This is a genomic window from Desulfovibrio sp. UIB00 (assembly GCF_022508225.1).
Taxonomy (GTDB): Bacteria; Desulfobacterota; Desulfovibrionia; order Desulfovibrionales; family Desulfovibrionaceae; genus Desulfovibrio.
This window is the reverse complement of sequence record NZ_JAETXJ010000002.1, coordinates 113,304-169,049: the sequence shown is the minus strand read 5'-3', so window position 1 is coordinate 169,049 and position 55,746 is coordinate 113,304. Positions and strand designations below refer to the sequence as shown.

Sequence of the window (55,746 nt, the reverse complement as noted above, 5' to 3'; positions counted from 1 at the left end):
GGCCATATATCGACCAGCTTTCGCTAAAGTGAAGGCTGCGGAACTATCGACTGCCCAAGAGGCGGAAGTTCTGGTAACAGTGCCACTGCCCGTTCCTTCTCGCCCTCAAGGTATTGGTAATACACGTTGGCGGTCATTGTTACGCTGGAGTGGCCCAGGAGCTTTGATACAGCGGCAAGGTCTGCTCCGTTTGACAACATGAATGTTGCAAACATATGCCTCAGGTCGTACATTCGAACGGAATGTTCAATCCCTGCTCTGCGACAAGCCATTCTGAACGCTTTCTGAATCCGATTAACCCGCTTGCCACGGTATTCAATGATGAATTCTGTCAGGCTGATAGCCCGCATTTTCCTCAACCGCTCAAGGAAAGCATCTTTTACCGGGATGACCCGGTAGGTTTTAGTTTTCCTGCCATACACCCGCACCTGCTTCCGCTCCCAATCCACATCGATCCAGCGCAGCGAGAGCAGCTCTGAGTCGCCCGAACGCACACCAAGGTTAAAGCACACTTCGATTGCCCATCTCACATGAACATCGGCATGCTTCATGATCCTAGCAACATCCTCAAGCGTGATCTGAAACTGCCTCGGCGGTTCCTTCGTTTTGTGCCACTGAGTCATCGGATTTTGAGCCATCAGACCATTTGCCACAGCATAGTTGAAGATAGTCCTCAGAAAACAACAATACCGATTAACGCTTGCTTGTGAACGTACTGCACCTGTTCTGCTGCTTGGAATTGACCGCATATGGTTAATAAATGGAACTATCCCGTCAGAATAGTTGATCATATCAAGTGGCATCAACGGCCCAAAGTGCTTGTAAAGCAGGCTTGTCGCCATGTACTGCACATTGCTGATGTGCGACTGGCTTTTACCTTGAGCACGCAGGTGGTCTAGATAGCTATCAACAGCTTGCCTCAGCACAGGGCCAATGGGCTGTTGGACAAATGGAACCAAGGCGCGGGACTTCATCGCCGCGTCAAAAGCATAAGCAGCGGCTTCAGCACTGGGGCCGTACCCGAAGGATTTATCGTGCCGTTTGTTATCTGGCCCTTTGTAAGCGCAGCCCCACCGGCCATCACGCTCGTAAACACTCATAGTGCCTCCTAGGAAGTCGCCCCTGATGTTTTCAGTTCAGCGCGTAAAGGAGCGACGGGAACTATATCACGAGAGCGCATAGCCTCGTCAAAAACTTTTGCGGAGGCTTCAGCATCCGGGCCACACTCAAAAGAACGTTCCTTGCGCTTGCCATCGACACTTTTGAAAACAACAATCCAGTGACCATCGTTGCGTTGATGAACCGACATAATTTTCACTCCAAATTTACTAGACAAGTTTACCTCCAACACGAAGGGTTGAAGAGAACATAGCACCCCCATGAAAATATGGCAAACTTTGTCTCTTTGTTTTCAGCTAGTTACAGATATTCATACACAGCTTCATCACCTCATACACTTTCTGGATCAAGCCTCATTACACGGAGGCACTGAGGCCCTGAAAATATTTTTGATCAAATAGCATTGAGCAACACTTCCTCTACTTCCTCGGCTTGGATGCCCAAGTACCTCCGAGTAACTGCGGGGTTCGAATGGTTCATCCTTTTCGCGAGTAACTCCCACGATACACCATAGAGCTTTCGTTGCTGGTAGCACCACGTCTTACGAAGGGTATGAGCACCGTAATTGCCGGCCAGATTGATTTCATCGCACCAGCCCTGAACCATGTGCGTCACAGCATATGTGCTCAGCGGGTAGTTCCAACCTTTCCGGCTCTTAAACAGGAACTCACTCGGAACACGCTTCTTATGAAAGGTCAGGTATCGTTGCACGGCATCATAAATTTCCTGGTTAATGATGAGCACATTTTCTTTCTTCGTCTTCTTTTCCAACACAGTTACACGATCTCCAACTACAGCATTTTCAACATCACTCACACGCAATGCCAAAATATCTTGAACTCGTAATCCTGCGTTGATACCCATTATAAATAGCAACATATTTCTCGGATTTGATGACAACAATCGCTTGATGCGCTTAATATCCTTCAGATCAGTAATTGGCTGCACCTTCATGATCATGTACTCCAATTTACGTTTCGTTATGAAAAGTCCAAGAATTTGGACATTCATTTTGGGGACAGGAATAGGGTTTCCCTTGGAACTCCATATAACAGGCTGAATTTATTTGATTTCAACCCGTCAAACATTTGAATGTCCGATTCTGGTACAAATCGGTCGTTCCATTTTTAAGCAATTCCGCTTGCTTAAAATGAAAAAGCCACCCCATTTTCAGAGGTGGCTCATTGCCTTACTCGCTAAGCTCAGTAGAAGCATCTTGCGAAACTGGTTTCGTTTCCAATCCGAGATGAATCAGGATGATCTTATTATCTTCCACCACCACATCAAACTCGGTTTCAGGCTTCAGGGGCATGCCTTTGAAATCAATATTGGGCATCCTCAATCGGATTTCACCACGGCTATTCACGAAGGCCTTGCGGCGATTCTTGTCATACAGCCCAGGTACTTCGTAGAACTCCTTATCCGTAGCGATCAGTTTCAAAACGTGATGCTTCAGAATCTGCTTATGACCAATATCCATTGCCAGCATGATTTCCGAAGCGGTTTTGCCGTTCCGAATCAAATCCCGCAACACATTTGCATCATACTTTGATTCCTGCTTCTTAACCTTATCAACACTTGAATCAGATGATTTCTTACTCATACTATCCTCCATTAAGATTATTTTAATGAAGAATATCTGTATATTTAAGCAATAAAAAAGAGTGCGTGAACACTCTTTGATTAAATCCTACTCTTCAAGATGGTGACTATAATTTCAACTACAATCTTTCTGAACAACTTTGAATTCCTTGCTATGAATTGTAGCTTCCACAATTGCATTGCTAAATTCAACTTGAACCTCCATAAACAAGAGCAGCAGCCAATTTTACTTGACCACTGCCCTTGCCGTTAATTAATATTTAACTAAAATATCTATATTATTTGAATCAAAATGAAATCAACTTTAATTGTATCTTGATGTATTTTGTATTTCGCTCCTCCTTATAAATGAAAATTTCTTTATGTAAATTTAATAATATCATTACAAATTGGAATTTAATTGGAATTTCTTGAACATGCTTGATAACCTGTATCTTACGCTTGAACGGCACGAATACCACCAATAATTTTAAAAATACTTTATATATTATAGTTTATAAAAAATTATAAATTATAATTAATAAGTTTTTTTAAAAATTACTGGTGTTCAAGCTCCAGTTACATGGATCAAGCTCTACCAATCACCTCACCTAAAATATAATAATTATTGTAGTAATCAAAAAGAATATTTTATTGGAGAAAAGGAGAAATCAAATCCATTAAAACAGATCAGTTGGGATTCCCAAGCTAAGCGTTTGAGCCGCTTTAATCAGTGGGAATACTTCAGAAACATACGATGGATCAATTTTCAAGCGTTCAAGATCATAATTTAAAATCAGTGAGGTACGATCTACAACAGTTGCGAGATTAACGGCAATATACTGATGACCATTCGCCTTCTTAGTTCCACAAAGAATTAATAAACCTGCACTATAAAGTAATGCTAAATTATTCTTAATCAATTTGGCAAAATTTGCTGAATTAATAGGGTAATTACTAGTATCATCTGATGTAGCCAATAAGTAATTAAACAGTTCACTCATTGTGAATGCGCAAATATGGTGAGTATTCAGCAGGGTAAGCAAATCATTGAGAGGATCTGACCGCTTTATCATATCAGATGATTCGGAAGTTGTTAAAGCTTCTAAAAACTGCCGATAAATATCACTAGAAAAACCAATTGCTTCAAAATATGCTTGTCCGAGCAAGTCAAAATCAGCATGACGTTTGATACCTAATGGTTGAAACTTATGATAATTCTTCAAAATAATACTCGCCAGATTACACAATTCACCGCGCACACATGGCAAAAGAAGTTCCAGATCAGATCTAATTTCGAGTTCAGACTTCAAAACCTGCTTAGGTTCGATTTTAATGAACGCGCAACGAGCTTTAAAATCACCATTGAGCCTTGGAATTGAAACTGAAGTCAAAATTAATGGACACTTCATCGATATTTCAATAGTTTCAGTATCAGAATAATTTTTCTTTTTTGTGTAATATCCGTTAGAATATGAAAGACAAAATTGATCAGAAATTGAGTTACTCAATGACGAGAAGTTATCAAATAATACTATTCCAGAACGATCAAGAGTCAGTGCTAAATCAAGTGCGTTATTATGAAGAAATTCTCCAACACCAGGATCAAATATCGACTTTAATGCATTGGCAAGAGTAGTCTTTCCACTTCCAGCAGGGCCATGCAAATACAGAATAGGTGTAGGAATTTCTGCAAATAAGTAGCTAACCAACGTCATCAAGATCCAGTGGCGTTCAATACTTGAAGTAATTCCGAACAAATCAAGGAACATTTCACAGGAACTAATTCCAGATGATGAATATTCTATCTTTTCAATCGGCCTTGTCTTTTCATTGCATACCAACAACACATCACCTGGAGAACCAATTTTTACTGAATGCCCATTAATAATAACACAACTCCTATTTTGAAAACCTAAATTCCAAACAAGTTCACCATTAATAACTCCAAACCTTGTAATACTTTGAATTGGTAAAGAATTATTCTTTGCATAACTTCTTATAACAATCATAATTGATTTCAAGTTCATCATGCTTATTGGCCCAGATGGATCAGCCATATAACTTTCTAAAATAAACGCTTCAAAATCACCGCTTGCAACATCCAGATACTTTTCAACTCCAGATTCAATAACTTTTACATAATACACTGAGTTCTTATAGTTAAAATATTTCAGTGTTTTTAAATATGTAATTGCTTTAACCTGAATACTCTCTTTCTTTTTAGACTTTTTATTCGATTTTACATCATCTTTAACGGCAGGGGTGTTAATATTCAAGAAAGGATTTACACTTTGTGAGCGCGCTTTATTTTGCAAGTTATTTTCTATTGCAGGCTCATTTTCAAAACACTCAGGAAATAAATCTTCGAATCCATACGGCACTTTTTTCGAATAATCCTCTTCATCATCACGCATAATACTTCTCCATTTGTTTAAGTTAATAATACATCTTGCATGAACAAATTATGTCGAGATATCAATTATTCATAATCTTTCACGCAAGATTACCTGTAACGCTCACTAATTTTATATTTATACAAAACTTCTGTACAATACAGATGCAGGGCTACATAGTTTAGGCGGCATATAACCGCAGAAACGGGCGTGATTAGCTACCACGCCCGTTTCTACCTGCAATCAACAGCTTCTAATCACCATATATCGAATTGAATTGACTTATCTTTTTGCCGTTGAATTATTAAAACAACATTCCCATCAGCATATCATATTGGGGAACCCTATTTCATTAATGACTTTCAGCATCAGCTCCTCCGCAACTTGAGGATTGCGTCCGTTAACAAACCAATTATGCCAGCGCCAAGAACGCTCAAAAGTTTGCTGGATCGATTGTTGTACCGAACGGGTAAAAACCTGTGGATAATCTCGACTCAAATCGTCAAGGACTTTCCCAATGCAACTAATGAGACCTGTCGGACTTGTTGAACGTTTCATCACTGATACCAAATCATATTTCTTAATGAGCATTTCAAAAAATTTATCCAGCTCAAGATTACTATAAACATTAAATGGCCCAAATGATCCTGCATTCTGCAACCTAAATCCATTATTTCTTCTATCAATTTCTTCCAGTATTACCTGTACATGCTCTGGGCTTGTTGCAACACTATGAACTATAGAAATTGGAATTTCACTTACAGAATTATATACTTCAAGGTTGCCATCTTTTAAATTAAAAAATGGAATTTTCTTATTCATTCTTGCGACTTGCATCGGATTAATTGAATCATAACTCATTGCAACAGTTGAGATACCTGCGAGATATTCCTGGAATAATGCTTCCAGAAAGGCAATGTGGAAACGATCCTGCGGCGAATAAATGCCCAAAAAGTGCAGCCGAAATTCTTTACCGACAAAGCTACTATTTAAGTATGAATTAAGAGCATGATAACTCATTGCTGTGAAGGGTGAAAACCGAATTCCTGTTGCTCTTTTTAATCCCACCATCCCCCCAATAGCATGGTTGCGTACATACCTCCCGAGATCCAAATTTTTGTAAAGATTGTTCCACATTGTAAACTGGCTAGTCATCTTAAAATGCCAGACAAAGTAGTACTTTGCTTGCAACGCTTGATTCGATTCAATAATTCTAATTGCTGAATTTAAATATCTTTCATTTGCAGAATATATATCTTTTTTATTATTGAAGCCATGATACTTTGCACTATACGGCATATCAAGAGAAAAAATATATTCATATGTTTCATATTCACTTTCAAAATATACGGCATAACAGTCAATGAGCATTTGAATTAAGCTTGGTTCTATGTCTTCCCGCAGAAAAGAATAACCACCGCTATCTGTTAAAATCTTTCCTCCAACTGGCACGGTGTTCAACGTTGAAAACTGGCGAATATCCGCTGTCACCTGCTCTATGGTGTGCAATCCAAAATCTGCCTGCTTTAATCCTCCAACTAAAGAGTGCAGAGCGTTTTTAGTTTGCCGCGTTATGGCGAGGTCCAATGCCCCCTGATTTTGCTGTCCTCCAGCCACATAGACGTAGTTCATCACATTCTCCTTAGTTTATAGTGCCTTCATGCAATAATTCGTAGGTGGTCAGTGCATTAACCATATTTGAGCGTGAAGAAGTTTTGAGCCACACCCCCTCCTCGTTGCGCCAAAGACTCAGAGTCAGCTCTAACTTTCCTGCCAGAGACAGGAAATGGCTTGATACGAAAACGGCATCAGACTGCTGACCGGACAAAGTTTCCAATGATGCTGGGCACAAAGTGTATGGCTGTTTCCCGCGTGGGATTATCTGCTCAAGCTGCCCACGAAAGCTCAGCAAGTTTACAAGTTGTGCCTTGCCCACAAATCTCAAAAGCCCGCCAGGATCTACAACCCGCACATCTTCCCCCAGTTTCTGAGCACCTTGCAAAAATGGTGTTTCTACGAGAGGGGCAGCGTGGGATGATTTTAAAAGTGTCCCTGCTGTATGGCTCCCGCAAAAAAACAGCTCGTCCTCCTTGTCATAGATCTTGGCATCAGAGCTTGTGATGAACGAGAGCTGCTGAAGATGGTGCTCTGTGGCTATGATGCTTACTGTAAAGCCCTTTGGGTTGCTGAAAAAATTCTTCGCATCCAGCTCTACAACAAAGTTGTTACCCCCGATTGTTTGCGTAAGGCAGCCATCTTGAAAATGGAGTGGCTGTGGGCCGTGAATTTTAACAATCATTTTCAATAATCTTACGAATGCTTTGAGCCGTGCCGGTGCAATTGTGCATAACAATTTGCTATTGCCTGTTTCCATGCTAACCTCCTCGTTCGGTTCTATTGGTTTTCGAAATTATCCAGCTCGCAGAGCGAGACCGCTCCAATATCGGGTTGTCTTGTCGCGCACTTGTATGAAGCCTCTTGAACGCATCAGTTCGCCAAACTGGTGGAGGCCCAGTGGCTTTGTGCAAGAGCTGTTTGCCCATTCGGTATAGCTTTCGAACAACATGCGAATCGGCACCTTTTTTTCAGACGCACTAGCGGTCTTTTCTTGCAGGAAATCAGCAAGCTGATCGCTGTCTGCGAAATACTTTTCGGTTGCGTCCCTGACGCATTGGGGTGGTCTAAGCCCTATTTCAAGCCAAGATTGGAAGCCCTGAACTGCCCAATTCAAAATTCCTTCTGCCTCGGCAGCGAATTCGGCTTCGATTTCTTCCTTCCGGCGCTCGCCAGTAAACTTGGCTAAAAATGGCACAATTTGGAGCCGCCGATGGATACCATTGTCATTGCCAACAAAGCCCGGAAGTTGGTTGACTGCCATCAAAATCTTTGCATTGGGCTTGAATTGCACAGGATTTTCCCGCATTGCTCGCGCAGAGATTTCATCGCCGCCAGTCAGCGATTTGATGACCGCCTCGTCAAGCGCCTGTCCCTTATTAACTTCGATGGCGAAAGCAGCACGAACACCTTCCAGTTGGCGCAAATCACAACGGATGCCGTGAAACCTGCTGTTTAAAATCGATCCGGTTCCAAGCGTCAAAGAATATTCTGGCCCCAATATGGCACGCAACCGACTCAGGAAAATGGACTTTCCGTTTGCCCCGCAGCCATGAAGAATTGGCAGCACTTCTTCCTGGGTGCTTCCTGACAGGCAATAGCCAAATAGACGCTGGAGATATTTGGCAAGATCAGCATCACCGCAAGTTATTTCTTCGATAAATTGCGTCCACTTAGGGCAATCTTTTTCAGGATTCCAGCTGATTGGAGCTATTTTCGTAACGAGTTGATCTGGGGCGTGCGGAGTAAGAATTCCGCTTCTCATGTCCAGCAGACCATTTGCGCAGTTGAGATGATACGGATCTGCATCTAAGCCACCAAATTTACACTGAATTTCAGGATTCAGACGAAGATGCCAAATTGCCTTTTCGATCATGCCCTTGGAGCGAGCCTTTACCAAAAATTTGTCAAAATCCTTGCCGGTTACAACCTCACCATCAGCTGTGGTCGTGATTGCGTTGCGGTCAAACTCTTCGCCGAGATGCTCCACGACATCCTTGACTAAAGCCTCTGCAACATGACGCTGACGGCAGTACCGCGTACCGTCCCAAGCCAGCAGGGTTGAGGCATCCACCAGATAACGCAGACGATCACCGAATTTTTGAAAACACCGCGTTGCGATGCCGAACTCATCGAGACTTTCAATAGTTTTTATCATACAGTGTCCTCCGTAATTTTTTTAGCATGCCGAACACGAGCAGATCACGCGCGACCAAAACCAGTGAATCACCACTACCCGTACACCCTGCTCATAGGCTCTGAGCAAACTCTAAGCGAGGCGTTGTCATCTTTGTCACATCCAAAAAAATTGTTAAAATCTAGAATGTTACACAGAAAATACAAGCTAGGCTTGTGACAATTGGTTTAGCCATGTGTACAGTGCGCGTGGCATTAGACCAGTGCAAAGAAAACACAGCTGGCGTGCCATACCAAAAAAGGCCAGACCAAATTCCGAGGCTTCCCTACGGAATTTGGCTGACCAAATTAGGTGCTATTTTTTTTGGTGAATAGAGGCTGTCTAACAGCCGAGACTGGGACAACAGACAATGCGCGTTAAACATACTTTCGCCTTTGTTGCTGTTTAAGTTTAAATTTGGCAACTAATAATAGAATCTGTGGAACTATCAGTTTTGCATCAAATTTTAACTATAAACAGCGCGTGGGGAGACACGCTGGCGAATATAATGTTTTTTTAGTTGCGCTTCTTGTCGGTTGCCTCCTTGCGTGAGCATCAAGAATGAACTTGGAGTCACAGTGAGATATATTTGAGGTCATGGCAGTTTCCCCACTGCCATAAAAATCTACTTGCCCCAGTTTTAAATGGCCGTCAATATTTTTCTCAGAATTTTCAAAAGAAAAGCCGTATCCCATCGATACGGCTCATTTTTTTTAATCGTCTTCGGGAAGCATTATAGTCAATACAGGCTCACCAGAATCACCAGGGCAATTGCAGCGATAACTTGCACGAGTCGAGGTTCAATGCCCTCCCCCACTTCCATGTCGAAGCTCACATTAAATGTGATCCGATCTGTGTGGGGCCGTGCCATGATCTTCAGCAGCAGAATCAATAGCAGATCGATCATACGCGATTCGGATGTTTGTCCAGATTCAACCAATTTTGCACTTGGCAGAATGTAGCCGTTAAAAAGCGTTGCTGTAACTGCTACTGGAACAATGAATCCAAAATCACTTACAAAGTCTGATACATCTACCAGAACACCATCATCAAGAGCTTTTTGTCTGGTGTAACAACAAATAAGCTGCCAATCTTTACAATCCATTAATGCACCTCCAAATAGATTTTTGATAAAATATCTATTTGAAAGTGTTCAATATAAAGTACATTTGCGCATAAACATGACCTTGCCCGTTAGTATATAAAAACGGACATTGGGCCATATTTTGATTTTAAAGCGATTTTTTTCAGATCCTAGCCCAACCTGTATCCCAGAGAAAAAATCTCAGGAGGGCTTAAATATGGCCCAGGAAAAGTGCTTAGGGAAGATTGTGGGGCTGGAAATTTTTGATGGGCCGGGGAATTTCCAAAAGAAAAATCCCACCTGCATGGGATTTTGTTAATAGCTCAATATTCGCTACTTCTTTGATGGATCAGTGGTCGCTCTGACCAGGTAATATGCGGTAAGAATTTTGCTATCATCAGCACTGCTCGCGAATGCTTTCAAATACTTACGCGCTTGCTCTGGGGTGATGCCCCTTACCTCTTTAGTCAAAAATTCATTCAAGGTCATTCTCATTGCCGCAGCCACTTCTTGAATAGCTGCCAAGTGAGTTTCTGTAATTTCCATTCTGCAACTCCTCCAATGCAGAATATAGTAAATAGCTATATTTTTATATAGATGCAGAATGTGACTTTAACAGATAACTTACAAACCATTTATGGAGATTTACGATGGACCAGAATAATAATCTTATGCCGTTAAATGATAAAATTACCGATGATTGTATTCCAGCATCATTAATATTTCAAGATGAAGCTGCCTATTGCTTACAAGATACATTTAAGCTTACCAAAGCAATACTAAAATGCCAGTTGGACATTTTTGATCAGATTGGTTCGCTTTTGGCTGAGCTTCAGGAACAGGCCAGGCAGGAGGCAGAGGAAGGTGGGAATGAGGGTGATGAAGTTTGAGTATTGTGGATAGATGGGACTCCTTGAGGTTTATTTGAGGCAGCAATTAATTTTCATGAGGGGCCCAAAACAATCCTTGACGATTTAGTGGTGAACAAGTTAATTTTTTATTTATTATCAAATACACACGAAGATTACGTTGAAATCGCCATATTACCCCTTGAACACATATGGCCCCTAGAAAGTGTGACTTTCGTGATAGATGATCATGACCTTAAAACAACTGTTTCGAAACGTATTCTGGCAGGCCCAAGGGTGTACTGTGCGTAAAATAATAAAAAAAAATGATGATTGTTCTCGCAATAGAATTGCACATTATTATAAAACTGATTTTGGAGAAATGTTACATAGCTCTATTGAAGATGCTCTTGCAAATGCTCCCTTGAAAAATTTAAAGGGTAAAATAAATTTAATTTTGACTTCCCCCCCGTTTCCCCTCGTAAGAAAAAAGCGATACGGGAATGAGACTGGAAAAGCTTATGTAGATTGGCTATGTTCCCTTTCAAATGGATTGACAGAACTCTTAACAGAAGATGGTTCAGTCATCATTGAGATTGGAAACGCTTGGGAAGCAGGTATTCCAACAATGTCGACATTGCCACTTGAAGCCCTTCTTGCTTTCAAAGAGGCATCAGGACTTCATCTATGCCAACATATAATATGTCATAACCCTGCTCGCCTTCCCGGCCCAGCGGCTTGGGTAACCCTGAGAAGGATTCGACTAAAAGACTCATATACTCACGTCTGGTGGCTATCAAAAACACCCTATCCCAAGTCAGATAATCGTAAGGTCCTCAACCCGTACAGTAAAGACATGCAACGACTGCTTAAGACGCAAAAATATAATGCTGGGATGCGTCCATCTGGGCATGTGATTTCTGAGACTGGATTTTTAAAGAATCATGGTGGGGCAATTGGCCCAAATGTTCTTGACACAACAGGAATACATTATCCCGAATCACTCTTAAAGTTTACTGGAACAAAATGGGATGCTGAATATAGAGAATTTTGCAAAGATAATGGACTACCATCTCATCCAGCCAGAATGCAGTCTGCGTTAGCTGCTTTCTTTATACAATTTTTGACAGATGAGGGTGACTTAGTTTTTGATCCATTTGGTGGATCAAATACTACTGGCTCTGTGGCGGAAGAAATGCACAGAAGATGGGTTTGCGTTGAGGCTAATGCTGACTACATAGAAGGGTCACGCGGTAGATTTAAATTTTTTAAAGATAGTTAAAAATTTCGCGCGTTAAATGCATGCTGAGGTGACATAGCAATGTCAATCTTTGACCACGACACAGAAAACAAGTTCACAGCCAACTATGGGGATTTAAGCAGTTGTGTATTTGAGACAGAATATCGTACTGCTAAGGAACATCCTATTGAACAGTTCTACATTAAATGCCTTAGGAAGTCCCAAAGCTATCGCCGTGCCGTGGGTTATTTTAGGTCTACCGTATTTACAGTTATAGGAATACCTGTTGCTGAATTTGCAAAACAAGGTGGGCAAATTCAGCTTATATGTTCCCCCAACCTTGAGCATGATGATGTCGAGCAGATTGCGCTTGGCTATCGGCTTCGATCAACCACTGTGGAACGTTCTTTGATATCGCAGTTTGACGCGTTATTGAGTGATACGCGTACATTCATGGGGGCTAGGGCCCTTGCGACATTTATATCTTTGGGATGCCTGGAAATCAAATTAGCAGAGCGTATTGGACAAAGAGGTCTCTATCACGAAAAGTTAGGACTTTTTTCCGATAGCTCTGGAAATACCGTAAGTTTTAAAGGTTCAAGCAACGAAACGTGGAATGGATGGCACGACAATGGAAACTTTGAATCCATTGAGGTATTTTGCAATTGGCGAGATGGCCTAGAAAAAATACGAGTTCAAAAACATATAAAACATTTTGAGTCACTTTGGTCTGAAAAAGACCCACATATATCTGTCACAAAGTTCCCTAAGACCGTCGAAGAATATATGAAAAAATTTTCTGCATCTGATATAAATGAGCTTTTGACATCTACTGACACTACACATTCTTTCTCTACAAGAGAGGGGTTACCTCATCAAATATCCGCGATATCCGAATGGGAAAATCATGGCCGTCGCGGAATCCTTGAGCATGCAACCGGAAGTGGAAAAACTTTCACCGCACTTCTTGCTCTGCGCAAACATCTCCAGCTTGGATTGCCCGCGTTAATACTTGTACCAAGCGTCCTACTCCATGAACAGTGGGCAAGAGAAATAGCCATGGAATTACCTGATACGACAGTACTTCTTGCTGGGGGAAGATTTGACCGATGGAAACAAGGGGATCGCCTCAAAAGTATGACAGATCCTGACCCCGCCCTTGGGCCCCGCGTCGTTTTAGCCATGATGCCCACTGCGTCTCAACCACTATTCCGCAGTAAAATCTGTGCCGGTGAGCACCTATTGCTAATAGCTGATGAAGTTCACCAACTTGGCAGTCCAAGGAATTCAAAAATATTTGATTTAAACGCTGGGGCGCGACTTGGATTAAGTGCCACTCCAAAGCGTTATGGGGATCCTGAAGGCACTAACCGCTTATTTGCATTCTTTGAAGGCGTAATACCACCGCCCGTAACATTACAAGATGCAGTAAAAGCTGGCAGACTTGTTCCTTATGAGTACCATCCACATTCTGTTCACCTTACCAATCTTGAAGCCGAAGAATGGCGCAAAGAGAGTCGAATGATACAATTGGAGGTGGCAAAACAACAGCTTGATACTAATGGAAATAGAGTCTTAAGCGAACGAGCAAGAATGCTGCTAATTAAACGCTCAAGAATTGCAAAAAAAGCTTTTTCTAAAGTTCAGTTAGCGTGTGATGTTATTAGGAAGTACTTTGAAGAAGGCCAAAGTTGGCTCGTCTACTGCGAGGATAGTGGTCAGCTAAATGACATTAAAATCTCGCTACATGAAGCAGGTTACACGCCGCTTGAATATCATTCTAATATGAGTGGCGATCGTGATGCGACGATGGGGTGGTTCAAAAGATATGGAGGAATTCTGATCTCCATAAAATGTTTAGATGAGGGCGTCGATATTCCTGATGTTTCGCATGCGCTAATTTTGGCCTCGTCACAAAATCCACGACAGTTTATCCAACGAAGAGGGCGTGTTCTAAGAAAATCACCAGAGAAGTACATCGCTGTTATCCATGATGCTATTGTTATTCCAGTTGACGTAGAAAAAGAACCAGAGCAAGTGAGCTTGCTTAAAGCAGAGTTATTACGGGCGATTGAGTTTGCCAATAATGCCGTCAACAAAGCTGCAGGGGCAGAATTGCGTTCTATTGCAATTAATCTAGGCATTAACCCTGACGAAATAATGGGTGATGTAGGGAGTGAGGAAGATGAACTATAAAAACGATCATAATATTGCACTTGAAGTTCTCCTCGCCGTTCGTACAGAGCTAGCTCAAGAGATTGATGAAAAACTTATACATCAGTGTTTTGAGATACAATACAAACATCAATTCAACCAATCCAGAGAACAATCATCCTCTGCGATGGAGCGCTTAATTGATGCAGCAATTCCTGACAATATTGAAGCAGAAGGCAGAAATTCATGAAGCTCATTAAATTGACAATGAAAAATTTTATGCCATATAAAGGCTTAAATTCTATTGAATTTCCCATGGATGACTCGCGCAATATAATGCTCGTCCTGGGCGACAACATGCGCGGAAAGACATCGCTAATAAATGCCCTTCGATGGGGTTTTTACAATACCGCAATGGGGCGACATTCTCGCCCAATTCCTCTTCAGAATATTATTAATAAAGATGCTGCCGCAGAAGATGATTGGGAAATTGAGGTGCACATTGTATTTGAAGAAGAAGAGCATATATATGAACTCCGACGCACCGCAGAGAAACGGCCTCAGATAACGTGTCCAACCAAACCGGATGACTTTATAGTAACCCCATTCCTATCTCGTGACGGGGTTATATTACGTGGTGATCAGTTTGAGTCAGAAATAGACAAAATAGCACCCGAACAACTTTCCCGTTTTTTTCTTTTCGATGGCGAACTGCTTGATCAATATGAAGAGTTGCTTGTGGAAGGTAGTGAACAAGGGAGGCAAATAAAAGAAGCGATTGAGCAAGTTTTGGGGGTTCCTGCGCTCATTAATGGTAGAGATGAGCTTGGCGCTATTTTAAAAGCAGCACAAAAACGACAAAATCACGATCTTTCACAATTCGATTGCCTTAAGGCACAAGCCGAAAAAAATGCTAGCCTTACCGCCCTGCTTGACACACACGAAGGAGACCTCAAGGATCTACAAAAGAGATTGGAAAGTATAAAAATTGAACGAGAAAAGCTAGAGGACGATCTCGACGCTGCAGCATCAGTTTTAGCCTTAAAAGCCAAGTTGGATGCTGCAAAAGATACTGCTAAAACACAGCAAGAGCTTGCTTCAAGAAAAAAGATAGAGCGAAAGGCTTTGCTTGCAGAATCATGGAAAGATCTTCTTTCAGCAAAGCTGAATACAAAACGGGATATTCTTACATCTCGCCAAAAAAATTTATATGATACATTAGTCAAGCAGTCGCACCTCGACGCAGAGATAGCTAACATAAAAAATATACTCAGCACAAAAGAATGCCCCACATGCCAGCAACCTTTTCCTGAGAATTTACGCGAACAACTCGGAACAAAATTCGGAAAGCTTGAAGCAAAAAAGTTTCAGCAACGGGATGTGCAGCTAGAACTAAATGCAATATCCGCTCAACTCGAGATCCTCAATAAAATTAAGGGAGTTAATGCAAAGGAAAGGTTAATTTCAATTGACCGTGATATCCGTAGCGCAGAAGTTGAGATGCAAAAATCTGAGAACGAAATAGCACGGATTGAAGATCAGATAGCCGGGCATGACACTGCAGAGCTTGCAAGAAAAAGAGTATTAAAAGATGATAAATTTAAAGAAGAAGGACGATTAACTGAATCTATTAAAAATAAAAGCTGTGACATCCAGCAAGTGAAAGAGAAGCTTCTAGTTTCTCAGAAAGCAATTGAAGGATTAGCTGGAGCCAGAAAACAAAAAAGCACTTTAAAAGTATCAATGGTAACCGCTCTGGAAAAAATCTTTCAAGTAAGCATCGAACGCCTGCGTGATCGCCTTCGCAAAATTGTAGAGCATTTTGCAAATGAAGCTTTCATAAATATGATATCACAAAAGGCCTATCGTGGGCTTGTAATTAATGACAGCTACGGCTTGAGCATCCTTGACAGTCAAGGTCGTAAAGTCTCAATCCGCAGTGCTGGGGCAGAACATATTGTTGCACTTTCATTGATTGATGGCCTTAATAGGACAGGCCGTGCTATCGGACCTATTATTATGGATACTCCTTTTGGTCGTTTAGATCCGAAGCATAGAGATAATATTATGAATTATTTGCCAAAAGTTTCTAGCCAATTTGTACTTCTTGTTCACGGTGGGGAGATTCGCCCTGAAACAGATCTTGCTTCGATCAAACATAAAATCGGTGCTGCTTATGAAATTATGGAAGTCACAGATACCCAATCTAGGATTGAAAGGAAAAAATGATGACAGAGCTTACGACCATTGGCTTATCTGAAGCTGGCGATACTAAGCTTGATGAACTTAAAGAACTTGGAATTTTTGCGGAAAAAATGGACGGATATCGCTTTGCAGTAGCTCTTGGCATCGCACAAGGTGTTGTTCCCCAGGAAATAGCCAAACGAAAGCCCTTTCTCAACATAGGCTCCCTAGATCCAGATCAACTATTAAAACAGAGCGTTGAGTCTTTGTTCGAAGATGACCTCAGAGAAACCACCCCATACAGGCTAATTGAGCGTTTAGCAGAATGGGGGGTTAATGAACTTTATGCTCAAGCCCAGACGAAAGATATCGATTTTGTTGCGCTCTTGGAGCAAGTTGAAAACAAGGCAAGTTAATATGGCAACTCCTCTTCGGGCTTTTTTGATGCTGCGCCATGCAACTGGAATATGGGATGTAGAAGTACACCGAGACCTTGAACCTCTTCTAAACTCGTGGGAGCAGCAGAGTGACGGAGAGACAACTGCTATAGTCCATGTAGGATTTTTCCGCTCACCATCAAATACATTTGACTGCTGTGCACAAAGATTTCCTGGTCATGTTTTGCTCACCGGATCTGCAAAATATGCACTTCCGCATGGCTTTGAAGCAAGTTCAAACCCGGTCGATAATATTGGAGATACCCCTATCTTTTTGGCGACTAAAGGGTGGGGATACAGGATTGATGAAGTTACTGGCTTAGGATCTGCTCAACCGAGTCAGTACTTTAAGGAAAAATGGCTACAGGCGTTTGTAGACTCCAATGTTTGTTATGTAGGCCCATTGCTCGAAGCTGGGATAACTGACGACCCATCATATATGGAGCATGAGCATATTCTTGAACATAGCCTGCGAAAATTACTAGGTGAATTTCGGTTAACATACTTGATTGGTGACACGAAAAATGATCCATGCCTTTTCTCCAACAGCGCTCCTCCTTGGTTGATAGAACAGACAATCCACTCATTGAACCTAACTGTTAGAATTTTAAATGTATTTCAAAAAAATAATATTACCTCTATCTCTGATTTACAAAAGTTAACGCTTAATCACTTGCTAAATTTTTCCAATTTTGGCTGGACTTCTGTAAGGAAGCTCATGGACGCTTTGCTTTTGGCGCTAAAGCGTGGCCCACTTGTTGAGATCAGCAACGGTATTCAAACTTTTCTTGAAGATACTTCCTTACTTTCTGCACTTCCGCATGGCTTTGAAGCAAGTTCAAACCCGGTCGATAATATTGGAGATACCCCTATCTTTTTGGCGACTAAAGGGCGGGGATACAGGATTGATGAAGTTACTGGCTTAGGATCTGCTCAACCGAGTCAGTACTTTAAGGAAAAATGGCTACAGGCGTTTGTAGACTCCAATGTTTGTTATGTAGGCCCATTGCTCGAAGCTGGGATAACTGACGACCCATCATATATGGAGCATGAGCATATTCTTGAACATAGCCTGCGAAAATTACTAGGTGAATTTCGGTTAACATACTTGATTGGTGACACGAAAAATGATCCATGCCTTTTCTCCAACAGCGCTCCTCCTTGGTTGATAGAACAGACAATCCAATCATTAGACGTATCAGACAAAATTTTAAATGTATTTCAAAAAAATAATATTACCTCTATCTCTGATTTACAAAAGTTAACGCTTAATCACTTGCTAAATTTTTCCAATTTTGGCTGGACTTCTGTAAGGAAGCTCATGGACGCTTTGCTTTTGGCGCTAAAGCGTGGCCCACTTGTTGAGATCAGCAACGGTATTCAAACTTTTCTTGAAGATACTTCCTTACTTTCTGCACTTCAGAGGACACTGTCTTCCCTCCCTACTCAGCAGGCGGACGTACTTAAACGGAGGATGGGATTAAATTGTTCACCTCAAACACTCGCTGAGATCGGCAACTCATATGGAGTTACACGAGAACGCATCCGTCAGATCGAAGCAAAAGCGCTAAGACGCCTGCTAGCAGTTGAGACATGGGACGACTTGTTGAGTAGCAAACTCCACAAACTGCTAAATGGTCGTGATTACCCTCTCCCTCTACTGGGTGTGGAGGCTGTTGACCCATGGTTTGAAGGAATCGGCGACTACCCTGAAGTCATCAGATATCTTTTAAATAGCATAACAGATGGATGTATTTCCCTTATTTCAATAGATGGCATTGAATATTTTTCCTTTATGTCGTCTGGCAAGTGGGGTGCCCTACAAAAAGAAGCCGTTCAACTGTTAATATCCGGAGTAGATCAACAATGGTCTGAAGAATTTTGCAAAACTATAATAACTGCGCTCGTTCCTGCAACTGCTTTAGAGTTCTCTAATATTTTATGGAAAAAGACTTCAGCACACTGTGCCTTTTCTGAAAAAGATGGAATAAGAGTTCTTCAAATGCAAGGGCGTGGTACTGAGACCGCGGTGTTTTCTGTTCTTGATGAAAGCCCAACCCCGTTGCACTATAGCCAAATTGCAGATCTTGCCTCCAATCTTTCAAACAAGCCAATTGACCAACGCCGAGCCCTTCAAGCAGCCAGTAATATTGGCATCCTTTTTGGTCGAGGTACATATGGATTACCCAAGCATTTAAAAATAGAGGAGGAAGAACTAGATTCTCTTGCTAGCGATGCAGAAAGTTTGGTTTTTGACAATGATATGGAAAGACAATGGCACTGCGATGAGCTTATAGAACTTCTTCACGATACCCCAACTCCTGTTGACAAATTTCACCTCGATTTTGCTCTAAAGAGGCGTGGCAATTTGCGCAATCTTGGCCGCATGGTATGGGCGATTCCTGGAGCCTTATCTGAAGCTAACCGCCTAGAAGTACGAGAAACAGCCCTCACCGTTATTCGTGCTGCAGGTCGACCGCTGTCAACTGTAGAACTCAGACAGCGAGTTTGTGCAATTCGTGGCGTTTCTCAATATTTTCAGTTGATAGGAGCAGACCCATTGCTAAGGGTTGGAACCTCCCTTTGGGGGTTAAACGACCGAGATTTTACGACAAAAAGGGAATATCAGCCAAGATTACTTAGCGAGCTTGTAGATTTATTACAAAAACGCACTACCGGTATTCATATTTCAGAACTAAGAGACATGCTAGTTGTTGAGGTGCAATATTCGCCTGATGAAATTTTTGGATTATATGTCCTAGATCCACGCCTTGCAGTAACACAAGGACAGGACAAGTATATTTTTCTACGTGAGTGGAATGAACCTCGTCGTGAATCGGCTACTGAAGCAGCAAAAAATATTATGAAAATGAATGTACTAAAACCTGTACATGTTGATGTTCTTGCGTCTTTAGTGAGCAAGCGGATCGGGCGTACTGTACACTCGTCATTTTTATATGGAGCACTAAAAGCGATAGATGCTCGCTTATTAAGCCCCTGCATATGGCAGTACGACGGCGAAAAATCAACAGATGAAGAAATGTAAACTCAATATTACAACTAATTTCTGATACTATCATATACATTACATTTTTATAAATGGATGCATAACAATTATATGCAGCATTTTAGACTCAAACTAAAAGATTTATAAATCATGATAGAGCCTTCTTATTAGAACTACTGCAGCGCTTCACATATCACTCCACACATCAAATCGCGCACCAAACGCCCCCATGTCCGCAAGCGTTTGTATCGTTGATGCAATTTTTTAAGTTGTGGCCATGTGGCGCGATATTTTTAAATATATATCATATAGTTACAGTAATTTTCTGAAAAATTCTACCACACGCCACTTTTGGCGATTCCATTCAACGCAAGAAAGGGATAGTCGGGCTTTCACCTAACTATCCATTTTTCTTGGATATATGGTCGGAGCGAAAGGATTCGAACCTTCGACTTCCTGCTCCCAAAGCGGACCAGCTTACACGTAACACACTAAAATATTTATAATTCATTCTTTTTTGGTTTTAGGCGGAGCAACGGGATTACGGCGTTTCACGGTCGACTGAGGTGGCCTGTGTATCCTTTTGTGTATCCTCGCGTTATCAGCCACTCTGGAGCCCAAAGGCGCAGGCTTGAAGGCCATGGCGTCACGCATGGCGCCGGGCAAAAGATGATAATACCATTCCTGAGTTGTCGCGATCCGGCTATGGCCAATCATGCGGGAAACCGCCGCCAAGCCTGCGCCGCCGTCCAGCAGCAGAGTAACGAAGAGGTGGCGGATATCATACATGCGCACATGGTACGGCAGCTTTGCGCGTTCTTGCGCACGCTTGAAGGCCGTCCGCGTAGTTTTGACCCCACGCCCGCGAAATTCGATCACATACTCGGATTGAGCCTCTTCGCGCTTTTTTTGCAGCTCCAGGCAAAAGGCTGGCGTGATCGGGATAAGCCTGTTTGCCAGCACCGTCTTTGTGCCTGGTATCCGAATCAGGCAACGCTTGAAGTCCACGTGGAGCCACTTGATGGCGTATAGCTCTGAGGGGCCTGGGCGCGCGCCCACTTCCCACTCAACGGCAATGGCCCACTGTAGATGCGGCGCGGCGCATTGATACAGTTTTTCCAGATCCTCAACCGTCAGCAAAAGTTCTGTGCGCGGCTCGGGCTGCTTCTTCCACGTTGAGAGCGGATTACCCGCCGTAAGCTCGTGCCGGGTTCCGTAGTTGAAGCAGGCATACAGATACCCAAGGTAGCGCTGCCGCGTGGCCAGCTTGACCTCGGCCAGATGTTTCTCGGCCATGTTCATGACGTCCGAATACGTCAGCCCGTCAACGGGCGCATGGCATAGCTCTGGCAGAAACCTCTTGTTGAACAGGGTTTCCATCTCCTCAAGCCAATCCGGCGACTTGCCCGCGAGCTTGCGATCGCACAAGTAGGCCTGCGCAAGCTGATCCAGATACAGCTTGTCACTGGGGCGCTTGCCCGATGCCTTCTGCTCCTTGATCTCCCTGTCCCGCACCCTGGCGAGCTTCTCGGCGTCAGGCCCAACCCCGATATACTCGCTCCTTGCGTTTTTCTCTCCCGGCACACGATAGCGAACAAACCACGTTCCATTGGATTTTTTATGAACGCTCATACTTTCACGGGCGTAAAGCGTACTGATCTCGACCGGAATCCTCCCCGGCCTTTCAGAAAGCAGTGAGGGTTTTCCATAAAAGCCCGCAAGTCCTCTTCGGCATACTGATTACGGGCTGGCCCGTACTTGGGAATGCTGTATTTCTTCACATATTCGCGGAACGTTCTTTCCGAGCGATTGACGAACTGCGCGGCCTGTTCCTGCGACAAATACGGCGATTGAACAATGCGTCCAGACATAGGCACCTCCTAAAGGCACCCATACTAGGTTCATTCCGCCTACATTTCAATAATTAAAACGGTCAATCCAGCCTATCCTTAACTTCCTGCATGACCTCCCACACCAAGGCGGGGAATTCCATCCCCAGCGCTTCAGCCATCATATAGGCCTCGCCTATGCCCAGCCCACGCTTGCGGTCTTTTTCCCGCGTAGCCCGCCAAGCCCTAGAGCCAGAGCCTTCCCCAAAGACCCGCCGGCCAAACTCGGAATGCGATATCCCCGCAGCCTCAACGCGCCTCACCATTGCCTCGACAAACAATTTTTCAAACCGTTCTGATTTTTTCATACACCCACTATAGAGGGCATTTCGCCCTATACAAAGAGGCGAAATTCGTCTTGACATATTAGGTCAAGTCCACCTATTTAGAAAACATGAAAACACGACTCCACACCCACATTGAACGGCTAAGGCTCTTCCACGGTTCCTACTCGCAGGCAGCGCGGGCCATCGGCATGGATGTTCGCAGCTTTCGCAGGGGCCGCAATTGCAGCATGTCCAAATCCGCCGGGCTGCACATTATCGCAGAGGGCAAACTGCTCACCCTGCGCATGGTGCTGCGCACGCTGATAAACGATGGCACGGTAAGCCCTCTGGCGATCCGTCAGGCGCTGCGCAAGGCGCTGGGCTCACGGTCACAGTAGCCTACGTGGAATTTCCCGCAATCAAACGGACTTTTCCACAAAGGAGCTACCATGGAAGAACTGGCCCACCTTGCCCCGGAGGATGTTTTTCGGCTTGCCATTGCACGCAGCCAGTACCCTCTTTCCGTCCTGGCCAAACGCCTGAATGTCAGCCCGGCATTTCTGCGCCGCGTTACCTCCACAGAAAAATACTTCCCCAGCTTTGTGGATATCCCGGGCTTTTGCGTTGCCGCGGGTAACACTCTGGTCATTGAATGGCTACTGGCCCGCGTCACCGCAGGCAACACCGTGCTGCCTGCAATCACGCCCACGTTCCTGCATAATCAGGTTCTTTGCCTCACAAGCGACCTTGGGCACGTAGCTGACCGCATCATCCGCGCCACGGCAGACAACCGCATCACCAAGGCCGAGAACCGCGGCATCCTCAAAGAAGTGCTGGATCTGGTGGAGGTCGCCACCGCCCTTGCCGCCGCCCTGCGCGACCACGACAAAAAAGTGGGCCGCCATGCCTAGGCAGAACTACTACCCCGAGATTGTGGCGGCCCTGCTGGCCTCGCCCTATTTTCAGTTCAAAGATTCCGGCGAATACCTCACCAAGGGCCTTTGCCCCCAGTGCGGCGAAAAATCGCTCTACATCAAAAAAGACCGCCCCCTGGTGATCGACTGCAACCGCAAAAACAAGTGCGGATTCAGCGAGACAGTGCGCGAGGCCCTGCCGGAGCTGTTTGACGACTTCGCCCAAAAGCACCCGGCCACGCCGGAGCACCGTGACGCCACGGCAGATGCCTACCTTGGGCTGAACCGTGGCTTCGACCTGGCCAAGATCCGTGGCTGGTACGAGCAAAGCAGCTATCCGCTCGGCAACGGGCAGGATGTGCCCACCGTGCGCTTTTATCTGGACGCGGCAAAAACCCGCTTTTGGGAGCGCATCATCGGCAAAGGGAGGGATGGGCAAAAGGCCCATTTTGGCGGCAAACGCAAAGAAGACCACACCCTCTACAAGGGCGACGTGTGGGCGCCCCCCGGCTTCACGCTGGAGCGCCTGGAGGAATGCTTTATTGTTGAGGGCATCTTCCACGCCATTGCCCTTTTCCATGTGGGCGTCAAAGCCGTGGCCGCTTTCTCGTGCAACAATTTTCCGCAGAATTTCTTTGAGCAGCACGCGCAAAAAGGCGTCCGGTGGATATGGGCGCTGGATCCTGACGCCGCCGGAAAAAGCGGCATGCGCAAGCACCACAAGCAGCTCAAAAACATGGGCGAGCTTTCCACCGTTTGCCTTGCGCCCTCGGGCAACGACTGGGATGACCTGTACCGCGCCGGGCGCATCACCCCGACCCTTCTGCGCGCGGGCAAGCACAACGGGCGGCTGTTTCTGGCTGAATCCGTAGAAGAAAAGGCCTACTACACCTACCTGAAAAAGCAGCGGGATTCCTTCATTCTGGATTACCGCAACGGCCTCTACGACATAAAGCTGGAAGGCGCGTTTGCAGAGCTGCTGGAACCTCTGGTGGAAGAAGCCCGCCAGCAGATATGCGAGGCCCAGCAGGCCCAAAAGAAGCGTGAGGAAGAGGCCGCAGCCACAGAGCCAGCGTCACCCGCCACGCCACCCACTTCATCAGCCGCCACGCCGCCAGAGATCAACCAATCCCAGGACGCCCGCGAAACCGCCCTGCTCTCAACCGAGGGCCGCGCGCTGTTTATGCAGCACGTGCGCGTGGCGCAGATCTCAAACGTGTGGCCGCAGTTCCTTTACATGAGCCGCAACGAGATTCTGGACGAGCAGCGCTACGTGTTTTCCATCGACTACGCCAATGGCCAGGCGCAAGACGTCATTGAGCTGGAAGGCACGGCCATCACCTCGCCAGACAGCTTTCACAAGGCCCTACTCAACCGATCACGCGGCGGCACCTTTGACGGCGATGTGCGCCACCTCAAGACCCTGCGCTCGTGGTGGCTCGATAACCGCATGCTCACCGTCACCGCCGTGCCCTACATCGGCTACGACAAAACCCTTGAGACCTACATCTTTCAGGATCACGCCTGGCACAAGGGGCGGCGCATCGATGTGAACCCGCAGGGCTACTTCACCATCCGCAGCCGCGGCGTAAAATCCAGCCTTTCCGGTTTGCAGATCAACACCAGCGGCAAGTTCAACCCCGGCTGGATAGAAAACTACTCCAGAGCCTTTGGCATGCAGGGCATGTGTCTGCTGGCCTTTTGGCTTGGCTCGCTCTTTGTGCAGCAAATACGGGCCATGCACAAAAGTTTTCCCTTTCTGGAATACACGGGCGAGCCGGGCGCGGGCAAATCCACCGCGCTGGAGTTCTGCTGGAAGCTGGTAGGCCGGGATGATTACGAGGGCTTTGACCTGCTCAAGTCTTCCGTAGCAGGGCGCAGGCGCGCCTTTTCGCAGGTATCCAACCTGCCTGTGGTCATTATTGAATCTGACCGCGACTCTGGCGAAAAAGACGCCCGGCAAAAGCAGTTTGGCTTTGACGAGGTCAAACCATTCTGGAACGGGCGCGGCACAGGCACCCTGGGCGTGGCCAAGCGCGGCAACGATACGGACGAAAGCCTGTTTCAGGCCAGCCTGATTATTTCGCAGAATGCGGAAGTGGACGGCAGCGAGGCCCTGCTGCAACGCATTGTGCACTGCCACGCCGACAAAAAGCACCATAGGCCCGGCACGCGGGAGATTGCCCGCTGGTTTGAGCGCCAGACAAGCGAAAGCGTTGGCGGCTTCTTGGGTGCCGCCCTGTGCCAGGAGCGCCGTATTCTGGAGGCCTACGAACAGGCCTTTGACAGCATGGAGCGCGACTTTACCGCCTGCGGCATCAAGAACGAGCGCATTGTAAAAAACCACGCGCAAATCGCCGCCTGCGGATCCGCCCTGCGCCTGCTCTTTCCCGGCGTGACGGCGCGCACGGTGGAGGGCATGGCCCAATACCTGAAAGACCGCGCCCACGTGCGCGAGCGCCGCGTGGGTGCGGATCACCCCATGCTCGAGGCCTTTTGGGAGGCCTACGACTACGTCAACTCGCGCGGGCCGGTCAGCGAGCAGCTCAACCACGCCAAGGATACAGAGGGCATCATCGCCCTCAACCTCAATCACTTTCGTGAAAAATGTCAGGATTACGGGCAGGCCTACCCGGATGTGGGCATGCTCAAAAAGCTGCTGCCGCACACCCGGCGGCATAAATTTGTGGAGAGCAGCAAGTCTGTTCGCTCGCGCCATGAGCAGACCCGCATCATCAAATGCTGGATTTTTGAAAAGGGAGACCGCGCATGAACATGTTTTCGGGCAGCACGGCCCGCAGGCTCTACATCTGCACATCCACGCGCAACCTGGAGGCCTACCGCCGGCTGCAACAGGCCCTGGAACTTTCCCGCTATGAGGTGCTGGACTGGACGCGCTTTTTACCCGCGCCAGGGCCGGGCTTTGACCAGCGCAAAAACGAGGATCCGCACGGCGCTGCCTTTGCCTTTTGCAGCAGCGCCCTGGGCAGTGCGGATTTGATCGCCTACATCGGCCCCGGCGGCTGCGATGCCTCGGCGGAACTGGGCATGGCCTTTGCCTCTGGCGTGCCCGTGTGGGGCGTGCCGGGGCCCAATGAACAGCCCGGCGTGATGATTAAGGGCTGCGTGACAAGATGGTTCCCCACACTGGACGCGCTGGTGGAAGAACTCACCCGCTGGCGCGGCTGGTGAACAAAAAAGAACAGCCCCGATGGGCGAGGCTGCTCAATAGTATGGTAACCAAACTAACTAACTGAGAGGAGCATACGCTATGAACACGCTCATGTCATTCATTTTTGATGAAGCTCAAGTCCGCGTCCACCAGGACGAAAAAGGCATGCTCTGGTTTGTGGCCAAGGATGTGTGCGACATTTTGGGCATTGCCAATGTTCCCGATTCGGTCGGCACACTGGATGAAGACGAACGGATTACTATCGGTAATACCGATAGTAATCCCCGTGAAGGGATTCCTCATCAGCTCAATGCCGTGTCCGAATCTGGCCTCTATGCACTCATCTTCCGCTCACGCAAGGCAGAGGCAAAAAGCTTCCGTAAATGGGTCACGTCTGAGGTTCTGCCCTCCATCCGCAAGACCGGCGGCTATGATCTGCGCCTGAATATGGACGAAGTTAAGCAGATCATGCGCTTGCCGGAACCCTACAAGCGCGAGGCCTTCCGCCGCTTGCTGGCCCAGGCTGGCAAACATACGGACAAAGGCGAAGGTGCGCGCCTTATGCTCAATATTTGCGGCGTGTTTGCCGCTGCCGAAACAGGCTCCCCCCTTAAGCAAACACAAATGACGCTCTAGCCTTCCCGCCTCTGCATACCACGGGGTTCCATAGCTATTGCCGATGGAACCTCCCTTGGAAGACGACCCGAACATGAGCCTTAGCCAGATGGACAACCTCATGATGACCATACCTTAAGACTGAAAGGGTCATAAACCGATTATAACCCTTGAAAAACTACCCTAACCAATTGGTATGGTAATCCGCACTAAGACCTCCCACACCCATTCAGCTTCATAAATGAGAATGGCCTGCAAAGCCTCCTCTATCATTCGCCCCCCTGCCCCGCGCTGGCTCACCTTCCGGCGCGGGCTTACGTTGCTGGCATTCACTCTCTTGATAAAAGCAATTTAGGTTTTTATAATCAGTTAAGCCAAACTGATCCCATAAAGAGGTACAACAATGAGCGTTAACGAAGAACTTCTAACTTCCATGCTTGATACATATAAGAAAAAGGTTGATGAAGCTGTTGACAGCATAGCACAGACAATTTTCAAACAGTGTTACCAAGGATCGGAGGCGCTTGCTAAACTAATTGAAAAAAGCGTTCAAGAAAAAAATATTCCTCAGATAAGCCTTGACGTGATAAATCTTAAATTATTTTTGTCCCATAACATCGGCGGCATTCAAATACACGTACCCATTTATTCTTCAGGGTTACCAAACAAAGATTTAAATTCTACATACAAAGAAATGCTATCACCACTTGAGTTCTCTTATTTACCCAATAAAGTTATTTGCATTACAGAGTCTGGAGGCTCATACGAAGAGGCCGTTGAAAAAGCAAAGCCACTAATTGACACTTTGAAACTATACACAAAAGTAACTAAAAATATTTTTAATGATAGCCGTAATAACCTTGCGGGTACTTTAACAAAAAAAGTTAAGGTCAGCATTGACGAAGTCGATGCAAAAAATAATCTGTGCAAGAAACTAAAAACGCGCCTGCTTCAAGACAGCTAACACCCATAGCCCCGCAAGGGGCTTTTTTATTACCCCCTGCCCCCCCTCACGCACGTGCATACACGCGCGAGAAAGGGCGGCATTTACCCGCCAAGGGGGGTCTCGGAAAGAGGTTACAACTGGCACAAATTTTCAGAATCATCATTATTATTTGTTATTGCAGATAGATATATGATTTCATAAACTTCTACATTCTGGTTACAAAAGGTAACATTGTAACCATTTTTTGTGCCCCTCGCTGGTTACACCAACATGCTTAATTTATTGAATGTTACCTTTCATGTAACCTTTTGTTACCGTTTTGGGTTACAAGGATACGTCATATATTTCAGCATGTTGAATATTAAAAAATATACTTGTGCCAGTTGTTACCCCTTTCCGAGACCCCACCCCCCGCGGTAGGCCGCTACCCCCATTCCTCCCACGCCGCCTTACACCAAAAACATTTAAAATTCTTTTGGTGCATAAAATATTTTTTACAATAACTATGTAAAAAATGTTTTATGCACTTTATTTTTTCTTCTTGACAAAAATATATATTCCAAGCCTAAGCTAAAACCATATTTTCAACCCGCATTGACACAGAAACAACTAGCTTAACGGGCACATAAAACCATAATCATGGCTTTGTGGTTTTATATAAACATATAAAATTCATAATTTTGAATTGCACTTTTATTGAGGCATGCTATGATGAAGACGTGTATTATTGCATGTATTCGCTGGTACCAGCGGCAGCCCTGCGCGCTGCACGCCCGGTGCCGCTTTGAGCCGACCTGCTCGGAATACATGGCTCTGGCAGTGCAAAAATACGGCGCACTGCGGGGGCTTTGGCTTGGGGCAAAGCGCATTGCGCGCTGCCGCCCGCCCAATGGCGGCGTGGATCATCCGTAACCGCAACCAGAAGAAAGGAAAGCGTCATGGACTTTGAGTACAAAACCGTTCCCGCACCTATGGTACTGAGCATCAAGACGGAAAAGGAAGCCGAACAGGCCATCTACAGCTTCGGCAACATGATCAACCGCGAAGCCCAGGGCGGGTGGGAATTCCACAGCATGGAAACCATCACCACGGAGGCGGCCCCGGGCTGCTTCAGCGGCGGCAAGCCCAACACCAAGCCCTACAACATGCTGATCTTCAAACGCGAAAAAATGCCGCGGGATTAGACCGAGCGCTTACCACGCCAAACGCAAAAAGCCGGATTGCTCCGGCTTTTCTGCGTTTTAGTTCAGCCGTGGACATTTCACCAGGTGAAAAAGGGTGGAGTGAAGGAGTCGATCGTATAGGGCAAAACGTGAAATCCTAAATTGAATGGGAAGAGTTATCTGCCCTATGGCCTTTTCACCTTTACTTTTTTGTTGCGCGGCTCACCTGGCCCCATGCTTTGAAAAAGAATTCCAAGGCGAGTTACCAGCACTGCCAGCATGAAGTAGCCTACAATGAGGTTGCAGCTAACCACGAGCATGCCTGCCAAAACTGGCCTTCCGTTTTCTATGGCAACGTTGATGTTACTAAAGCCCAACGTCACCATAGTAGACGTGGCAAAAGCCAACATTTGCAAAAAACGTTCAGGAAGCGGGGCGTCTATAGGAGTATTATTTACCATCAGCATCCACGGAAAGAACGTGTACAACAGCGTAAACAGCAAGATAAAAAAGATAAAATATCTGATCACTCGCCCAGTGCTGTAGCCGTAGTCAGAGACATGCCAGAAAAACCGGACCGGACAGAGGTAAAGCCATGCCAGCAGGCTAGACAGTATCGTACTCACCTTCTGCCAGCCATTAATCAGGAAGACCTGCTGTAAGGACTCTGCCTGTTCCACATATTGTTGTTTCCACGCAAGCCGCCTGATGTTATATTCCATCCGTGCCCGTTTGTCTGGCTCAACCATAATGCTTCCAAGAGCGGTGTAAGAAAAATCACTGGCGTCATCTATGGTACAATAAAAAAAATTCGTGGAAGTGCTGAACTGGGCATAGCGAAAATTTGCCCCCTCGCACTGCGCCTTCACAAAATACGCACCCTCGCAATGCGCCTCACGAAAATTCGCCCCCTCGCAATATGCCCTCCAAAATATCGCCTCCTCGCAATGCGCCGCCCCAAAATCCGCACCCTCGCAATGCGCCTCACGAAATTCCGCCCCCTCGCAATGCACCCCCAAAAAATTCGCCCCCTCGCAATGCGCCCACCAAAAATTCGTCCCCTCGCAATGCACCAGCAAAAAATTCGCCCCCTCGCAATGCGCCTCACGAAAATTCGCCCCCTCGCAATGCGCACCCCAAAAATTCGCCCTCTCGCAATGAGCACCAGAAAAACTCGCATGCTCGCAATGCGCACCTCGAAAATCCGCTTCCTCAAGATGCGCATCTCGAAATTTAGCCCCTTGCAGCCAAATTTCCACGTCTAGATTCGCCTCCCGCCAATTATTCCACTCCGCCATATTCTTTTTTTTACTGCAGCGGAGGAGCCTGGCATATTGGTCTGGGTCGCAAAAGAGCTCCTGCTTTGGCTCTTGAATATCGCTCATAATACGCATCCAATATTTTGCAGTGAGGAGTAAAAATACATCAACAGCTGAAATTCCATGCGGCACAGCACCAATTTGTCGGCGCAACCAGAATTCTTTGTGGGTGCAACAGCACTGTATGCGTATACCTAAGACCTGCAGATGGCGGCAAGGCCTATCGTGGCTCCGGGTGTCCGGATTGAATACTGTAAAAACAGAAGATGTACTTTTCGCGGCAAGTCTACGGCTGCGTTAGCATTTGAGCATGGGCCTGATAAGGCCGACTCGATTGGAGAAGCCCACGAATAATGGGCATATTGACTGCTTTACCGTGGAATTACGGGCTATCTGTTTAAACCAGAACGGAATTCTGCGCCGATGCGAGGCCGAATAACAGTTGGCGCATGGCGACAGGATTACAACTAGCGGCGGCAACACAGCTCACCGTGTCACCTAAACCGGAAGAATTCCGAGCAATGAATATAACCTGCAACCCATTGGGAACCACGAACTTACGAGTCGTCTACGCAGTGCGATTAGGTTAATACGACCCATACAATTTAGCCTAATCCACTGATGATCTATTGTAAAACTGTTAATCCGTAGGAGTTACCTTCCTATCCTTCCTTTCTGGAAAATGAAGCCCATTTTGCGCTATGCTGTTCCAACTCAAAAGGAAGGACAGCCATGACAAAAAAACGGACTGATCCATTTTGCCCGCCAGACAAAGAGGCGCTCTATGGCTGGAGCTTGAACGTATCGGGCTTTGCCATCTCAAAAACGCTGTTTAGTAATCCACAAGTTTTTTCCACGCGGCGGGAGAACTGTCTGGCGCTTCTTGCCAAGCATGATGTGGTTGCCCTGCGCGATGTGAGTGAAAGATTTAGAGCTTTGCTGACCAACTACGACTATGCAACGGGAACCCCGCAAGAACAGAAGGCCATCCTTGCCTCTTGGCAAGAACTGCGCAGCGAGTTTGAAGAGTATGCAGACGCCATTGAGCGTAAATACCCATTGTTGACGCGCACTTTTAGCATTACCTACATCATGCAGACGGACTATGATTGTTGAATCCAGGGGCTAGCCTTGAGTGCCATGCTTTTGTGAAGGCGATGATTATCTGAGCAGTGAAAGAATAGGGGGAGGTCATGACGCAACCCGTGCCGTCAGTTTTGTACAAGTATATGCCTGAAGGGCGTAAAGATTTTTTTGACAATTACAAGTGTGAGTTAACTCTACTTGGTGACATGGACATATTGTTTGACTATGCCGTTGGGCTAGCTGGCGCGATCAACCCAGCAATCAAGATTTCTTCTATTATTAAAGAGCACGAAGCTTCAGATGAAAAGTTTTTTAGAATCCCGGAAGACCATGAAAAGGGATTCCTTAACGGGGCCATAAAATTCTTTTGCCCCTTTATAAACGATATAATATCAGAACAAAAAAAAAGGGAGGCAGTACAACAAGCAGTAGATGATACTGTAAAAATTAATGAAAAAGAACTGCCCAAGTTAATCGCAAATTTCCGAAAAAAATTTTACCAGACTCGAATACTAAACTTAATTGAACATAACAACTCAGTTGCCATATGGACTACCTATGCATATCGCGAGGCCAACACGGCGCATTCAGGTTTTATGCTCGGCCTTGATACAGAACACACTTTTTTTCATCGCGAAAAAGGCATTACATCTGAACTACAAAAAGTGATGTATCCTTCACCTTCTCGCAAATGGTATGTATCAGACCTGTTAGCCCCAAACAGGAATGAGGCAAAGACCGCAAACGATCTCCAAGCCTTGCTCCACACAAAGAATGAAAGTTTTTCATTTGAGCATGAGTGGCGCACTGCGATGGTTACACCGTCAAGCACACATGCGAGCAACACAGAAACTATTCCCTGTGATATGATAAAGAATGTTTACTTAGGCGCACGCGCAAGTTCAGATCTTAAAAAAACAGCTTTCTCTTTCTGCAACAAGCACGCAATACCCTTATTTCAAATGATTCCTTCTAGGCCAGGCACCCTCGAACCAGAGTTGGTTCTGCTCCTCTAGACCGCCCGTTATCTGTATTTAAATTAGATGTATTGGTGGGATGCATGAAAAAAAATAAAAGGCAAAGAAAGCGTGAAAACCTATCACGTAAACCCAGAGAAGAATGGATTTACGCCACAACGGTTGGTGAAACCACAAGCCTTGAAATTTCTGTTAATCCGAAGACTGGCGCAACTTCGTTTGGCCAGCCAATGGAAAACGCTTATGCTGAAATTTCCCATACAAGGGACGGTAAGACAGATAAAGTGATTCAACGAGTATATCAAAATCCTGATATGATAAATTTTGAAACGGACAATATTCTGTTCAACCGCGATAAGCTGCTCTTCATTGACACAAATCAAAAAGATTTTTTTGGAATATATTTTTCAGTTACAGCAGTTACTATATTCAGAGAAAATAATATTTTTCTACTTGCATTTATTGTTAGAGCCGCAAAGGAAAAATTTGAGGAACGTAAATTTTGGTATTATGCGCTACGATGTCTCGTTTCTCATGGGCTTATTACACTACATGAAAAAATAAATATTTATGTCGATTCTCATCTTGGAATTATTGCAAAAATAAATTCCAGATCTGAACCAATGTGCGAAAATATATTTCTTCCTCAAAATATGATGCTACATTATGCAACAGCAGATAAAGGAACAGAATACAATGCAAACAGGGCCTTTAAATTAACGGATAAAATGGCAACCGAAGCTTTGAACAATCTTGCCCCCAAATTGCCACAGATGATTAGCAACGCACCTTTGCAAGAACATGTGTATTTCTTTGAAAATTGGGGCAGCGAACCACAATCAATCCCACTCTGCATGCTCTATAGCCCACCACCGTGGGAATAGCCGCCCCCTTGACGCCCACCTCCCATTTCCCCTAATCTCTCCACACGGTGCCTAAGAACACCATTCGCTGGCGGCTGGCCATTCCGTTATAAGTGGCTTTTTTTGCGCCCGTCGTGCATCCTGCGCACGGCAAAGGGCTATCATCGGAGTATTGCTCCGGGTGTGGGCTAATAGAATACCCTTCGGGGGAATATGCCCGCCGTCCAGCGACGGTTCTTAGCACCCGGAGTTTTTGCGTCTTGCGAACTCCCATAAGAAACTCTCGCTGGAGGCCATATGTCTACCCATTCCTTCCTCACCCAACGCCTTGCCCTGGCTCAGGAGCAACAACTGGAACTCGCCATGCTGGCCGAGCACGCCAAGCGCGGCACAGGCCAGCAGCGCCGCCTTGCCCTACAATGCATCTCACACCGCCAGGCCGAGCTTGCGGCAGATATGGCCGCAGTCGCCCGCATGGCCGCCCCTGCGACAAACACGCGGAGGGCAGCAGCATGAACAGCAAGCTGAATATCCTCCTCACCTGCGAAGACACCCTCATGGCCTCGCAAGGCAAGTTGCGAAAGGAACTGAATTCGCTGATTTTTGTCACGCAAGACATGCTGCCGTGCTTTCCCCGGCAGCAGAAAACAAAAAAGCACCTCATGCAGTGCAATGCCCTCGCCAAGCAGGCTAGGCAAACGCTCCTGACCATTTGCTGCATCGATGATTTTTCAGAGTTGCAGCGCGTGTCGCAGGATGTTTCCTTATGGACAACCGACCTGTTGGATCCATGCCGAAATCTGACCCTGGCCCGGTGGCAACACAAGCGGCATTCCAGGCCCAAGCATTACGCCTTGCGCTTTCTTGAATGCGCCCTCTGGACTCTGCATCTGCGCGCAATGGCAGTTTGTTCCGCCATTGGGGATGTTACGGATGCGCAAAACGCCTATGAGGCTGCCAAGCAGCAAAGCGAGGCAGCCGCATGAACAGCACCAACATTGCCCACACCGCCCGTCAGGGCATCAGCTATGCAGATGCGCCCGCCGTTCTGGCAGGGCTTGCCCGCATGCGGGAAGATCTGGCCGACCTTGCCGCCGAGCTGGATCCGGCCATGCAGGCCGTAACCCACGCCACCCAATCGCCGGAAGACAAGGCCCGGGCGCTCCGGGCGCTTCAGACTCAACAGGCGCAACTTGTCTGGCTGGCTGCGGATACCGGGGCCATGCTCGCCGCCCTCGCCCCAACGGAGGAAAAAGCCATGCCCATACCCCACTCGCAGCACCGCAAGCCATCCCCTATCCTGCAACTGTACAGGCTGGCAGCCTCACTCAATCACCTTGGCGCCACCCTGCCAGAAGAACAGGGAGGCCTGGCCCTGCTGCTGAGTATGATCGGCGCGGAGATATCCCACTGCGCAGAGAGCCTTGACGAGGCGGACGCCTAGCCGCCAGGCGCCCTGCATGCGGGGTGCTTCTTGCAGACTAAAAACCATACGCATCATGCGCATTGCCGATTGACTTCAATGCGCATGATGCGTATAAATTTTTCATGACAACGCGCGAACTGCTAAAACGATTGGCAGGGGCAGGCTTTGTAAACAAAGGGGGCAAAGGCCATGATAAATTGGTGCACCCGGATGGCAGGGTCACAGTGTTGCCACGGCACAAGGGCGACATCGCCCCCGGCACGCTGAGGGCCATAGAGCGCCAAACCAAGGTAAAGTTAAGCTAACGGGAGGGGGATTCCCCTCCCCTACGGAGTATATATGCTGTATCCAATTATTTTGCATAAGGACGAAGGCAGCGCCTACGGTGTAACCGTGCCGGACTTTCCCGGCGTGTTTTCCGGCGGCGATACCCTTGAGGAAGCCCTGGCAAACGTGCAGGACGCTATCGAATGCTTTTATGACGGGGAGGAAAACGTCAATCCTCCCTCGCCTTCCGCGCTGGAGGCCGTGCTGGCCTCCGAAGACGCCCAGGGCGGCGCGGTGGTGCTGGTGGAGGTGAACTTTGACTTTCTGGAAAAGAAAACCGTGCCCGTCAATATCACCCTGCCCCTGTATATGCGCAACCGCATCGACCACGCCGCCAAAACTCGCGGCCTGAACAGATCGCAGTTTTTGCAGAAAGCCGCCCAGCAGTATATGGACGCCGCCTGCTAGATACGCGAAGCCCCGGTTCTTCCGAACCGGGGCTTTCTATTAAAAAAGAACATCGTATTCATCCTGCGGGAATCTTTCCTCTTTGATGTCCTTCTTACTATAAACTTTTTGAAACTTCTTAGTGCATCCCGTTAGCTCATCTGACGCGACAGCTATAACAAAAATTTTTGAATCAGGACGATGGTCGAATAGCTCCTCTAAAACATTTCCGCCAAAACTACACGGATATTCCATTATTTTTCTTATAGGGCCGTACTCTCTCAGCAGCTTCGTATCACAGAATCGTAAACTTTTTGTAATTGACCTTCGTTCAAAGAGCAATCTACCTTCATCTATATTTATAATAAATTCTTGTACACGTGATGGATCATCAGGAACGATTCCAGGAATTCTCAAAATAGCCTGAACATTAAAATTAATTAAATTTCTTTTCCGAGTATTTGTTATCTTTATTAGATAAACATTTTTGTTTGTATGACTTTTTACTTTAGCAATATAGTCTCCAAAAGTAATTTTTGGAGGCACAATCTTAGTTTTCCATAGCCATATTAAAATAGCTGTAACTGCGCCTCCAAGGACACCATAGCCTAGCTGCTCAAAAAAAATTGACATTAATCCCCCCCTCACAACTTAGATAATCATTCCCCAAAAGTCGCTCATGCCCCTACCTCAGCACCGCGAACAGACTCAAAATCTGGCCGGGGCTTTGCTGTTGCAGCCCGGCGCGCACCTTCTCCGGCAAATCCAGCGCGCTGGGCGAGATGGTGTGGGAAAAGCTCAAATCCATCACAAAACTGTGCCCGCACTCCGGGTCGCCGCACAGGCAATACAGTTTGCGCGTGCTGCCAAGCTGTTTGCTTGTGCGTATGATGGCCCGGTGCCCGCAACGTGTGCAATAAATGCGCATGAATCCCCCACAATGCGGCCATTGTTGCCGCAATAACAGGCAACGTCAATGCATGGGCGGCAAGGCCGCAGGCGCAAAATGCACCCGCAGGTGCTCCGGCAGTTCATGGTTCACCACGCCCAGGTCTTCCCGCAGCGGTTCAATCTCATTTTGCACATACACTGCATCGGCCTTTTCAATATCGCCCAGGCCTCCGGCCACGCTGGGTATAATGTTCGCCAGCGCGGGCGGTATGCGGTGCGCGGCGATAATGTCGTCGCGGCTGATGTTCTTGATCTTTTCCAGCTCGTCCCGGGTAGAAAAATCCCCCACGGGCAAGATCTGTATGTCCTTCTCCTTGCCGTTGGGTATGTGCAAAAACAGGTTGCGAAAATTGCCCACCCCCTTGCTTTGCTTCATGGCCTCGCGCAGGGCGTTTTCATCGTCCACATCCAGATAGGCGGACGAACTGCAAAAAATATAGCCCATGTGCGCGCCGTTGCGGTAATAGCGCCGCCGAAACAGCGTGGCGTCCTCCTGCAACAGCATGCTTTGTATGGCCCCCAGATACGAGGGCAGGCCGTATACCTCCTGCGCCACATCATAGGTCTTTACGTGCAGCACCTCGCCGGGGGCAAACTTTGTCAGGCTGCCATCCACACCCAGCATCACGTACTGGTCGTCCTCCTTGGCGCGCCGCATGTTTATGGCCGCAAGGTGCGCATAGCCCACCACCTGCCCAAACAAATTGTACAGCCGCTGCAAATAGGCGTTGGCAAACACCATGTAATCCGTGGCAACCTTGCGCATGGTTATACGGTCAAGGGCCGGGCTGCCCGTAAAGCCCCGCAGCAGCTTGTTTACCTTGAATTCCAGCATGGGCCAGTGGTAGGCGTTGGCCCGCAGCAGGCGGGCAAGGCCCGTCAGGGGAATGGGCGTCTGGTAATACTGGCCGTTATCCAGCAAATACACGCCAAGATATTGCGATAGCTCGCCCTGCATCACGCTTTCCGGCTCGCCAAAGCTAAAGGCCACGGCCCGGCCCCCGCCGCCTGCGCCCTGGGCGTCATTTTGCCCTGCGGGGCGCTTTTTGTGCTTCTTCATATGCTTCCTTTCCACTATTGGCTAAAGGCCAGCGAGCTTGATTTGCCGCCCGCCCGTAGCTGCCGGGCCAGCGGTTCCGCAGCCAGGGCATGCATGATGGCCCAGGCCACGTCCGCATGGCCTGTGCTGTCTGTTCTGTGGGCGGCATAGGTCACCTGCCCGCTGGGCGTGGCCACCTGCCGGATGGTCATAAAGGCGTGGGCAATGTCTGTTTGCGCGGCATCCCAGGCAAGCCGCCGCTGCTCCATCACTTCCAGCGCCTTGAGCACCAGCGCCGCCTTGCTCATCAGGCTGTAGGTGATGGGCATGGCCACGGGGCAAAACTGGCGCACGTTTTCCAGCACGGCCTGGCCCGGGCCGGTCACGTCCACGCCCATGTGCATAAAGCGGTATTTCTGGCACAGGTCGCGTATGCGCCCCACCTGCCACAAATAGCTTTTGCCCTTCCAGGTGTGGCGCTCCAAAAGGCGTATCTTCTCCCCTTCTTTCTGCGGCGGCAGCAGCACCACAAAGCTGGCATCGTCCCGCGTGCGCGAGGGGTCGTAGCCGCCCCACACCCCGGCATCGTCCACCGGGCGGGCGCGCTTGAGGTCAAGGCCCCAGCCGTCCGGGTCTTCCATGCAGCCTTCAAGCAGGGTCAAAACAAACACGGCCAGCGTGTCGTCAATAAACTCGCAGCCAAATAGCTGGCGAAACTCCTCCGGGCTGTATTCCTGCTCCAGATCCTGCCTGTTAAACAGGTTGCAGCCCCCGGCCTCGGCATCGTCCAGGGTCACAATGCGGCGATAGGTGTTGTCCGGGCACACAAGGCCCTGACGCAGGGCGGCCTTGTCCGGCCAGGGCGCGGGATTCTTGAAACGCGAGAGGTATTCCTTGCCGCTCCAGCGCGGATAGGCCTCATGCGTGATGATGGAAGGCGTGGAAAACATGGTGCGCCGCCACTTGGCATGCGCGGCCATGCCGCTGGCCACTTTCCAGAACTCCTTGAACTTGGGCATCCAGAAAAATTCATCGCCGTACACATGCCCGTGGTAGCCCTGGGCCGATCGGGAAGACGTGGCCAAAAAATACAGGGTGGCAGGCCCCTTTGCCGTGTGCAGCACAAGGGGATTGCCCTTCAGCTCAATGTCAAAGGCCTCGCCGCAAATATCGCGGATATACTGCAAAAATATTTCGCTCTGCGCCCGCGTGGCAGAAAGGAATATCTGGTTGTCGCCCGTGAGGGTGGCGTTCTCAAAACCTTCCTGCGCAAAAAACCAGGTAAAGCCCAACTGGCGGGCCTTCAAAAACATGCGGTTGCGCTGCCCCAGGGTGGAGCGCACTTCATGCTGATAGGCAAAAAAACGGCTGTGCAGCCGTTCCTTGAAGTCCTCGGCGGTCAGGTGCGAAACGTCATTCTTTTTCTTGCCCTTTTTGCCGCCCTTTTTGGGCGTTGTCGTTCCGGCAAAAGGGTTTTGCCGCTCCTGCCCGCCTGCCGCTTCCACTGCCTGCCCCGTGGCGGCAGCCTGGGCCAACTCGCGCTCGCGCATGCGCAGGCGGCGCTCCTGGCTCTGAATCAGCAGGTCAATCTCGCGCAATTCGGCCTGCGTTTTGTTGTCGCGGCCCACCAGCAGCTCAAGGCGGCGGTTGATGGCTTCGTCCGGGCCTTCATGGCTCAGCATGTCCAGCCATGCGCCCTTTATTGACCAGTCATAGACGGTGCGCTCCGGCACGGAGAGGGTTTCTGCAATCTCCGCCACCTTCCAGTGGCGCAAAAACAGACTCCGGGCGGCGTTTTTGACTTCCTCCGGGTAGCGGCGGCGACCTGCTGGCGCTTTCTGGTCAATATGACCTATATTATTGTTCTTGTCCGCTTCTGGCATACTGGCTGAATATCATTATAAACAGCCATTTTCCCCATTTTTTCGTTGTATATGCGCCTTTTACAACTGACATCTTTTGACCTATCGCGGCAAAGTGTGTCTATCTGTCTGCATGGCAAAGCTAACCACAGACTTTATCAAAGTGGCCCAGGTCGGCCCCGCCGCGGACGGTAGAACCATTCATGAGGAATGGCTGCGTGAAATGGCGGAAACATACAATCCCGCCACCTATACCGCCATGCTCTGGCCCGAGCACTGCCGATGGTTCGGCAATATGGGCGAGGTGCTGGAGCTGCGCGCCGGGCCGGATGATGCGGGCGTGTTCTCGCTCTTTGCCCGCTTTGCGCCCAATGCCGCCATGCTGGATTACAACGCGGCTGGTCAGGGCCTGTTCTATTCCATTGAAGTATCAGAAAACTTTGCCGATTCCGGCAAAACCTACCTTTCCGGGCTTGGCGTGACCGACAGCCCGGCATCCCTGGGCATGCCCAGCACCCGCTTTACAGCCTTAAAGGGCGCCAACTGCTTCAGCAACGTGCCCTTTGCCCCCATGAAGCCCGAGGACAAGGAAGAAGCCCCCGGGTGGTTCAAACGTATTTTCCCCCATTTTTTCACCAAAACAGAAGAGGCCGCACCCGAAAATACGGACGGCCCCGAAAAGGAAGACAACATGGAAGAACTGGAAGCCCGCCTCTCTGCCCTTGAAGAAACCATTGGCTCGCTCAGTGAGCAGGTTGCCGGATTTGAAGGCCGCCTTGCCGCGCTTGAAGTGGACGTGGCCGCTGGCGGCTCTGGCGATGCTTCTGGCGGCGATTTTGCCGTCAAGGCTCTTGCCCGCCAGATCGGCGCTCTGCGCAACGAATTCCGTCAGGTTGCGTCCTCTGCCCGCCCCGGCACCCAGGCCCCCAAAAACCTTGGCGCGGCCCGCAAGCCCCTTTTGTAAGACCCGCCCAGCGCCCCAACACCAAGGAACACCATGAAACAGAAAACTTCTGAACGCTTTGCCCGAGAGGTGCTGTCGGCGCTGGCCCAGGGCTACAACGTGCCCAGCGTGGGCGCGCACTTTGCCATTGAGCCCAGCGTGGCACAGCGCCTCAACGACAAGATCGTGGAACAGTCCATCTTTCTGCCCAAGGTCAACGTTGTGCCTGTGGACGAGCTGGTGGGCGAAAACCTGCTTGGCTACGCCAAGGAACCCGTCACCAGCCGCACAGACACCAGCGGCGATGGAGAGCGCAGGCCCAAGGACGTTCTGGGCCTCGGCAAGTACGCCTACCAGCTCCACAAGACAGATTCCGATGTGGCCATCCGCTACAACACCATCGACACCTGGGCCAAGTTTCCTGATCTGGCCGACCGCTACGCCCGCTACGTGCAGGAGCGCATTGCCGCCGACCGCGAAATCATTGGCTGGTACGGCATCAGCGCCGCCGCAAACACCAGCATCGCGGCAAATCCCCTGTTGCAGGATGTGAACAAGGGCTGGCTGCAATACATGCGCGACAACCTGCCCGGCAACATTTTGGCCGAGGGCGAACACGCGGGCGAAATCCGCATCGGCAAGGGCGGCGACTACTCCTGCCTGGACGTGGCCATCAACGACCTGATGGAGGGCATCCCCTACTATCTTCAGAAAGACCTTGTGGCCCTTATCGGGCGCGACCTGATCGTGCGCGAGCGCGCCATGCTTTTTGAAGCCGTGCAGGGAACCCCCACGGAAAAGCAGGCCATGGACAGCTTTTCGCAGCGCTACGGCGGCCTGCCGTGGGAAACGCCGAGCTTCTTCCCCGCGCGCGGCCTTGTCATCACCCCTCTGGCAAACCTCTCCCTCTACCATCAGGACACCTCCTGGCGGCGCAAGATCGAGGACAACGCCAAGAAGGATCAATACGAGGACTACATGAGCCGCAACGAGGGTTATGTGGTTGAAACCCCTGAGCAGCTCGTGGCCTGGGAATTCGCCAACGTCAAACTGCCTTTTGAAGAAGGCGGCGCAACGGTGTGGCGATGAAGTTCGGCATCATGAAGGCGCATCAGGAGCGCGTGCGCAACGAGGGGCAGGTCATCGCCAGCATGCCCCAGCGCAAGGCGGCTCCTGCCGAATCCCACGGCAAGGGCCTGCTGGCGGGCAAAAAGCTTGAGGACTTCCTCAGCGCCTCGCTGGCCGAAGACCTGGCAACGCTGAAAAGCCTTGCCTCTGTCATGGCCAAGGTCGCCCACAAGCGCGATGTGCTGCTGCCCAAATACGCCTCCTACGTGGCCCGCCTGCGCGAACAGGGCGCAAAGCACGAACTGCTGGGCTACTGGCTTGTGTGGCAGTTTGACGCGGGCCGCATGGACGAAGCCATGGAATACGCGGAGTGGTGCATGAATGCGGGCATAACCCTGCCGCAGCGCTTTCAGTCCACCATCCCCTTCTTTGTGGCTTCGCAAGTGGCGGACTGGGCAGAAGCGGAATTCAACGGCAACCGCTCTGTCGAGCCGTACTTTACCAACTGCGCCCAGGGCATTGCCGAAAATCCGGCGGTCTGGAACCTGCCGGACGACCTGACCGCCCGCTATCACCGTTTGCTGGGTCTTGCCGCGGAGCGCGCAGGCAATCTGGCAGAAGCGGAAACCCAGTTGCAAAAGGCCCTGACGCTGGGGGCCAAGGTCAACACGGCCCTTGGCAGGGTGCGCAAAAAGATTGAACGCGGGGGCGCTGCCCCCGAGGGGGAAACCGCCAAAGCGGAAGCCGTTAGCGGCTCAGCCGCTTACGGATAGCGACAGCGATTTCGTTGGCTGTCCGTTAAGGTAACCAATTGCTGTCTTCATCCGTAGCTTCCTTCGTCACAACGGTTGAAGCGATGACAGCCTGGCGGCCCCCCAGGAAAGTTAGGCCCCTGGCCAAACATACTCATCCCCAAACCGGACGGCGCAGGCGGCGCACCTTGGCGGACAGGCCGCTGCAACAGGAGCGCAAGCCGCGCGCCGTCCAACTTTTCCATGCGGCTGAAGGAGCGGCACTATGGCAATCCCCAAAGGGTTCGGCGTCACCACCGGAAAAACCGCCACCATCGTACTGAGCGGCGATGGCTGGTACCCGGATTTGCCCGTGGCCGACTTTATGGATCTGTATCGGCTGCCCGCCGAATATGCGGAACAGCTTGTGGCTGACCATCTGGATCTTGCGCGCATATGGGCCGCAGGCGCGCTTACGCGCTGGCGCGCAGAGCAGGAGAACAAGGGGCATACCTCCATTGAAGGCATTCCGGTTCACGGCATCGAGGGCGGGGCCTTGCGTCTGTACAGGCGGGCGGTGTTTTGCAGGGCAAAGGGCTTGCTGCTGCAACAGTTCGCCACCATTGAGCGGCGCGAGGCCGCGCGCAACGATGCCAAGGAAACCCCGGAAACCGCGCAGACCTTCCTTGCTCAGGCCGATGCGGCCCTTGCCGCCCTTACGGGGCGCACCTTCATTACGGTGGAGGCAGTCTGATGCGCAAGCTCTCCGCCCTGGTGCAGCACATCCTTGAAGTCACTGGCCTGCCGCCGGAGCAGCTCACAGCCTTTGCCGACAACGGAGCATTGCACCCCATCGGGCGCGACCGCGGCCCCCTGCGGCCAGAACCGGGGACAAATGCCCCGATTCTGCAACAGGTGGAGCTGGGCCTGTTCAAGTATGACGGCGTCATCCAGATCGAGCGCTACCCCGGCGATGGGCTGGCCTTTGCCGCGCTGGTGGCCTCATGGCTCATGGCCAACGACCTTGACCGCGACGGGCTGGCGGATCCGACCATGAACATCGACCTGAACTTCAAGGACGGCGATGCGGATCTGGATATTTCTGTGGAATTTGAGGAAAGGCTGGCAGCCATTGAAGACCCGCAGGGCGACATACCCTTCAACGGCAAACGCTGGCGCGTGGAAGCGCCAGTAATCACCCCGGTGGAAAAGCTGGCTGGCATGAAGGGCGCCGTAAGCGCAGGGGGCAGCCGTGGCTGACATTACCGTGCACGTGCAGGTGAACGAACAGGCCCGGAAAAAACTTTTCCGCCAGCTTGAGGCTCTCAGGCCGCAGCCCGAAAAGCGCTTTCGCCTTGCCCGCGAGGCCGCGCGCGAGGTCAAAAAATACAGCGCCAGGCGTGTGAGCAAGCAGCAAAGCCTTGAAGGCGGCGGCTTTGCCCCGCGCAGCAAGCGCACACGCTGGCAGCAGAACGACAGGGGCCAGTGGCGCAAAAAACGCCGCATGCTGGCCGTGATCGGCATGGCCAAGAACATGGGCGAGTACCGGGAAGGCGATTCCGTGCAGGTGACCTGGAAGCAAAAGGGCAAGACCCACTGGTTCAGCGAGGTTGCCTGGAAGCACCAGCACGGCATGAGCCAGCAGCTTGGCGTCACGCCAGAAATGAAAAAGGGCCTTGCCAAGTGGCACGTCATGCTGCGCGGGCGCAGGGCTACCCGCAAAATGGCTCAGGCGCTGCTGCGCAACGGTTACAAGTTCCCGGCAAGGGGCAGGCACGGCAAGGTGCGCCTGCGGCGCGTATCCGCCAAGTGGATCATGGAAAACATGTCGCAAATGCAGGCCGCGTGGATTTTGCGTTTGCTGGTGCGCGAGGATGTTTCCGGCAGCCAGCCCAAAAAACAGAAAGCCCAAACGTGGGAAGTGCGCCTCCCTGCCCGTCCTTTCCTGGGCGTTACAGAGGATGAAAGCGCCAGCCTGCTCTCTGTGGTTAGCCAAAAAATTGTCCGTCAAATGAAGGATAAAAAATAGGAGTTTCCATGCTCGGATCCGTGCAAGTCAACAACCTCAATCTGTTGCAGGGCGCGCTGGACGCCGTGGAAAACTTTGTGCTTTTCACGGGCCGGGGCGCTGGCGTCAACGAAGGCAAGCTTGTTTCCATCAACGCGCAGAGTGATCTGGACGCAGTGCTTGGCCTTGAACCCTCTACCCTGAAAACACAGGTGACGGCTGCGCAGCTCAATGCCGGGCAAAACTGGAATGCCGCCGTGCTGCCCCTGCGCGAGGGCGACACATGGCAGGATGCCGTGGATATGGCCGTGGAGGAAATGCGCTTTGAGGGCATTTGCCTTACCGATCCCATTTCCAGCCAGGTTGAGGTGGAGCGCATGCAGGCCAAGGCGGAAAGCGTCATGGCAAAATTCATGGCCCCCATGTTCATGGCCGCAGCACCGCGCGCGCCCCTGCCCACTGAAACGTGGGCTGACTACCGCTCTGCCATAGCCCCCATAACCAGCGGCGTGGCCGCAGATCAGGTAACCCTTGCGCCCTATCTTTGGGGGCATGACCTGGGAACATACATGGGCCGGCTGTGCAACAAGTCCGTCACCGTGGCCGACAGCCCCATGCGGGTTAAAACCGGCCCCCTGCTTGGTGAATGGAGCGTTAAACCCAAGGACAAGGACGGCCGCAACATTGATTCGGCCACCCTGTACGCCCTGGACGCAGCGCGTTTTTCCGTGCCGCAGACCTACCCCGGCTACGAGGGCATGTACTGGGGCGACGGCAACGTGCTTGATGTCAACGGCGGGGATTACCGCGTCATTGAGAACCTGCGCGTCATTCAAAAGTGCATGCGCCGCGTTTATCCCCTGGCCGTTTACCGCATAGCAGACCGCAGCCTCAACGAAACGCCCGAAAGCATCGCCGCCGCGCAAACCTACTTTGCGCGCCCCCTGCGCGAAATGTCCAAGAGCCGCAAGGTGCTGGGGGTTCCCTTTCCTGGCGAAATCCATCCCCCGGCAAGGGACGCCATAACCCTGGTGTGGCAAAGCAAGTACGAGCTGGAAGTCTGGATAACCGCCCGGCCCTACAATTGCCCCAAGGTCATCACCTGCAACCTGCTGCTTGACCTGACCAACTACGCCTGACGCGCAAAGGAGCTGACCAATGAGCCGCCAAAGAATAGGGGCAAAGGATTTTTCCATAACCGTGGGGGATCTCTCCCTCACCGTAAGCCAGGCCACGTTGGGCATTACCGACAACGTGGAAGTAGCCAAAGACAGGGGCGTTCCCAACGGCTGGGTGGCGGGCGATGTGAGCGGCGAGGGCGACATGGATCTGGACGCGCAGGCCTTGTCCATTCTCTCCGAGGCTGCGGCCTCCGCAGGTTCTTGGCGCGAACTGCCGGAATTCGACATGCTGTTTTACGCCAAGGCCGCCAGTGGCGAGGAAATGAAGGTCGAGGCCTTCGGCTGCAAGCTCAAGGTGGAAAGTCTGTTGAACATCAACCAGAACGAAGGCGCTTCCAAGCACACCAGCAAGGTGAAGTTTATCGTCACCAGCCCGGACTTTGTGCACATCAACGGCGTGCCATACCTGGGCGCATCGGAAACCGAGGGCATTGTTACCCCTGGCTAAACCCATTTGAGGAAGTTCATGCGCAAAATTGACGACATCATCATTCACTGCGCGGCAACCTATCCAGCCATGGATATTGGCGCGGCTGAAATACGGCAGTGGCACGTGCGCGACAACGGCTGGAGCGACATTGGCTACCATTTTGTAATCCGCCGCAACGGCGCGGTCGAACAGGGCCGCCCGCTGGATACTCCGGGGGCGCACTGCAAAGACCACAACGCCCGTTCCATCGGCATTTGCCTTGTGGGTGGACTGGAAAAAACACCCAGTGGGAAAAGCGTTTCCGCCGCCAATTACACGCCGGAACAATGGGCGGCCCTGCGCGAGCTGGTCACGGATCTGCGCGGCCGCTTTCCTTCAGCCGGGCTGCACGGACACCAGGACTACGCCAACAAGGCCTGCCCCTGCTTTGACGTTGCCGCATGGTGGCGGGATGGGGCGCAGCCCCATGTTTAAAACCGCAGGCGCTATCCTTTGCGCTGTGGCGCTGGTGGCGGCCCTGTTCTGGCTGGTGCGGCAGGGGCAGCAGCAGGCGGCAAAAATAGCGGAGCTTGAAACAATCGCAGCCGCCAACGCCAGGGCAGTGCAGGAACAGAAAAACTGGGCGGACACGGTGGATACAGCACTGGCCGACTGGCGTTCCCAAAAGGATCAGCGGGCCAAAAACCAGACGGCACTACGCCAGCAAAAGGAAAAGGCGCGCCATGATAAAACTTATTCTGTCTGGGCTGACAGCCCTTTGCCTGATGCTGCTGTGCGGTTGCTCCAGGCCAACGCCCCCGCGCATTGACTTTGTGTGGTCAAAGCCCCCACCCGTGCTGCTGGCCCCGGTGCCGGAGCCTGTGCCCCCAAGCCTGGGTGCGACCAATGGCGAGCTGCTGGATTACGCCCTGGAACTGCAAGCGGCCCTGAGTGACGCCAACGATGACAAAACGGCCCTGCGCGGCCTCTACAGCAAGGATGAATAATGCAGGATCCCGAATCCCTGAACTACCTTGAGCGCCTCCTGCAATTTTTCCTGCTTCCGGCCAGCCTGTACGGTGCTGGCGGCGCGCTCATGCATTCCACCCGCAAAGGCCGGACCCTGGGGCAAGCCCTTATTGAGGTAGTGGGCGGCGTGGCCACGGCCAACATGGTTTGCCCGCTCATCCAGGCCGAGACGCCGGAAAAATGGCACTACACCCTTTTTTTTCTGGTGGGCTGGGGTGGGCTGGAGCTTGTGGGCAGGCTTTATGAGGCGGGCGTCTGCGCCCTTGAACGATACATCCAACGCAAAATCAATCCCGGAGAGGAAACTCCACATGAATAAAACCGTTACCCTGAGCATCAATGGCAAGATCCTGCGCTTCAACGTTACGCCCGAAGTTTACAACAAGTACATTGACGAAATCCAGAGCACCAAAAAGGTCGGGCCCACGCGCAATGCCCTCATGCGCACCGTGCATGCCGAGGACAAGGAAACCCTCAAGGGCCTTATCGATCTGCCCGGCGCGGCCATGCAGATATGGTCGCAGGTGGTGGAGGAATACGCGCCTGACCTCACCATTACGGTGGGGGAGTAGAACGCCTCGCCGCTCACCTTGCGCAGCCAGGGCTTTCCCAGCTTTTTGTACTCTGCCGCAAGTGGTTTCCGGGGCGCAAAATAGACGTTCCCTGCATGGCCGAAGCCATGTTTCTGGAAAACGACCACTGGGAAAAAATGAGCATCGCCATAGCCAACGGCATCGCCAAGGCACTGAACCCCTAACCCCGATACAGCATGGCAACAAAACTGGAAAAGCTCTTCTTTGCCATCGGCGTGCAGGATGCAGGCGCCATCAGCAAAATATCCCGGCTTCAGGCCAACATTACCGGGCTGACCGACAAAGCCAAGGGAGCCTTTGTGGGCGTGGGTGCCGGGGCCATGGGCATCGCTGGTGCGGCCCTATCAATCCGGGCGCTGGTATCGCCAGCCACAGAGCTGAACAATGCCCTGGGGCAGGTGGAGGCCCTGGGCGTGGATTCAAAGGGGCTTAAAACACTGCAAAACGCCGCTGGGCGCTTTGCCATGCAATACGGCAAAAGTGCTGTGGACGTTATCAAATCGTCCACAGCCATACAGGAAAAAATCGACAACCTCACTGCCGGGGAGCTGGCAACCTTTACCACCGCCAGCAATGTTCTGGCCCTGGCCAGCCGGTCCAGCGTGGACAGCATGACCGGCTACATGGCCAATATGCACGGCATTTTTGAAACACAGGCGGCTGGCATGGGCAAAAGCCGCTGGGCTGAACAGCTGGCCGGGCAAACTGCCTTTGTGGCCAAGGAGTTCAAAAGCAAAGGCGAGGAAATCGCCGCTGGCTTTGACGCGCTGGGCAACCGCGCCGCCAGGGCTGGCATTGACGCGGGGGAACAAATGGCCGTCATTGCCGCCGCCCAGGCAGACATGGGCGGCACTGCCGCAGGCGAAAAGTACAAGCTGCTGGTGGATAACGCACGCGCAGCCGGGCGCGCCGTGGGGGTATCCTTTACCGACCAGCAGGGGCGCATGCTTTCAATGGTGGATATTCTGGAGCGCCTGCGCGCCAAGTATGGTGACACGCTCACAACTGCCCAGCAAGCGCGCCTTGGCAAGGCGCTGAACGACGATCAGGCCGGAGCATTCCTCAACACCCTGCTATCCAAACAGGGGGAACTCACCCGCGTTATCAAAGACGTCAAGGGCGTTACGGACATGACCGGTGCCAGGGCTTCCGCCCGGCAAACCACGGATGCCTTTCAACGCTTTGGCGCGGCTGTGGACTATGTGCGGGCAAACTTTCTGCAAAAGCTCACGCCAACTCTGGAGCGGTGGACAAGCAGGGCCAGCGCCCACCTTGAAACCCTGAACCGATGGATAACCAAGTACCCCAACGTGGCCAGGGTTATAGGCTTCGGCATGCTGGCCATAGTTTCCCTTGCCGGAGCCGTGGCCGTCGGCACTGTGGCCTTTCATCTGTTCACCCTGGCGGCAATGCCCGTTACCGGGGCCATCAAGGCTGTTACGGTTGTGTTCAACCTTCTCTCCGGGGCTATTCGCGCAAATCCGCTGGGTTTTCTTGTCTGGTCGCTAATCCTGTGCATCATGTACTGGGAGCAGATACAGTCCGCCATCGGCGCGACGTGGACGCTTTTGCGCAGTTTCTTTGAAAGTCTGGGGTCATTCGGCCAGCCGTTTTTGCTGCTCATGTCCACGCTGGAAGAACGCTGGCGTCTGTTTACCGACATCTTTACCGATTTTTCGTGGACAAAGGTACTACGGTTCGCCGTTGCAACCGCGCTGACACCTCTTGAATATTTTGTGAACTACATTGGCAGGATGCTCTCCTTTATCCCAGGCATGGGAGAACACGCGGAAAAGCTCATGGGCTGGAAGGCCGCAAACTTTGTGCCGGACACGGCGGCAATGGAAGGCCCGGAACTGGGAGGGCTCAAGCAGTCCAAAACCCTACAGGTGCAGCAGGGCGGCGTACTGGCCTCCAGCAGTTCTTCCACCGTGAACAACAGCGGACGCAGCGTTTCCATTGGCGAACAGCACCTGCACTTTGAAACACCGCCCACCAGCATGGATGACGTGCTGGCCATGACCTACGGGTAGGCCCCATGCCTGCAACATACTGCGACCTGCTTATCATCGATGACGATCTTGCGCTGGATGCCGGGGGCTATCCCGTACTGGTGCCCGACCGTGCCTGCATCGCCCAGGACATTCAGCACATGATCCGCGAAAGCGGGCTGCTGGTGGACATTGTGGGCGAGCGCAACGTGCGCAAGCGCAAAACCAATCTCGTCAAGCTTTCGCTCATGGTGGATCAGGATACACGCATAAAACCCGGAACAACCCGCATTGAGGAAACCTGGACAAGCCGGGAGCGTGTCGAGTTCTGGCTTACTGCCGAAACACGAAAATTCGGACGCATCTCTTTTTTGGCCTATGCGGATGAAGCCAAGGAGGCAAAATAATGGCTGGCCTGACAACCTATGCCAAGGAACTGTTTACAGGCATGCTGCGCGATTCTGGCATGCCCGTGACGGAATCCGAAATGCAGGCCCGCTGGGAGGCCTGCAACGCCAATGAGGATTCGCTGATCCGCAACGACTCGTCCTTCTCCCCTTTCTGGCGGCTCATTTCGGCAATTGTCACCCAGCCAGCGCAATGGCTCGTTGCACTGCTGGTAGAAAGCGTGTTGCCCAATTCCTTTTTACGGTTCGCATCTGGCGTGTATCTGGACGTGTACGCCTGGGGGCTTGACCTCTCGCGCAAGGGTTCTGCCGCTGCCAGAGGCCGCGTTGTTTTTACCAGGGCTTCCGCCACTGGCGACCTGACCATTCCCGCAGGCTCGCTTGTTGAAACGCCTCCAGTGGGCGGCGTGGTGTATCGTGTGAAAACCTTGCAGGAATCCATCATTCCCAACGGCGCGCAATCGCTTGAGGTTGCGGTGGAGGCCGAGCAGCACGGCGAGGCCTGGAACCTTGGGGCGGGCTATTATTCCATTCTTTCGCAGCCCATCGACGGCATTGTGGACGTGACCAATCCGGCGGACTGGCTGGATTCGCCCGGCGCTGATACGGAAACGGATGATGCCCTGCGCCTGCGCTGCCGCAACCAGTTTGCCGCTGTGGGGCAGCTACACCACGATGCAGCCTACAAGGCGCTGATCGCGGCATTCACAGGCATACGCATTGACTACCTCTTTTTTGAGGCCCGTCAGGCTGTGCGCGGCCCGGGAACAGCCAATTGCTATGTGATGGTTGAGAGCGGCCCGGCCCCGCAATCGCTGTGCGAGGCTATCAACAGCTATATCATGGGCATGGGCAACCACGGCCACGGCGATGACCTGCTGTGCATGCCCATACCCGAACAGCCGGAAGCGCTTACGGTCACCGTGCATGCTGTGGACGAAGCCGGGAAGGAACGCCGCGCCGCCCTGGCCGTGGAGGTGGAAAGCCGCATCCGTTGCGCATTCCGCCAAAATACAGCCCATGACATGACCAAGACATTGCCGCAGTCCCGCTTTTCCTTTTCCCGCCTGAGCGATGAGCTGCATGCGGCTCTGCCTGATCTTAAAAGCGTGGAATTTCACCGCACGGAAGACATTGTTTCCCTGCTGGCCCTGCCTGTGCTTGAAAACCTTCAGATCGTTCCGGGTGAAGCATGAACAGGCTTGCCCTGTTTTCCCTGTCCTTCTGGATGAATGGCGCGGAAAGCACCAAGCTTGGCAAGGCTGCCCACGCGTGGTTTTCCATGCTGGGAAAGGCCGCAGCCTGGAGCCTGGACAATCGCGATCCCATGACCTGCGATGAACGCACCCTGAACCTTCTGGCCTGGGAGCGTTGCGTGCGGCGATACCCCGGCGAGCCGGAACGCCTCTACCGTCTGCGCGTCACCCATGCCTACGCCAACGCGCGCGACTCTGGGCAGACGGCAGGCTGGGGCCGCATTTTTGAGCGCCTGGAGCTTGGGGGCCTCTCCCTGGCCGAGCGCGTCCCCGGGCAAGACTGGGATCGCGTGGGCATCATTGCCGATGATTCGCAGTTTCCCGACCAGCAGAACGTGCTGGAAATCATCATTGAGGACTACGGCCGCACCTGCCGCCGCTATTACTTCGACAGCCGCATTCCCATTCCGGCCCTGGCCCATGTGGGCCGCTTTTCCTGGCATCAGGAAACCGTAGAAGCCGCCATGAGCAACCGCGCCATTGCCGATGCCGGCGCGCGTCTGGCCGTGTTTGACCACCATGCCGCCACACTGGAGGCGCATTTATGAGTATAATACTGACCGCCGCGGGCGAGAGCCTTATTGCCCGCCTTCAGGCCGAGGGCAAGGCCCTCATTATCGACACCATGATTCTGGCCAACGTGCCCGGGCAGGATCACACCCAGGCCATTGCGCCCGGCGTCACCGTGCCGGCAGAGGCGCAAATCGCCCTGCGCTACGCCATACCCCCGCAGTACCGCGCCTACGTCAACCCCAACCAGGTTGTCTACAGCGCCATGCTGGGCAGCGACATGGGGGACTTTGTTTTCAACTGGCAGGGCCTCTGGTGCTCGGAACATGCAACGCTGGTAGCTGTGGCCACGTTCCCGGCGCTGGAAAAACGCCGTTACGACGAGGCCAACGGCAAGACGGGCAATAACCTGACCCGCAACTTTTTGCTGACCTTCACGGGTGCGCGGGAGCTTACGGGTCTGACCATCAGCGCCGACGTGTGGCAGCTTGATTTTACCGTGCGCCTCAACGGCATTGACGAGCGCCAGCGCCTCGCCAATTTCGATGTCTACGGCCAGGTCTTTTTCGATGCTGATGGCTGGCTGCTGCAAAAAACGGCAGAGGCCTACGCCTTTGTACCGGGCCTTGGCTATGTGGGCGGCATCCGCGCGGCACTGGCCGAGAGCCTGCCCCTGGCAGCGCCGGAGAGCGCCAACCTGCCGCAGAACGTCTGGCTTGACGTCTGCCTCAAGCACACCGGCAGCGACCGCGTGGCCGAGGCCTCGCCCATGCTCACGCCGCCCGCAGCCCCCCTGGCAGACAGCGCCGCTGACGATACTGGCCTCATGCACTACCGCGCCCTGGTGGCCCGCATCGAGGCGGACGGCACGGTCACGGATCTGCGACCGCGCAAAACATCCGGCGCGCTGCCCATTCCCGACATCGCCACTCCGGAAGTTGCAGGCACCATACGGCCCGATGGCGTCACCACCGAGCTGCATGGGGATCGGATATCCGTCATTGGCACACCCGCTCTCTATCCTTCAGCTTTTGTAAATCTGTTTGAACAGACATGCCCGGCAGGATTTGCGGTACGCAACGGGGGAGTCATCACCAAGGCTGATACGACTGTACCGTTACTATGGGCGGCATTGCACGACGCAAAAAATGCATGGAAGTGTAAAAGCGAATCACAGTGGCAGGCATTGTCAACGGCTGCTGGAGGTGTAGGAGGAGTACCTTATTTTGTGCTGGACAAAGACGCCAGAACAATACGACTGCCAGATACCCGTGGAGATTATGAACGCGATGCTGGATTTGACGGACAATCCGTAGGCGGGTGGCACCAGGATTCTGTACAGACTGGCATAACCAGTGTTCAAACTCATGTGGGATCAGACGGCCATGACATATCTACCGTAACCGGCAACGTGACGTGGAAAGATGAAGGAGTGCGTTCTGTTGTTACTACCGGACAAGGCCTTTACGCCCCGACATATATAGTAAATCAACGCCAAAACGCGGTGGAAACGCGCACAAGAGCTTTTATCAGACTCGGCTGCGTTTTTGTCGGCTTATTCAAAGGATAAGACATGAGTACGTATTACCAGCACGATGCGGATGGATATTATCTGTACCCTGTGAGCGACTACGGCAGCACCCAACCGCACAATTCCTTGCCTGATGCCCCGCCCATCAAACCGGGAAAATGGGCACGAGCGGTAAATGGCAAATGGATTCAGGTTGAAAACCACACCGGCGAATCCGGCTACATTAACGGGCAGCCCCATACTATTACGGAGTACGGCCCCTACCCTGACGGCTGGAGTGCAACACGGCCACTTCCCACTCTGGCAGAAGCGCAAAACAGCAAGCGCGCTTCAATCAGCGCGGGCTTTGACGCTGCCATGTCCGCAAGCCTCACCATGCCCAGCGTTGGTACACCACCTTCATCGTTTGAGGTTGCCTCCGCGCTGTACGACTGGCGCACAGATGACCCGGAAGGCTTTGCAAGTCTGCTGGCTATCCACACCGCCCGCCGCACTGCCCTGCTGGCCGCCGTGGATGCGGCCGAAACGGCTGAAGCCGTGCAGGCCGTAGTCGTCAGCTACGCTGTGTAGGGAGTGAGCATGGGCTTTCAGCGTGTTGCTTTTGCGCCGCCTTCCGTAACGGCAAATCTGGCGGAAGGATTGTCGCCCGCGCTGGCCAGCGTGCAGCAAGGCTTTTCTGAGGGGGCAGAGTCTCTACAAGGCCTAGGCTTGCCGCCGTCTGGATCTGGCGAACTTGCCGCGCAAATGGCCGCGGCCCGCCAGGGGGCAACCGCCGCTGTGGGAAGCCCCGCATCATTTATGGTCATAACGCCCTTTCAGTACGGCATTGGCACCCGTAAAGGGGAATACGCCTACCTGACGCCGGAGCAGGCCCTTGCCGCACTTGCTGGCCGCATGGCCGATGCCCCGCAGGAAGACCCGGGCGCGGAGCTGGCCTTGGTGGTGCTGCTCGTGGGCACCGTCAACCATGCAGCTATGGCTCAGGCGCTGTCAGCCTTTAACTCGGTGTTTCCTATCCCCAAGTTGGAGCAAGCTTGCCGCCGCGCGCAGGCGCTGGCCACGCTGGAGACGGACAAGTTCATCATTCCCAAAGGGCCGGGCTATCCGGCATGGGGGCAGATGGCGCCGCAGCAGAACTCCAAGGGGCAAATGGTGGCCAAAGCCCTGGGCAGCATGCTGGCAACAGGGGAAGGCGCGGCACTGGCGGCGACCTCCCCCGCCGAAAGGCTGGCGGCATTCGCGCAAAAACAGGCGCGGAAGATCGAGGAAAAGGCCGCAACCTTGCAACATCTGGCCCAAAGCATGATCGGCGGCAACGATGCCTGGACGGGGTTCAGCATCCATGCGCCAGGCGCGGTGCTGTTCCGCTATCTTGGCAAACTGTCCCTTCCCTTTGACGCTGCCAGCAAATGCACGTCCTTGCTGTGCTGGCTTGGCAAGCCGGATCAGGTGGCCTTTTACCGTGAAAGTTTCGGCCTGTGCCGGCGCACTCTTACCAACAGCGCATGCCTGACCTGCCCCGGGGAGAATGCCGCATGTCCTTTCTGATTCTTGACGACTACACGGTTCCCGGCTTCGGCCTGAACATGAGCATTGGCGCGCAGTTTAAAGACGAAGACGCCAGCGGCGAAACGTCATCCACCGCCAAGGCTGACAAAGGCAAAAAGGGCAAAAAGCTGGAAGTTCGGCTTTCTTTGCGCTTCAAGGATGCCAACGATCTGAGCGAGCTCATGCGGATTGCCGAGGCTACCGAAAACGGTGATGGCAAAATTTACACCATCACCAACGACACCGCCAATGCCGCAGGCATGCGACAGGGGCGTTTTACGGGCAACTTAAAGGTGGACGAAGACGAAAAACTGCGCATGTGGTCTATCAGCTTTACCCTGGCCGAGCATGTGTCTGTTCCTGAAATGGAAGAGGCCCGGCAGGGGACCAGGGCTGCGTCCACGCAAACCAACACGGGCGCTTCTGTTGGCAGCGATGAAGAGGAAAAAGAGGAAGAGCTGAGTTCCATCGAAAAAGTGCTCAAGTATCTTAACGAAAAAATCGGGCCGGAGAATGAAGAATGAAGCTGCTCAAGCGCCTTGTGGTGAACGGCGCGGAATACCCCCTTGTGTCTGACGAGGTGCGCCTGGACATAAGCCGCCCGGGCGCGGCCATTTTTCAGGTACGCGCGGATCAGCGCCTTGAAGGCCGGGTGGAGTTCTCGCTGGGCTGGCATTTTCAAAGCGCGCTCACCCGTTTTTTTTGCGGCGAGGTTGTCACCTCAACCACTGTGGATGCCAAGCAGCAACGCCTTTTTTGCCGCGAACTTTCGGCGCGCATGGATAATGCCGCCCCCCTGAGCCTGCGCCACCCCACCCTGCGGGAGGTGCTGGTCACCTACGCGGAGCTGACCGGGCTGGAGTTCATTGTGCCGGAGCGGCCTTATGCATCCGCAAAAGTTCCGTTTTTTTACGGCTTTGGCAGCGCCATGCATGCCATGCAGACCCTGGGTGAGGTGTTCCAAATTGACGATTATGTGTGGCTCTCTCAGGGAGATGGTAAAATTTTTGTCGGCTCCTGGGCGGATTCGCGCTGGAAAGGCCGCGAGGTGGAAATCCCGCAAAACGTGTTCAAGCAGGTTTCTGCGGGCGGGCAATGCACAATGGCTGCCGTTCCAGATATTCGCCCGGGCTGCGTGGTCAATGCCGCCGCAGACGGCGGACGCGTGGAAACTGTCACCCTGTCTGGCGTAAACATGAGTTTCAAATGCAAGACTTTTTAAAAAAGGCCATTCTGCGCCTGTTTCCAGAGCTTTCTGGCGGGCTGCACCTAGACAGGTACGGGCGTGTGCTGGCCATTGCCGATGCCCCCAGCCAGGGGGCCAGCTCGGAACGCTTTCGACCCCGCTTTGCTGCGGACATTGAAATTCTCACCGCAGACATGGAGCCGGATCCGGCCTTTCCCCATTACACGGCTGTGCCCCTTCCCGTGCCGCTGGGTGCGGGCGGCGAGGCTGGCGTTTTTGCGCCGCCAAGGCCCGGGGCGCTTGTGGTTGTTGG

The 55,746-nt window shown here is 51.0% G+C and carries 64 protein-coding genes (1 of these 64 cut by a window edge); 46 read left to right on the top strand and 18 right to left on the bottom strand.

Annotated elements, in window-relative coordinates; translation table 11 throughout:
- Window positions 1-23: 23 nt before the first annotated feature.
- The 10 genes from JMF94_RS03670 to JMF94_RS03625 all read right to left on the bottom strand — a co-directional run bounded on the left by JMF94_RS03670 (window position 24) and on the right by JMF94_RS03625 (window position 10,516).
- Window positions 24-1,100 (bottom strand): site-specific integrase, encoded by a 1,077-nt coding sequence (locus JMF94_RS03670; protein WP_240823827.1) that lies wholly within the window; start codon window positions 1,098-1,100, stop codon window positions 24-26.
- A gap of 8 nt (window positions 1,101-1,108) precedes the next feature.
- Entirely contained in the window at window positions 1,109-1,336 is a 228-nt protein-coding gene (locus JMF94_RS03665) for a hypothetical protein (RefSeq protein WP_240823826.1), read from the bottom strand.
- A gap of 176 nt (window positions 1,337-1,512) precedes the next feature.
- On the bottom strand, window positions 1,513-2,073 hold the full coding sequence (locus tag JMF94_RS03660) for a tyrosine-type recombinase/integrase (RefSeq protein WP_240824202.1): 561 nt from the start codon (window positions 2,071-2,073) through the stop codon (window positions 1,513-1,515).
- A gap of 235 nt (window positions 2,074-2,308) precedes the next feature.
- Window positions 2,309-2,722, bottom strand: coding sequence for a hypothetical protein (locus JMF94_RS03655; protein WP_240823825.1), 414 nt, complete (start codon window positions 2,720-2,722; stop codon window positions 2,309-2,311).
- Window positions 2,723-3,380: 658 nt separating this feature from the next.
- Complete coding sequence (locus tag JMF94_RS03650; protein WP_240823824.1) at window positions 3,381-5,117, bottom strand: hypothetical protein; 1,737 nt, start codon at window positions 5,115-5,117, stop codon at window positions 3,381-3,383.
- A 300-nt stretch (window positions 5,118-5,417) separates the two neighbouring features.
- Complete coding sequence (locus tag JMF94_RS03645) at window positions 5,418-6,728, bottom strand: hypothetical protein (protein ID WP_240823823.1); 1,311 nt, start codon at window positions 6,726-6,728, stop codon at window positions 5,418-5,420.
- A gap of 10 nt (window positions 6,729-6,738) precedes the next feature.
- Window positions 6,739-7,470 (bottom strand): hypothetical protein, encoded by a 732-nt coding sequence (locus JMF94_RS03640; protein WP_240823822.1) that lies wholly within the window; start codon window positions 7,468-7,470, stop codon window positions 6,739-6,741.
- A gap of 36 nt (window positions 7,471-7,506) precedes the next feature.
- Complete coding sequence (locus JMF94_RS03635) at window positions 7,507-8,868, bottom strand: phage/plasmid primase, P4 family (RefSeq protein ID WP_240823821.1); 1,362 nt, start codon at window positions 8,866-8,868, stop codon at window positions 7,507-7,509.
- 757 nt (window positions 8,869-9,625) lie between these two features.
- Window positions 9,626-9,991, bottom strand: coding sequence for a DUF6573 family protein (locus tag JMF94_RS03630; RefSeq protein WP_240823820.1), 366 nt, complete (start codon window positions 9,989-9,991; stop codon window positions 9,626-9,628).
- 312 nt (window positions 9,992-10,303) lie between these two features.
- Entirely contained in the window at window positions 10,304-10,516 is a 213-nt protein-coding gene (locus tag JMF94_RS03625; RefSeq protein WP_240823819.1) for a hypothetical protein, read from the bottom strand.
- Between the two features lie 104 nt (window positions 10,517-10,620).
- Between JMF94_RS03625 and JMF94_RS03620 the strand changes: the two genes are divergently transcribed.
- From JMF94_RS03620 to JMF94_RS03590, 7 genes are all read left to right on the top strand, one after another.
- A complete protein-coding gene (locus JMF94_RS03620) occupies window positions 10,621-10,860 on the top strand; it encodes a hypothetical protein (protein WP_240823818.1) in 240 nt (79 codons plus the stop codon).
- Between the two features lie 202 nt (window positions 10,861-11,062).
- A complete protein-coding gene (locus JMF94_RS03615) occupies window positions 11,063-12,100 on the top strand; it encodes a site-specific DNA-methyltransferase (protein WP_240823817.1) in 1,038 nt (345 codons plus the stop codon).
- A 39-nt stretch (window positions 12,101-12,139) separates the two neighbouring features.
- Window positions 12,140-14,254 carry a DEAD/DEAH box helicase family protein gene (locus tag JMF94_RS03610; RefSeq protein ID WP_240823816.1) on the top strand — a complete coding sequence of 705 codons (2,115 nt, stop codon included), beginning with the start codon at window positions 12,140-12,142 and terminating at the stop codon, window positions 14,252-14,254.
- Window positions 14,244-14,462 (top strand): DNA modification system-associated small protein, encoded by a 219-nt coding sequence (locus tag JMF94_RS03605; protein ID WP_240823815.1) that lies wholly within the window; start codon window positions 14,244-14,246, stop codon window positions 14,460-14,462. Before JMF94_RS03610 ends, JMF94_RS03605 begins: the two co-directional genes overlap by 11 nt.
- Window positions 14,459-16,441, top strand: a complete 1,983-nt coding sequence (locus JMF94_RS03600; protein WP_240823814.1) for an AAA family ATPase — start codon at window positions 14,459-14,461, stop codon at window positions 16,439-16,441. Before JMF94_RS03605 ends, JMF94_RS03600 begins: the two co-directional genes overlap by 4 nt.
- Window positions 16,441-16,812 carry a hypothetical protein gene (locus JMF94_RS03595; RefSeq protein WP_240823813.1) on the top strand — a complete coding sequence of 124 codons (372 nt, stop codon included), beginning with the start codon at window positions 16,441-16,443 and terminating at the stop codon, window positions 16,810-16,812. The genes JMF94_RS03600 and JMF94_RS03595 overlap by 1 nt, the downstream gene beginning before the upstream one ends.
- Entirely contained in the window at window positions 16,733-19,879 is a 3,147-nt protein-coding gene (locus JMF94_RS03590; protein ID WP_240823812.1) for a DNA-directed RNA polymerase subunit alpha C-terminal domain-containing protein, read from the top strand. The genes JMF94_RS03595 and JMF94_RS03590 overlap by 80 nt, the downstream gene beginning before the upstream one ends.
- 468 nt (window positions 19,880-20,347) lie before the next feature.
- Here JMF94_RS03590 and JMF94_RS03585 read toward each other — a convergent pair whose 3' ends face one another.
- The 3 genes from JMF94_RS03585 to JMF94_RS03575 form a co-directional block, all read right to left on the bottom strand.
- Complete coding sequence (locus tag JMF94_RS03585) at window positions 20,348-21,472, bottom strand: site-specific integrase (protein WP_240823811.1); 1,125 nt, start codon at window positions 21,470-21,472, stop codon at window positions 20,348-20,350.
- Window positions 21,469-21,711, bottom strand: coding sequence for a helix-turn-helix domain-containing protein (locus JMF94_RS03580; protein ID WP_159060421.1), 243 nt, complete (start codon window positions 21,709-21,711; stop codon window positions 21,469-21,471). Before JMF94_RS03580 ends, JMF94_RS03585 begins: the two co-directional genes overlap by 4 nt.
- A 62-nt stretch (window positions 21,712-21,773) precedes the next feature.
- Window positions 21,774-22,037, bottom strand: coding sequence for a hypothetical protein (locus JMF94_RS03575; protein ID WP_240823810.1), 264 nt, complete (start codon window positions 22,035-22,037; stop codon window positions 21,774-21,776).
- An 86-nt stretch (window positions 22,038-22,123) separates the two neighbouring features.
- On the opposite strand from JMF94_RS03575, the gene JMF94_RS03570 reads away from it, so the two are divergent.
- The 8 genes from JMF94_RS03570 (at window position 22,124) to JMF94_RS03535 (ending at window position 28,826) form a co-directional block, all read left to right on the top strand.
- Window positions 22,124-22,393, top strand: a complete 270-nt coding sequence (locus JMF94_RS03570; protein ID WP_240823809.1) for a hypothetical protein — start codon at window positions 22,124-22,126, stop codon at window positions 22,391-22,393.
- A gap of 51 nt (window positions 22,394-22,444) precedes the next feature.
- Window positions 22,445-22,906 (top strand): phage regulatory CII family protein, encoded by a 462-nt coding sequence (locus JMF94_RS03565; RefSeq protein WP_240823808.1) that lies wholly within the window; start codon window positions 22,445-22,447, stop codon window positions 22,904-22,906.
- Entirely contained in the window at window positions 22,899-25,682 is a 2,784-nt protein-coding gene (locus tag JMF94_RS03560; protein ID WP_240823807.1) for a toprim domain-containing protein, read from the top strand. Before JMF94_RS03565 ends, JMF94_RS03560 begins: the two co-directional genes overlap by 8 nt.
- Entirely contained in the window at window positions 25,679-26,101 is a 423-nt protein-coding gene (locus JMF94_RS03555; protein ID WP_240823806.1) for a hypothetical protein, read from the top strand. The genes JMF94_RS03560 and JMF94_RS03555 overlap by 4 nt, the downstream gene beginning before the upstream one ends.
- Window positions 26,102-26,180: 79 nt before the next feature.
- A complete protein-coding gene (locus tag JMF94_RS03550; RefSeq protein ID WP_240823805.1) occupies window positions 26,181-26,717 on the top strand; it encodes a BRO family protein in 537 nt (178 codons plus the stop codon).
- A 382-nt stretch (window positions 26,718-27,099) separates the two neighbouring features.
- Window positions 27,100-27,660, top strand: coding sequence for a hypothetical protein (locus JMF94_RS03545; RefSeq protein WP_240823804.1), 561 nt, complete (start codon window positions 27,100-27,102; stop codon window positions 27,658-27,660).
- A 690-nt stretch (window positions 27,661-28,350) separates the two neighbouring features.
- Window positions 28,351-28,554, top strand: a complete 204-nt coding sequence (gene yidD / locus JMF94_RS03540) for a membrane protein insertion efficiency factor YidD (protein ID WP_240823803.1) — start codon at window positions 28,351-28,353, stop codon at window positions 28,552-28,554.
- 26 nt (window positions 28,555-28,580) lie between these two features.
- Window positions 28,581-28,826: a DUF4177 domain-containing protein gene (locus tag JMF94_RS03535; RefSeq protein ID WP_240823802.1), complete on the top strand. Its 246-nt coding sequence runs from the start codon at window positions 28,581-28,583 to the stop codon at window positions 28,824-28,826.
- A gap of 164 nt (window positions 28,827-28,990) precedes the next feature.
- Here JMF94_RS03535 and JMF94_RS03530 read toward each other — a convergent pair whose 3' ends face one another.
- A complete protein-coding gene (locus JMF94_RS03530; RefSeq protein WP_240823801.1) occupies window positions 28,991-30,190 on the bottom strand; it encodes a pentapeptide repeat-containing protein in 1,200 nt (399 codons plus the stop codon).
- A gap of 666 nt (window positions 30,191-30,856) precedes the next feature.
- On the opposite strand from JMF94_RS03530, the gene JMF94_RS03525 reads away from it, so the two are divergent.
- The 8 genes from JMF94_RS03525 (at window position 30,857) to JMF94_RS03490 (ending at window position 35,211) form a co-directional block, all read left to right on the top strand.
- A complete protein-coding gene (locus tag JMF94_RS03525; protein WP_240823800.1) occupies window positions 30,857-31,240 on the top strand; it encodes a hypothetical protein in 384 nt (127 codons plus the stop codon).
- A 77-nt stretch (window positions 31,241-31,317) separates the two neighbouring features.
- Window positions 31,318-32,226: a DUF2971 domain-containing protein gene (locus JMF94_RS03520; RefSeq protein WP_240823799.1), complete on the top strand. Its 909-nt coding sequence runs from the start codon at window positions 31,318-31,320 to the stop codon at window positions 32,224-32,226.
- A gap of 44 nt (window positions 32,227-32,270) precedes the next feature.
- Window positions 32,271-33,071, top strand: a complete 801-nt coding sequence (locus JMF94_RS03515; protein ID WP_240823798.1) for a hypothetical protein — start codon at window positions 32,271-32,273, stop codon at window positions 33,069-33,071.
- Between the two features lie 276 nt (window positions 33,072-33,347).
- Window positions 33,348-33,566 carry a hypothetical protein gene (locus JMF94_RS03510; RefSeq protein ID WP_240823797.1) on the top strand — a complete coding sequence of 73 codons (219 nt, stop codon included), beginning with the start codon at window positions 33,348-33,350 and terminating at the stop codon, window positions 33,564-33,566.
- Window positions 33,563-34,036, top strand: a complete 474-nt coding sequence (locus JMF94_RS03505; protein WP_240823796.1) for a hypothetical protein — start codon at window positions 33,563-33,565, stop codon at window positions 34,034-34,036. The genes JMF94_RS03510 and JMF94_RS03505 overlap by 4 nt, the downstream gene beginning before the upstream one ends.
- Window positions 34,033-34,494, top strand: coding sequence for a hypothetical protein (locus tag JMF94_RS03500; protein WP_240823795.1), 462 nt, complete (start codon window positions 34,033-34,035; stop codon window positions 34,492-34,494). Before JMF94_RS03505 ends, JMF94_RS03500 begins: the two co-directional genes overlap by 4 nt.
- A gap of 62 nt (window positions 34,495-34,556) precedes the next feature.
- Window positions 34,557-34,781: a type II toxin-antitoxin system HicA family toxin gene (locus tag JMF94_RS03495; protein ID WP_240823794.1), complete on the top strand. Its 225-nt coding sequence runs from the start codon at window positions 34,557-34,559 to the stop codon at window positions 34,779-34,781.
- Window positions 34,782-34,815: 34 nt separating this feature from the next.
- Window positions 34,816-35,211 carry a type II toxin-antitoxin system HicB family antitoxin gene (locus tag JMF94_RS03490; RefSeq protein ID WP_240823793.1) on the top strand — a complete coding sequence of 132 codons (396 nt, stop codon included), beginning with the start codon at window positions 34,816-34,818 and terminating at the stop codon, window positions 35,209-35,211.
- 39 nt (window positions 35,212-35,250) lie between these two features.
- Here the strand turns inward: JMF94_RS03490 and JMF94_RS03485 are convergent, their stop codons facing one another.
- From JMF94_RS03485 to JMF94_RS03470, 4 genes are read right to left on the bottom strand one after another with little or no spacing between them, the layout of a single operon-like run.
- Window positions 35,251-35,823 carry a hypothetical protein gene (locus JMF94_RS03485; RefSeq protein WP_240823792.1) on the bottom strand — a complete coding sequence of 191 codons (573 nt, stop codon included), beginning with the start codon at window positions 35,821-35,823 and terminating at the stop codon, window positions 35,251-35,253.
- A gap of 52 nt (window positions 35,824-35,875) precedes the next feature.
- On the bottom strand, window positions 35,876-36,118 hold the full coding sequence (locus JMF94_RS03480) for an ogr/Delta-like zinc finger family protein (protein WP_240823791.1): 243 nt from the start codon (window positions 36,116-36,118) through the stop codon (window positions 35,876-35,878).
- A 45-nt stretch (window positions 36,119-36,163) separates the two neighbouring features.
- Window positions 36,164-37,201, bottom strand: a complete 1,038-nt coding sequence (locus JMF94_RS03475) for a phage portal protein (RefSeq protein WP_240823790.1) — start codon at window positions 37,199-37,201, stop codon at window positions 36,164-36,166.
- Window positions 37,202-37,215: 14 nt separating this feature from the next.
- Complete coding sequence (locus JMF94_RS03470) at window positions 37,216-39,063, bottom strand: terminase family protein (RefSeq protein WP_240823789.1); 1,848 nt, start codon at window positions 39,061-39,063, stop codon at window positions 37,216-37,218.
- Between the two features lie 112 nt (window positions 39,064-39,175).
- Between JMF94_RS03470 and JMF94_RS03465 the strand changes: the two genes are divergently transcribed.
- The 23 genes from JMF94_RS03465 to JMF94_RS03355 all read left to right on the top strand — a co-directional run.
- A complete protein-coding gene (locus JMF94_RS03465) occupies window positions 39,176-40,006 on the top strand; it encodes a GPO family capsid scaffolding protein (protein WP_240823788.1) in 831 nt (276 codons plus the stop codon).
- 33 nt (window positions 40,007-40,039) lie between these two features.
- The gene (locus JMF94_RS03460) at window positions 40,040-41,074 is read left to right on the top strand and encodes a phage major capsid protein, P2 family (RefSeq protein WP_240823787.1); all 1,035 of its coding nucleotides are present in this window, start codon (window positions 40,040-40,042) and stop codon (window positions 41,072-41,074) included.
- Complete coding sequence (gpM, locus tag JMF94_RS03455) at window positions 41,071-41,826, top strand: phage terminase small subunit (protein ID WP_240824201.1); 756 nt, start codon at window positions 41,071-41,073, stop codon at window positions 41,824-41,826. The genes JMF94_RS03460 and gpM overlap by 4 nt, the downstream gene beginning before the upstream one ends.
- A gap of 244 nt (window positions 41,827-42,070) precedes the next feature.
- Window positions 42,071-42,538 carry a head completion/stabilization protein gene (locus JMF94_RS03450; protein ID WP_240823786.1) on the top strand — a complete coding sequence of 156 codons (468 nt, stop codon included), beginning with the start codon at window positions 42,071-42,073 and terminating at the stop codon, window positions 42,536-42,538.
- Complete coding sequence (locus JMF94_RS03445) at window positions 42,538-43,044, top strand: phage tail protein (protein WP_240823785.1); 507 nt, start codon at window positions 42,538-42,540, stop codon at window positions 43,042-43,044. The genes JMF94_RS03450 and JMF94_RS03445 overlap by 1 nt, the downstream gene beginning before the upstream one ends.
- Window positions 43,037-43,813, top strand: a complete 777-nt coding sequence (locus tag JMF94_RS03440) for a phage virion morphogenesis protein (RefSeq protein ID WP_240823784.1) — start codon at window positions 43,037-43,039, stop codon at window positions 43,811-43,813. The genes JMF94_RS03445 and JMF94_RS03440 overlap by 8 nt, the downstream gene beginning before the upstream one ends.
- Window positions 43,814-43,821: 8 nt before the next feature.
- Window positions 43,822-44,931, top strand: coding sequence for a DUF2586 domain-containing protein (locus JMF94_RS03435; RefSeq protein ID WP_240823783.1), 1,110 nt, complete (start codon window positions 43,822-43,824; stop codon window positions 44,929-44,931).
- A gap of 19 nt (window positions 44,932-44,950) precedes the next feature.
- Window positions 44,951-45,421, top strand: coding sequence for a phage protein (locus JMF94_RS03430; protein ID WP_022657836.1), 471 nt, complete (start codon window positions 44,951-44,953; stop codon window positions 45,419-45,421).
- An 18-nt stretch (window positions 45,422-45,439) separates the two neighbouring features.
- Window positions 45,440-45,877: an N-acetylmuramoyl-L-alanine amidase gene (locus JMF94_RS03425; protein WP_022657835.1), complete on the top strand. Its 438-nt coding sequence runs from the start codon at window positions 45,440-45,442 to the stop codon at window positions 45,875-45,877.
- A complete protein-coding gene (locus JMF94_RS03420; protein ID WP_240823782.1) occupies window positions 45,870-46,211 on the top strand; it encodes a hypothetical protein in 342 nt (113 codons plus the stop codon). The genes JMF94_RS03425 and JMF94_RS03420 overlap by 8 nt, the downstream gene beginning before the upstream one ends.
- Complete coding sequence (gene lysC, locus JMF94_RS03415) at window positions 46,126-46,389, top strand: Rz1-like lysis system protein LysC (protein WP_346770005.1); 264 nt, start codon at window positions 46,126-46,128, stop codon at window positions 46,387-46,389. The genes JMF94_RS03420 and lysC overlap by 86 nt, the downstream gene beginning before the upstream one ends.
- On the top strand, window positions 46,389-46,730 hold the full coding sequence (locus JMF94_RS03410; protein WP_022657832.1) for a hypothetical protein: 342 nt from the start codon (window positions 46,389-46,391) through the stop codon (window positions 46,728-46,730). Before lysC ends, JMF94_RS03410 begins: the two co-directional genes overlap by 1 nt.
- Window positions 46,723-46,983, top strand: a complete 261-nt coding sequence (locus JMF94_RS03405; protein ID WP_240823780.1) for a putative phage tail assembly chaperone — start codon at window positions 46,723-46,725, stop codon at window positions 46,981-46,983. The genes JMF94_RS03410 and JMF94_RS03405 overlap by 8 nt, the downstream gene beginning before the upstream one ends.
- A 197-nt stretch (window positions 46,984-47,180) precedes the next feature.
- Window positions 47,181-49,037: a phage tail tape measure protein gene (locus tag JMF94_RS03400; RefSeq protein ID WP_240823779.1), complete on the top strand. Its 1,857-nt coding sequence runs from the start codon at window positions 47,181-47,183 to the stop codon at window positions 49,035-49,037.
- Between the two features lie 5 nt (window positions 49,038-49,042).
- Window positions 49,043-49,402, top strand: coding sequence for a DUF2590 family protein (locus JMF94_RS03395; protein WP_240823778.1), 360 nt, complete (start codon window positions 49,043-49,045; stop codon window positions 49,400-49,402).
- Window positions 49,402-50,598 (top strand): baseplate J/gp47 family protein, encoded by a 1,197-nt coding sequence (locus JMF94_RS03390; protein ID WP_240823777.1) that lies wholly within the window; start codon window positions 49,402-49,404, stop codon window positions 50,596-50,598. The genes JMF94_RS03395 and JMF94_RS03390 overlap by 1 nt, the downstream gene beginning before the upstream one ends.
- Complete coding sequence (locus tag JMF94_RS03385; RefSeq protein ID WP_240823776.1) at window positions 50,595-51,206, top strand: phage tail protein; 612 nt, start codon at window positions 50,595-50,597, stop codon at window positions 51,204-51,206. Before JMF94_RS03390 ends, JMF94_RS03385 begins: the two co-directional genes overlap by 4 nt.
- A complete protein-coding gene (locus JMF94_RS03380) occupies window positions 51,203-52,738 on the top strand; it encodes a phage tail protein (RefSeq protein WP_240823775.1) in 1,536 nt (511 codons plus the stop codon). The genes JMF94_RS03385 and JMF94_RS03380 overlap by 4 nt, the downstream gene beginning before the upstream one ends.
- 3 nt (window positions 52,739-52,741) lie before the next feature.
- Window positions 52,742-53,269, top strand: a complete 528-nt coding sequence (locus tag JMF94_RS03375; protein ID WP_240823774.1) for a phage tail protein — start codon at window positions 52,742-52,744, stop codon at window positions 53,267-53,269.
- 9 nt (window positions 53,270-53,278) lie between these two features.
- Window positions 53,279-54,247, top strand: a complete 969-nt coding sequence (locus JMF94_RS03370; RefSeq protein ID WP_240823773.1) for a hypothetical protein — start codon at window positions 53,279-53,281, stop codon at window positions 54,245-54,247.
- Window positions 54,235-54,771, top strand: a complete 537-nt coding sequence (locus JMF94_RS03365) for a DNA-binding protein (protein WP_240823772.1) — start codon at window positions 54,235-54,237, stop codon at window positions 54,769-54,771. The genes JMF94_RS03370 and JMF94_RS03365 overlap by 13 nt, the downstream gene beginning before the upstream one ends.
- The gene (locus tag JMF94_RS03360) at window positions 54,768-55,469 is read left to right on the top strand and encodes a hypothetical protein (protein WP_240823771.1); all 702 of its coding nucleotides are present in this window, start codon (window positions 54,768-54,770) and stop codon (window positions 55,467-55,469) included. The genes JMF94_RS03365 and JMF94_RS03360 overlap by 4 nt, the downstream gene beginning before the upstream one ends.
- A protein-coding gene (locus JMF94_RS03355) for a hypothetical protein (protein ID WP_240823770.1) crosses the window boundary here: on the top strand, window positions 55,454-55,746 show its 5' end (the start). Its footprint extends 787 nt past the window's final position; 293 of the gene's 1,080 nt are visible here — the first part of the coding sequence; the start codon lies at window positions 55,454-55,456; its stop codon lies beyond the right edge, outside the window. The genes JMF94_RS03360 and JMF94_RS03355 overlap by 16 nt, the downstream gene beginning before the upstream one ends.

Bases quoted from the DNA above. Each gene is read 5' to 3' on its own strand.
- JMF94_RS03575 (WP_240823810.1), bottom strand. From the start codon at position 22,037: ATGAAAAAATCAGAACGGTTTGAAAAATTGTTTGTCGAGGCAATGGTG.
- JMF94_RS03610 (WP_240823816.1), top strand. From the start codon at position 12,140: ATGTCAATCTTTGACCACGACACAGAAAACAAGTTCACAGCCAACTAT.
- JMF94_RS03480 (WP_240823791.1), bottom strand. From the start codon at position 36,118: ATGCGCATTTATTGCACACGTTGCGGGCACCGGGCCATCATACGCACA.
- JMF94_RS03645 (WP_240823823.1), bottom strand. From the start codon at position 6,728: ATGAACTACGTCTATGTGGCTGGAGGACAGCAAAATCAGGGGGCATTG.
- JMF94_RS03660 (WP_240824202.1), bottom strand. From the start codon at position 2,073: ATGAAGGTGCAGCCAATTACTGATCTGAAGGATATTAAGCGCATCAAG.
- lysC (WP_346770005.1), top strand. From the start codon at position 46,126: ATGATAAAACTTATTCTGTCTGGGCTGACAGCCCTTTGCCTGATGCTG.
- JMF94_RS03430 (WP_022657836.1), top strand. From the start codon at position 44,951: ATGAGCCGCCAAAGAATAGGGGCAAAGGATTTTTCCATAACCGTGGGG.
- JMF94_RS03435 (WP_240823783.1), top strand. From the start codon at position 43,822: ATGCTCGGATCCGTGCAAGTCAACAACCTCAATCTGTTGCAGGGCGCG.
- JMF94_RS03395 (WP_240823778.1), top strand. From the start codon at position 49,043: ATGCCTGCAACATACTGCGACCTGCTTATCATCGATGACGATCTTGCG.
- JMF94_RS03555 (WP_240823806.1), top strand. From the start codon at position 25,679: ATGAACATGTTTTCGGGCAGCACGGCCCGCAGGCTCTACATCTGCACA.
- JMF94_RS03490 (WP_240823793.1), top strand. From the start codon at position 34,816: ATGCTGTATCCAATTATTTTGCATAAGGACGAAGGCAGCGCCTACGGT.
- JMF94_RS03600 (WP_240823814.1), top strand. From the start codon at position 14,459: ATGAAGCTCATTAAATTGACAATGAAAAATTTTATGCCATATAAAGGC.
- JMF94_RS03545 (WP_240823804.1), top strand. From the start codon at position 27,100: ATGAGCGTTAACGAAGAACTTCTAACTTCCATGCTTGATACATATAAG.
- JMF94_RS03535 (WP_240823802.1), top strand. From the start codon at position 28,581: ATGGACTTTGAGTACAAAACCGTTCCCGCACCTATGGTACTGAGCATC.
- JMF94_RS03505 (WP_240823796.1), top strand. From the start codon at position 33,563: ATGAACAGCAAGCTGAATATCCTCCTCACCTGCGAAGACACCCTCATG.
- JMF94_RS03450 (WP_240823786.1), top strand. From the start codon at position 42,071: ATGGCAATCCCCAAAGGGTTCGGCGTCACCACCGGAAAAACCGCCACC.
- JMF94_RS03485 (WP_240823792.1), bottom strand. From the start codon at position 35,823: ATGTCAATTTTTTTTGAGCAGCTAGGCTATGGTGTCCTTGGAGGCGCA.
- JMF94_RS03425 (WP_022657835.1), top strand. From the start codon at position 45,440: ATGCGCAAAATTGACGACATCATCATTCACTGCGCGGCAACCTATCCA.
- JMF94_RS03640 (WP_240823822.1), bottom strand. From the start codon at position 7,470: ATGGAAACAGGCAATAGCAAATTGTTATGCACAATTGCACCGGCACGG.
- JMF94_RS03475 (WP_240823790.1), bottom strand. From the start codon at position 37,201: ATGAAGAAGCACAAAAAGCGCCCCGCAGGGCAAAATGACGCCCAGGGC.
- JMF94_RS03375 (WP_240823774.1), top strand. From the start codon at position 52,742: ATGAGTACGTATTACCAGCACGATGCGGATGGATATTATCTGTACCCT.
- JMF94_RS03465 (WP_240823788.1), top strand. From the start codon at position 39,176: ATGGCAAAGCTAACCACAGACTTTATCAAAGTGGCCCAGGTCGGCCCC.
- JMF94_RS03360 (WP_240823771.1), top strand. From the start codon at position 54,768: ATGAAGCTGCTCAAGCGCCTTGTGGTGAACGGCGCGGAATACCCCCTT.
- JMF94_RS03400 (WP_240823779.1), top strand. From the start codon at position 47,181: ATGGCAACAAAACTGGAAAAGCTCTTCTTTGCCATCGGCGTGCAGGAT.
- gpM (WP_240824201.1), top strand. From the start codon at position 41,071: ATGAAGTTCGGCATCATGAAGGCGCATCAGGAGCGCGTGCGCAACGAG.
- JMF94_RS03620 (WP_240823818.1), top strand. From the start codon at position 10,621: ATGGACCAGAATAATAATCTTATGCCGTTAAATGATAAAATTACCGAT.
- JMF94_RS03565 (WP_240823808.1), top strand. From the start codon at position 22,445: ATGGAAGAACTGGCCCACCTTGCCCCGGAGGATGTTTTTCGGCTTGCC.
- JMF94_RS03515 (WP_240823798.1), top strand. From the start codon at position 32,271: ATGAAAAAAAATAAAAGGCAAAGAAAGCGTGAAAACCTATCACGTAAA.
- JMF94_RS03370 (WP_240823773.1), top strand. From the start codon at position 53,279: ATGGGCTTTCAGCGTGTTGCTTTTGCGCCGCCTTCCGTAACGGCAAAT.
- JMF94_RS03650 (WP_240823824.1), bottom strand. From the start codon at position 5,117: ATGCGTGATGATGAAGAGGATTATTCGAAAAAAGTGCCGTATGGATTC.
- JMF94_RS03670 (WP_240823827.1), bottom strand. From the start codon at position 1,100: ATGAGTGTTTACGAGCGTGATGGCCGGTGGGGCTGCGCTTACAAAGGG.
- JMF94_RS03390 (WP_240823777.1), top strand. From the start codon at position 49,402: ATGGCTGGCCTGACAACCTATGCCAAGGAACTGTTTACAGGCATGCTG.
- JMF94_RS03580 (WP_159060421.1), bottom strand. From the start codon at position 21,711: ATGTCTGGACGCATTGTTCAATCGCCGTATTTGTCGCAGGAACAGGCC.
- JMF94_RS03500 (WP_240823795.1), top strand. From the start codon at position 34,033: ATGAACAGCACCAACATTGCCCACACCGCCCGTCAGGGCATCAGCTAT.
- JMF94_RS03470 (WP_240823789.1), bottom strand. From the start codon at position 39,063: ATGCCAGAAGCGGACAAGAACAATAATATAGGTCATATTGACCAGAAA.
- yidD (WP_240823803.1), top strand. From the start codon at position 28,351: ATGATGAAGACGTGTATTATTGCATGTATTCGCTGGTACCAGCGGCAG.
- JMF94_RS03625 (WP_240823819.1), bottom strand. From the start codon at position 10,516: ATGGAAATTACAGAAACTCACTTGGCAGCTATTCAAGAAGTGGCTGCG.
- JMF94_RS03590 (WP_240823812.1), top strand. From the start codon at position 16,733: ATGAACTTTATGCTCAAGCCCAGACGAAAGATATCGATTTTGTTGCGC.
- JMF94_RS03525 (WP_240823800.1), top strand. From the start codon at position 30,857: ATGACAAAAAAACGGACTGATCCATTTTGCCCGCCAGACAAAGAGGCG.
- JMF94_RS03460 (WP_240823787.1), top strand. From the start codon at position 40,040: ATGAAACAGAAAACTTCTGAACGCTTTGCCCGAGAGGTGCTGTCGGCG.
- JMF94_RS03420 (WP_240823782.1), top strand. From the start codon at position 45,870: ATGTTTAAAACCGCAGGCGCTATCCTTTGCGCTGTGGCGCTGGTGGCG.
- JMF94_RS03380 (WP_240823775.1), top strand. From the start codon at position 51,203: ATGAGTATAATACTGACCGCCGCGGGCGAGAGCCTTATTGCCCGCCTT.
- JMF94_RS03570 (WP_240823809.1), top strand. From the start codon at position 22,124: ATGAAAACACGACTCCACACCCACATTGAACGGCTAAGGCTCTTCCAC.
- JMF94_RS03585 (WP_240823811.1), bottom strand. From the start codon at position 21,472: ATGAGCGTTCATAAAAAATCCAATGGAACGTGGTTTGTTCGCTATCGT.
- JMF94_RS03520 (WP_240823799.1), top strand. From the start codon at position 31,318: ATGACGCAACCCGTGCCGTCAGTTTTGTACAAGTATATGCCTGAAGGG.
- JMF94_RS03630 (WP_240823820.1), bottom strand. From the start codon at position 9,991: ATGGATTGTAAAGATTGGCAGCTTATTTGTTGTTACACCAGACAAAAA.
- JMF94_RS03410 (WP_022657832.1), top strand. From the start codon at position 46,389: ATGCAGGATCCCGAATCCCTGAACTACCTTGAGCGCCTCCTGCAATTT.
- JMF94_RS03510 (WP_240823797.1), top strand. From the start codon at position 33,348: ATGTCTACCCATTCCTTCCTCACCCAACGCCTTGCCCTGGCTCAGGAG.
- JMF94_RS03605 (WP_240823815.1), top strand. From the start codon at position 14,244: ATGAACTATAAAAACGATCATAATATTGCACTTGAAGTTCTCCTCGCC.
- JMF94_RS03635 (WP_240823821.1), bottom strand. From the start codon at position 8,868: ATGATAAAAACTATTGAAAGTCTCGATGAGTTCGGCATCGCAACGCGG.
- JMF94_RS03445 (WP_240823785.1), top strand. From the start codon at position 42,538: ATGCGCAAGCTCTCCGCCCTGGTGCAGCACATCCTTGAAGTCACTGGC.
- JMF94_RS03385 (WP_240823776.1), top strand. From the start codon at position 50,595: ATGAACAGGCTTGCCCTGTTTTCCCTGTCCTTCTGGATGAATGGCGCG.
- JMF94_RS03560 (WP_240823807.1), top strand. From the start codon at position 22,899: ATGCCTAGGCAGAACTACTACCCCGAGATTGTGGCGGCCCTGCTGGCC.
- JMF94_RS03365 (WP_240823772.1), top strand. From the start codon at position 54,235: ATGTCCTTTCTGATTCTTGACGACTACACGGTTCCCGGCTTCGGCCTG.
- JMF94_RS03595 (WP_240823813.1), top strand. From the start codon at position 16,441: ATGACAGAGCTTACGACCATTGGCTTATCTGAAGCTGGCGATACTAAG.
- JMF94_RS03550 (WP_240823805.1), top strand. From the start codon at position 26,181: ATGAACACGCTCATGTCATTCATTTTTGATGAAGCTCAAGTCCGCGTC.
- JMF94_RS03615 (WP_240823817.1), top strand. From the start codon at position 11,063: ATGATCATGACCTTAAAACAACTGTTTCGAAACGTATTCTGGCAGGCC.
- JMF94_RS03530 (WP_240823801.1), bottom strand. From the start codon at position 30,190: ATGAGCGATATTCAAGAGCCAAAGCAGGAGCTCTTTTGCGACCCAGAC.
- JMF94_RS03655 (WP_240823825.1), bottom strand. From the start codon at position 2,722: ATGAGTAAGAAATCATCTGATTCAAGTGTTGATAAGGTTAAGAAGCAG.
- JMF94_RS03405 (WP_240823780.1), top strand. From the start codon at position 46,723: ATGAATAAAACCGTTACCCTGAGCATCAATGGCAAGATCCTGCGCTTC.